This is a genomic window from Methylobacterium aquaticum (assembly GCF_016804325.1).
Taxonomy (GTDB): Bacteria; Pseudomonadota; Alphaproteobacteria; order Rhizobiales; family Beijerinckiaceae; genus Methylobacterium; species Methylobacterium aquaticum_C.
The window spans coordinates 5,235,081-5,292,156 of sequence record NZ_CP043627.1 but is presented as its reverse complement, the minus strand read 5'-3'; the positions used below and the strand labels follow the sequence as shown (position 1 = coordinate 5,292,156).

The 57,076-nt window shown below is 69.2% G+C and carries 48 protein-coding genes and 2 pseudogenes (2 of these 50 only partly in view); 14 read left to right on the top strand and 36 right to left on the bottom strand.

The genetic code is table 11. From position 1 onward, the window contains the following. On the top strand, positions 1–723 hold the 3' portion of the coding sequence (locus F1D61_RS24145) for an NAD(P)/FAD-dependent oxidoreductase (protein ID WP_203154605.1). The gene continues 390 nt to the left of window position 1, outside the view; 723 of the gene's 1,113 nt are visible here — the last part of the coding sequence; its start codon lies beyond the left edge, outside the window; its stop codon occupies positions 721–723. A 17-nt stretch (positions 724–740) separates the two neighbouring features. Next, positions 741–1,088 carry a RidA family protein gene (locus F1D61_RS24140; protein ID WP_203154604.1) on the top strand — a complete coding sequence of 116 codons (348 nt, stop codon included), beginning with the start codon at positions 741–743 and terminating at the stop codon, positions 1,086–1,088. Positions 1,089–1,530: 442 nt separating this feature from the next. On the opposite strand, the gene F1D61_RS24135 is transcribed toward F1D61_RS24140, so the two are convergent. The 4 genes and pseudogenes from F1D61_RS24135 to F1D61_RS24125 form a co-directional block, all read right to left on the bottom strand. Further along, complete coding sequence (locus F1D61_RS24135) at positions 1,531–2,175, bottom strand: ABC transporter ATP-binding protein (protein WP_203154603.1); 645 nt, start codon at positions 2,173–2,175, stop codon at positions 1,531–1,533. 29 nt (positions 2,176–2,204) lie between these two features. Next, a pseudogene (locus tag F1D61_RS35445) lies at positions 2,205–2,431 on the bottom strand (helix-turn-helix domain-containing protein); the annotation flags it as partial. Positions 2,432–2,450: 19 nt separating this feature from the next. After that, positions 2,451–3,809, bottom strand: coding sequence for a Y4yA family PLP-dependent enzyme (locus tag F1D61_RS24130; protein ID WP_203154602.1), 1,359 nt, complete (start codon positions 3,807–3,809; stop codon positions 2,451–2,453). An 8-nt stretch (positions 3,810–3,817) separates the two neighbouring features. After that, positions 3,818–5,941: a TonB-dependent receptor gene (locus F1D61_RS24125; protein ID WP_203154601.1), complete on the bottom strand. Its 2,124-nt coding sequence runs from the start codon at positions 5,939–5,941 to the stop codon at positions 3,818–3,820. Between the two features lie 469 nt (positions 5,942–6,410). On the opposite strand from F1D61_RS24125, the gene repA reads away from it, so the two are divergent. From repA to fghA, 4 genes are all read left to right on the top strand, one after another. Beyond that, positions 6,411–7,685, top strand: coding sequence for a plasmid partitioning protein RepA (gene repA / locus F1D61_RS24120; protein ID WP_432443320.1), 1,275 nt, complete (start codon positions 6,411–6,413; stop codon positions 7,683–7,685). A gap of 30 nt (positions 7,686–7,715) precedes the next feature. Beyond that, on the top strand, positions 7,716–8,729 hold the full coding sequence (gene repB / locus F1D61_RS24115) for a plasmid partitioning protein RepB (protein WP_203154600.1): 1,014 nt from the start codon (positions 7,716–7,718) through the stop codon (positions 8,727–8,729). Between the two features lie 673 nt (positions 8,730–9,402). Continuing rightward, complete coding sequence (locus F1D61_RS24110; protein ID WP_203154599.1) at positions 9,403–10,536, top strand: S-(hydroxymethyl)glutathione dehydrogenase/class III alcohol dehydrogenase; 1,134 nt, start codon at positions 9,403–9,405, stop codon at positions 10,534–10,536. 199 nt (positions 10,537–10,735) lie between these two features. Beyond that, on the top strand, positions 10,736–11,569 hold the full coding sequence (gene fghA / locus F1D61_RS24105) for an S-formylglutathione hydrolase (protein WP_203154598.1): 834 nt from the start codon (positions 10,736–10,738) through the stop codon (positions 11,567–11,569). A 3-nt stretch (positions 11,570–11,572) separates the two neighbouring features. Here the strand turns inward: fghA and F1D61_RS24100 are convergent, their stop codons facing one another. The 3 genes from F1D61_RS24100 to F1D61_RS24090 form a co-directional block, all read right to left on the bottom strand. Further along, positions 11,573–12,445, bottom strand: a complete 873-nt coding sequence (locus tag F1D61_RS24100) for a hydroxymethylglutaryl-CoA lyase (protein WP_203154597.1) — start codon at positions 12,443–12,445, stop codon at positions 11,573–11,575. Next, on the bottom strand, positions 12,442–13,662 hold the full coding sequence (locus tag F1D61_RS24095; protein ID WP_203154596.1) for an ABC transporter substrate-binding protein: 1,221 nt from the start codon (positions 13,660–13,662) through the stop codon (positions 12,442–12,444). The genes F1D61_RS24100 and F1D61_RS24095 overlap by 4 nt, the downstream gene beginning before the upstream one ends. A 244-nt stretch (positions 13,663–13,906) precedes the next feature. Further along, positions 13,907–15,244 carry a hydroxymethylglutaryl-CoA reductase, degradative gene (locus F1D61_RS24090; RefSeq protein WP_203154595.1) on the bottom strand — a complete coding sequence of 446 codons (1,338 nt, stop codon included), beginning with the start codon at positions 15,242–15,244 and terminating at the stop codon, positions 13,907–13,909. Between the two features lie 132 nt (positions 15,245–15,376). Here F1D61_RS24090 and F1D61_RS24085 point away from each other — a divergent pair, with 132 nt between their 5' ends. Beyond that, positions 15,377–16,774, top strand: a complete 1,398-nt coding sequence (locus tag F1D61_RS24085) for a PLP-dependent aminotransferase family protein (RefSeq protein ID WP_203154594.1) — start codon at positions 15,377–15,379, stop codon at positions 16,772–16,774. Between the two features lie 36 nt (positions 16,775–16,810). On the opposite strand, the gene F1D61_RS24080 is transcribed toward F1D61_RS24085, so the two are convergent. From F1D61_RS24080 to F1D61_RS24065, 4 genes are all read right to left on the bottom strand, one after another. Then, positions 16,811–17,218 (bottom strand): type II toxin-antitoxin system VapC family toxin, encoded by a 408-nt coding sequence (locus F1D61_RS24080; RefSeq protein WP_203154593.1) that lies wholly within the window; start codon positions 17,216–17,218, stop codon positions 16,811–16,813. Beyond that, the gene (locus F1D61_RS24075) at positions 17,218–17,460 is read right to left on the bottom strand and encodes a type II toxin-antitoxin system VapB family antitoxin (protein ID WP_203154592.1); all 243 of its coding nucleotides are present in this window, start codon (positions 17,458–17,460) and stop codon (positions 17,218–17,220) included. The genes F1D61_RS24080 and F1D61_RS24075 overlap by 1 nt, the downstream gene beginning before the upstream one ends. Before the next feature lie 72 nt (positions 17,461–17,532). Beyond that, positions 17,533–18,147, bottom strand: a complete 615-nt coding sequence (locus F1D61_RS24070; protein WP_203154591.1) for a c-type cytochrome — start codon at positions 18,145–18,147, stop codon at positions 17,533–17,535. Continuing rightward, positions 18,144–19,412, bottom strand: a complete 1,269-nt coding sequence (locus tag F1D61_RS24065) for a PQQ-dependent sugar dehydrogenase (RefSeq protein WP_203154590.1) — start codon at positions 19,410–19,412, stop codon at positions 18,144–18,146. Before F1D61_RS24065 ends, F1D61_RS24070 begins: the two co-directional genes overlap by 4 nt. A gap of 265 nt (positions 19,413–19,677) precedes the next feature. Between F1D61_RS24065 and F1D61_RS24060 the strand changes: the two genes are divergently transcribed. Next, positions 19,678–19,905 (top strand): type II toxin-antitoxin system PrlF family antitoxin, encoded by a 228-nt coding sequence (locus F1D61_RS24060; RefSeq protein WP_203154589.1) that lies wholly within the window; start codon positions 19,678–19,680, stop codon positions 19,903–19,905. Between the two features lie 122 nt (positions 19,906–20,027). Here the strand turns inward: F1D61_RS24060 and F1D61_RS24055 are convergent, their stop codons facing one another. The 8 genes and pseudogenes from F1D61_RS24055 to F1D61_RS24020 all read right to left on the bottom strand — a co-directional run. Further along, positions 20,028–20,843: a M55 family metallopeptidase gene (locus F1D61_RS24055; RefSeq protein WP_203154588.1), complete on the bottom strand. Its 816-nt coding sequence runs from the start codon at positions 20,841–20,843 to the stop codon at positions 20,028–20,030. 4 nt (positions 20,844–20,847) lie between these two features. Further along, positions 20,848–21,921 carry a P1 family peptidase gene (locus tag F1D61_RS24050; protein WP_203154587.1) on the bottom strand — a complete coding sequence of 358 codons (1,074 nt, stop codon included), beginning with the start codon at positions 21,919–21,921 and terminating at the stop codon, positions 20,848–20,850. Positions 21,922–21,930: 9 nt separating this feature from the next. Next, positions 21,931–22,833 (bottom strand): glutathione ABC transporter permease GsiD, encoded by a 903-nt coding sequence (gene gsiD / locus F1D61_RS24045; RefSeq protein WP_203154586.1) that lies wholly within the window; start codon positions 22,831–22,833, stop codon positions 21,931–21,933. Between the two features lie 7 nt (positions 22,834–22,840). After that, entirely contained in the window at positions 22,841–23,761 is a 921-nt protein-coding gene (gene gsiC, locus F1D61_RS24040; RefSeq protein ID WP_203154585.1) for a glutathione ABC transporter permease GsiC, read from the bottom strand. 57 nt (positions 23,762–23,818) lie between these two features. After that, positions 23,819–25,360 carry a glutathione ABC transporter substrate-binding protein GsiB gene (gene gsiB / locus F1D61_RS24035; protein ID WP_203154584.1) on the bottom strand — a complete coding sequence of 514 codons (1,542 nt, stop codon included), beginning with the start codon at positions 25,358–25,360 and terminating at the stop codon, positions 23,819–23,821. Between the two features lie 255 nt (positions 25,361–25,615). Then, positions 25,616–27,562: a dipeptide ABC transporter ATP-binding protein gene (locus F1D61_RS24030; protein ID WP_203154583.1), complete on the bottom strand. Its 1,947-nt coding sequence runs from the start codon at positions 27,560–27,562 to the stop codon at positions 25,616–25,618. Between the two features lie 9 nt (positions 27,563–27,571). Continuing rightward, positions 27,572–28,516 (bottom strand): isoaspartyl peptidase/L-asparaginase family protein, encoded by a 945-nt coding sequence (locus F1D61_RS24025; protein ID WP_203154582.1) that lies wholly within the window; start codon positions 28,514–28,516, stop codon positions 27,572–27,574. Positions 28,517–28,757: 241 nt separating this feature from the next. Beyond that, positions 28,758–29,468: pseudogene (locus F1D61_RS24020) on the bottom strand (MurR/RpiR family transcriptional regulator); the annotation flags it as partial. Between the two features lie 566 nt (positions 29,469–30,034). Between F1D61_RS24020 and F1D61_RS24015 the strand changes: the two are divergent. Next, on the top strand, positions 30,035–31,408 hold the full coding sequence (locus F1D61_RS24015; RefSeq protein WP_203154581.1) for an MFS transporter: 1,374 nt from the start codon (positions 30,035–30,037) through the stop codon (positions 31,406–31,408). A 35-nt stretch (positions 31,409–31,443) separates the two neighbouring features. After that, a complete protein-coding gene (locus F1D61_RS24010) occupies positions 31,444–31,752 on the top strand; it encodes a putative quinol monooxygenase (protein WP_203154580.1) in 309 nt (102 codons plus the stop codon). 267 nt (positions 31,753–32,019) lie between these two features. Here the strand turns inward: F1D61_RS24010 and F1D61_RS24005 are convergent, their stop codons facing one another. From F1D61_RS24005 to F1D61_RS23990, 4 genes are all read right to left on the bottom strand, one after another. Beyond that, the gene (locus tag F1D61_RS24005) at positions 32,020–32,925 is read right to left on the bottom strand and encodes an NAD(P)-dependent oxidoreductase (RefSeq protein WP_203154579.1); all 906 of its coding nucleotides are present in this window, start codon (positions 32,923–32,925) and stop codon (positions 32,020–32,022) included. Further along, positions 32,922–33,458: a carboxymuconolactone decarboxylase family protein gene (locus F1D61_RS24000; RefSeq protein ID WP_203154578.1), complete on the bottom strand. Its 537-nt coding sequence runs from the start codon at positions 33,456–33,458 to the stop codon at positions 32,922–32,924. The genes F1D61_RS24005 and F1D61_RS24000 overlap by 4 nt, the downstream gene beginning before the upstream one ends. 159 nt (positions 33,459–33,617) lie before the next feature. Continuing rightward, positions 33,618–34,436, bottom strand: a complete 819-nt coding sequence (locus F1D61_RS23995; protein ID WP_203154577.1) for an alpha/beta hydrolase — start codon at positions 34,434–34,436, stop codon at positions 33,618–33,620. Positions 34,437–34,556: 120 nt separating this feature from the next. Next, complete coding sequence (locus tag F1D61_RS23990; RefSeq protein ID WP_203154576.1) at positions 34,557–35,909, bottom strand: dicarboxylate/amino acid:cation symporter; 1,353 nt, start codon at positions 35,907–35,909, stop codon at positions 34,557–34,559. A 346-nt stretch (positions 35,910–36,255) separates the two neighbouring features. Between F1D61_RS23990 and F1D61_RS23985 the strand changes: the two genes are divergently transcribed. Next, entirely contained in the window at positions 36,256–38,091 is a 1,836-nt protein-coding gene (locus F1D61_RS23985) for a sensor histidine kinase (protein WP_203154575.1), read from the top strand. Further along, on the top strand, positions 38,088–39,428 hold the full coding sequence (locus F1D61_RS23980; RefSeq protein WP_203154574.1) for a sigma-54-dependent transcriptional regulator: 1,341 nt from the start codon (positions 38,088–38,090) through the stop codon (positions 39,426–39,428). The genes F1D61_RS23985 and F1D61_RS23980 overlap by 4 nt, the downstream gene beginning before the upstream one ends. Here F1D61_RS23980 and F1D61_RS23975 read toward each other — a convergent pair. From F1D61_RS23975 to trpA, 6 genes are all read right to left on the bottom strand, one after another. Next, complete coding sequence (locus F1D61_RS23975; RefSeq protein ID WP_203154573.1) at positions 39,419–40,243, bottom strand: methyltransferase domain-containing protein; 825 nt, start codon at positions 40,241–40,243, stop codon at positions 39,419–39,421. The two genes, F1D61_RS23980 and F1D61_RS23975, sit on opposite strands and share 10 nt — an antisense overlap. Positions 40,244–40,321: 78 nt before the next feature. Then, positions 40,322–41,068: an AraC family transcriptional regulator gene (locus tag F1D61_RS23970; RefSeq protein WP_246775498.1), complete on the bottom strand. Its 747-nt coding sequence runs from the start codon at positions 41,066–41,068 to the stop codon at positions 40,322–40,324. A gap of 214 nt (positions 41,069–41,282) precedes the next feature. Beyond that, positions 41,283–42,194 (bottom strand): outer membrane protein, encoded by a 912-nt coding sequence (locus F1D61_RS23965; protein ID WP_203154571.1) that lies wholly within the window; start codon positions 42,192–42,194, stop codon positions 41,283–41,285. A gap of 249 nt (positions 42,195–42,443) precedes the next feature. Then, positions 42,444–43,769: a bifunctional folylpolyglutamate synthase/dihydrofolate synthase gene (locus F1D61_RS23960; RefSeq protein ID WP_203154570.1), complete on the bottom strand. Its 1,326-nt coding sequence runs from the start codon at positions 43,767–43,769 to the stop codon at positions 42,444–42,446. A gap of 145 nt (positions 43,770–43,914) precedes the next feature. Further along, a complete protein-coding gene (gene accD / locus F1D61_RS23955; RefSeq protein ID WP_246775497.1) occupies positions 43,915–44,841 on the bottom strand; it encodes an acetyl-CoA carboxylase, carboxyltransferase subunit beta in 927 nt (308 codons plus the stop codon). A gap of 51 nt (positions 44,842–44,892) precedes the next feature. Further along, a complete protein-coding gene (trpA, locus tag F1D61_RS23950) occupies positions 44,893–45,723 on the bottom strand; it encodes a tryptophan synthase subunit alpha (protein ID WP_203154569.1) in 831 nt (276 codons plus the stop codon). A 628-nt stretch (positions 45,724–46,351) separates the two neighbouring features. Here trpA and F1D61_RS23945 point away from each other — a divergent pair. Both F1D61_RS23945 and F1D61_RS23940 read left to right on the top strand, forming a co-directional pair. Beyond that, the gene (locus tag F1D61_RS23945; protein WP_203154568.1) at positions 46,352–46,828 is read left to right on the top strand and encodes a hypothetical protein; all 477 of its coding nucleotides are present in this window, start codon (positions 46,352–46,354) and stop codon (positions 46,826–46,828) included. A 76-nt stretch (positions 46,829–46,904) separates the two neighbouring features. Next, on the top strand, positions 46,905–47,690 hold the full coding sequence (locus F1D61_RS23940; protein ID WP_203154567.1) for a fimbria/pilus periplasmic chaperone: 786 nt from the start codon (positions 46,905–46,907) through the stop codon (positions 47,688–47,690). A 926-nt stretch (positions 47,691–48,616) separates the two neighbouring features. Here the strand turns inward: F1D61_RS23940 and F1D61_RS23935 are convergent. The 7 genes from F1D61_RS23935 to F1D61_RS23905 form a co-directional block, all read right to left on the bottom strand. Then, positions 48,617–49,351, bottom strand: coding sequence for a helix-turn-helix transcriptional regulator (locus F1D61_RS23935; protein WP_203154566.1), 735 nt, complete (start codon positions 49,349–49,351; stop codon positions 48,617–48,619). 127 nt (positions 49,352–49,478) lie between these two features. After that, complete coding sequence (locus tag F1D61_RS23930) at positions 49,479–50,831, bottom strand: efflux RND transporter periplasmic adaptor subunit (protein WP_203154565.1); 1,353 nt, start codon at positions 50,829–50,831, stop codon at positions 49,479–49,481. Then, positions 50,807–52,327, bottom strand: a complete 1,521-nt coding sequence (locus F1D61_RS23925) for a TolC family protein (RefSeq protein WP_203154564.1) — start codon at positions 52,325–52,327, stop codon at positions 50,807–50,809. Before F1D61_RS23925 ends, F1D61_RS23930 begins: the two co-directional genes overlap by 25 nt. Before the next feature lie 5 nt (positions 52,328–52,332). Continuing rightward, positions 52,333–53,532 (bottom strand): ABC transporter permease, encoded by a 1,200-nt coding sequence (locus F1D61_RS23920; protein ID WP_203154563.1) that lies wholly within the window; start codon positions 53,530–53,532, stop codon positions 52,333–52,335. Further along, positions 53,529–54,227, bottom strand: coding sequence for an ABC transporter ATP-binding protein (locus F1D61_RS23915; RefSeq protein ID WP_203154562.1), 699 nt, complete (start codon positions 54,225–54,227; stop codon positions 53,529–53,531). The genes F1D61_RS23920 and F1D61_RS23915 overlap by 4 nt, the downstream gene beginning before the upstream one ends. Positions 54,228–54,976: 749 nt before the next feature. Continuing rightward, the gene (gene trpE / locus F1D61_RS23910; RefSeq protein WP_432443174.1) at positions 54,977–56,491 is read right to left on the bottom strand and encodes an anthranilate synthase component I; all 1,515 of its coding nucleotides are present in this window, start codon (positions 56,489–56,491) and stop codon (positions 54,977–54,979) included. A gap of 4 nt (positions 56,492–56,495) precedes the next feature. Beyond that, positions 56,496–57,076: the 3' portion of a peptidylprolyl isomerase gene (locus F1D61_RS23905; protein ID WP_203154561.1), read on the bottom strand. It continues 1,324 nt past the right edge of the window; 581 of the gene's 1,905 nt are visible here — the last part of the coding sequence; its start codon lies off the right edge, out of view; it ends in the stop codon at positions 56,496–56,498.

Sequence of the window (57,076 nt, the reverse complement as noted above, 5' to 3'; positions counted from 1 at the left end):
GTGGCCGAGACCTGCCCGGGCGGCGTCGTCTCGCGCCGCGACGGCGCGGCCCAGCCCGCCCGCACGGTGGCGGCGTTCCGGCGCAAGGCGGAACGGCTCGGCGCCCTCATCCGCGAGGGCGAGCCGGCGCGGAACGTGCGCCGCGAGGATGGCTTGTGGCGGGTCGATGTCGGGGCCGACACCTACGCGGCGCCGGTGCTCGTCAACGCCGCCGGGGCCTGGGCCGGGCGCATCGCGGACTCCCTCGGCGAGCCGGTCCCGGTCGAGACCGTGGCGCCGATGCTGATGATCACCTCGCGGGTGCCGCACTTCATCGATCCGGTGGTGATCCTGCGCGGCCGCAAGCTGTCGTTCAAGCAATTCGCCAACGGCACGGTGCTGATCGGCGGCGGCCACCTCGCGGTGCCGGACCAGGACAGGGGCACGACGGTGCTGAACTGGCGCCGCCTCGCCGAGAGCGCCCGCACGGTGTTCGAACTCTTCCCCGTCATGCGCGAGGCCCAGATCCTGCGCGCCTGGGCGGGCATCGAGGCCAAGATGAAGGACGACTTGCCGGTCCTCGGGCCGAGTGCCCGGCATCCCGGCCTGTTCCACCAGTTCGGCTTCTCGCTGCACGGCTTCCAGCTCGGGCCGGGCGCGGGCGCCGTCATGGCCGAGCTCATCGTCGAGGGCGGCACCCAGACCCGGATCGGCGCGCTCGGCATCGAGCGCTTCCGGTCCTGACCTTCAAGGAGAATTCCATGACCATCACCCGTTCGATCCGCACCCCGATCATGCACCGCGCCGTCGAGGTGAACGGTCTCGTCTTCATCGGCGGCACCATCGCGGACGACACCTCGGTCTCGATGGGCGCCCAGACCGAGAACATCCTCGGCAAGATCGCCGGCTACCTGAAGGAGGCCGGGACGGATGCCTCGCGCATCGTCGCCGCGACGATCTTCGTGACCGACCTGTCGCACAAGAAGGAGATGGACGCCGCCTGGACGGCCTTCTTCGGCGACGACCTGCCGGCCCGGGCGACGGTGGGCGTGGCGGATCTGGGTGGCGGCGCGATGATCGAGGTCGTGGTGACGGCGGCGAAGGGGTGAGGGTTCGGCACGACGATTCGTGTCAGAGCCTGCCCGATCGATCAAGGCATTTAATCCTACCAACGACCTCATCCTGAGGTGTTAGCCCATCGAAGATGGGCTGACCTCGAAGGAGGGCTCCAGGGATCGCTGGGGCATCTAGGACCCTCCTTCGAGGCTCGCCGATCTTCGATTGACTTGTGAATTGGAGCCTGCTCGAGAGAGGCTTTCTAATAGATATTTGAGATGGTTAGGATTGTCTTGCCATCTCGCCTCTTCCTGAGTTGCGGGCGATCGAAGCTCAGCGAGCTTCGAAGGAGGGCTCCAGAAGTCTTGCGATCCCTGGAGCCCTCCTTCGAGGTCAGTCGATCTTTGATCGACTGACACCTCAGGATGAGGCGGATGGGTAGGATGTCTCGTTCACTCTTTCAGTTTTGGCAGGTCAATCCGATCAAGCAGGCTCTCACGCTTCATCCTCGACGATGACATACGGCCTCCCCGTCCCGAACTCCTCGACCCGCACCCGCACCCCGTAGACCTCGGCGATCAACCCGGGCGTGACCACCTCCCGCGGCGCTCCGAACGCCGCGAGGCCGCCCCTCGCCAGCACCAGCATCCGATCGGCGAGCCGCAGGGCCTGGTTGAGAACGTGGACCGTCACCAGGGTGACGATGCCGCGCTCCGCCGTGATCCGGCGGGTGATCGCGGCGACCTGCTGCTGGTGGCGCAGGTCGAGGGCGCTCGTCGGCTCGTCGAGGAGCAGCACGTCCGGCTCCCGGCCGAGGGTCTGGGCGATCGAGACCAGCTGGCGCTGGCCGCCCGACAATTCCCCGAGGTTGCGGAAGGCCAGTGCCTCGATGCCGAGGAGGCCGAGCAGCGCCTCGACCACCTCCTCCCGGCCCATCAGCCGGCCGAGCAGGCGGATCGAGGGCGTGGTGTTGACGAAGGGCTTCTCGCGGAAATCGACGTAGGCGACCGGGACGCCGAGGCCGGACAGCCGCTCCACCAGCCGGCCCTCCTCGCTCGCCACCCTGGCCTTGAGGTTGAGCAGGATCACGTCGGGCTCGAGGGCGATGGCGCGCTCCCCGTCGAACGTGCCGTCGCGCATGCCGTTGAAGAGCGGGATCCGGGCCGCCGCCGGATCGCGGGACCTGCCAGACCCTCGGCGTTGTAGCGATGCACCCAGTCGCGCAGGGTCGGCGGTCCATCCCACAGGAGCGGGCCGCTCTGGTGCGATCGGCGCCCTTCAGCACCAGAGCGAGCGCCAGCATCCGACGGGCTGCCGGAATGCTCGGTGCCTTGGAGGAGGCCGCGCGCAACTCCTCGGCGGTCAAATCCGTGCGGGTGATGGCGATCCCGGCCATGGCGATCTCGGACGACGCCCTAGTCCCGAGCGAATACGAACCCGGCATCGGAAGAGGGCGTCGCGACCAGCCGGGCGGGCATCGGGTGCCGGTGGAACTCGTTTTCCAGAAGGTCCATCTGGTAGCCGGCCGTGTTGGCGTGGAGCAGCAGGTCGCCCGGCCGGGGAGCGGTGCCGAATTCGAGCAGGCGGTGGGTGATCACGTCGCCGTCGAGGCAGCTATGGCCGGCGATGAAGGCCCTGAGGCCCGGTCCTTCCCTCCCCTCCGGAGCGGCGGGCAGCAGGATCGGATCGACCAGGAACTCGGACGCAAACCAGGTCTCGCAGGCGCTGAAGCTGCTGCCCTCGACGAAGACTACCCCCCTCCCCTCCCCGAGCGGCTTCGTCCGGGTGACGCGAAACAGGCTGATCGCCGCCTGGTCGACGAGGCTGCGCCCGGGCTCGATGGCGAGGCGCAGGCCCATCGACCGGAGGTAGCCGGCGATCGTCCCGCCCCGGCAGGGCGCGCGCAGGAAGCCGGCGATCCACTCCGCCGCCGTGAGCGGGCTGCCATAGGGGTAGAACTCCGCCGGGACCCGGCCGGTCTGGTAATGCTCCGGGCCCTGCCGGGCGAGCGCGTTCGCATAGGTGTCGGGATCGACGTAGCGGACCGGCAGGCCGCCGCCGATATCGATCAGCCGGACCGGAAGCCGCAAGGCCACGGCCTCGTCGACGAGGCCGGCGACCTCCGCCATCGCGGCGACGCGACTCTCGACGTCGTAGCCGGAGAGGTGCAGGTGGAACCCCTCGAAGGCGAAGGGCGCGTCCTCTCGGGCAAGGCGTCGCAGCGCCTCGCGGATTGCCCCGCGGCCCATGCCGAACCGCGAGCGGGCGGCCGAATCGGGCCGGTAGCGCAGGAGCACCCGCGCCGGCCCGCCCTCCCGCGTGCAGCCCCCGAGGTCGTCGAGCTCTTCGAGGGAATCCACCGCGACGAGGGCGCCCACCGCGACGAGCCGGCGCAGGAAGGGACGCGTCTTCGCCGGGCCGGTCGCGCAGAGGCGCGCCGGGTCGGCGCTCGCCCGCAGGGCGTCCTCGCATTCGGCGAGGCTCGACACGTCGATGCCGGTTCCCGCCGCCACCGCGGCGCGGACCAGCGCCCGCGACTTGTTCACCTTGGCGCCGTAGAAGATCTCGTAATCGACGCCTTCGGTGGCCAAGGCCTCCCGCATCCGCTCGACGGTGTCGGCGACGGCGTGCGGCCAGACGATGTTGAGCGGCGAGCCGTGTTCGGCCACCAGGGCGTGCAGCCGGTCGGGCGTCGCGCGGATCACCCGGGCGATCCGCGGATCGAGGAGCGGCGGCAGGGCCGGCGCGCCGGCCTGCGGCAGGAGCGTCCCCATCGGCCCGTTCACAGGTCGACCGACATCGACAGGAGATAGGTGCGCGGCGCAGCCTGGAAGAAGGTGCCGAACGAGGCCACCCCGGTCCAGTAATTCGCCCCCGTGACGTTCAGCACGTTGGCCCGGAAGGTCGTCTTGCGGCCCTCGATCACCGTCGCGTAGCGCAGGCCGAGATCGAGGCGCGTCCAGTCCGGCAGGGCCTGGGTGTTGGCGGTGTCGACGAACTGGCGGCCGGTATAGATGACGGCACCGGTCAGGGTGAGGCCCGGCACGCCGGGCAGGTCCCACTCGGCGCCGAGGTTGAGCTGCACCCCCGGCACCCCGATCGGCACGTTGCCGACATTGGCGGCGAGCGCGGTCTTGGTGAGCACCCCGTCGAGCAGCGTCAGGCCGCCGAGGATCCGGGCCTGCGGGGTGATCTCGCCGTAGACGCTGAATTCGAGCCCGCTGACCCGCTGCTCGCCGGTCTGGGCGTAGCGGCGCTGCGGGCTGAGCTCCCCGATCGGCCGGGTGATCTGGAAGGCGCTGAACGAGGCGCCGATCGTGCCCGCATCCACCTTGACGCCGGCCTCGACCTGGTGGGCCACGTAGGGCGCGAGGATCTCGCCGGTATTGACGGCCTGGGTCGGGGCGACGTCGCCGCGGCTCAGGCCCTCGATGTAGTTGCCGAAGAACGAGACGTTCTCCCAGGGCCGCACGACGATGCCGACCAGCGGGCTCGTCGCGCCCTTGTCGTAGGACGAGGCCAGCGTGCCGACATTCGACACGTAGTTATGCGCCTCGATGCCCTGCCGGCGCACGCCCAGCGTCAGCAGGATGCGCTCGTCGAAGACCGACAGCGTGTCGGCCACCGACACGCCCGTCAGCGTGCTGTCGTAGAGGCGCGGCCGCGAATCGACGATCGTCGGCGCGATCGGCGGGACCGATACCGGATCGTAGATGTTCGACAGGTAGCTGCCGCGCCCGGGCGGCAGGCGGCGGGCGGCATCCTCCTGGTAGAGGGAGGTCTGCACCACGAGGGCGTGGCGGACGAAGCCGGTATCGAACTTGGCCCGCACGCCGCCGTCGACCGTCAGGCGATCGACGCCGAGGCTGTAGAATTGCGGGGTCGTGGTGGTGTCGCCGCGCAGGTTGGTGATCGTCGGGGCGGACGCGAAGTAGCGCTCGACGCCGGTCTGCGCGCCGCCGACATTGCCGAACAGCGTGACCTGGTCGGTGAGGTCGTATTCGAGCCGCAGCAGGCCGCCGCGGTCGTCGATGTTCGAGTATTCCCAAGGCTGGCTGACGTTGAGGCGGCCGTCCGGCGCCCGCGGCACCGGGACGCCGGCCCGCAGCAGGAACGGCCGCAACGGCGCGTCGAAGCGGTCGGTCTGGGCCAGCAGGTAGAGCCACGCCCGGAACCGCTCGCCCTGGTAATCGAGGGCGAGCGCCCCGACGCCGGTCGTCTCCGACTGACGGTCGAACGGCGTGGCGCCGCCGCGCAGGCTGCCGACGAAGCGCGCGCCCCATTCCCGGTTGGCGCCGTAGCGCCGGGCGACGTCGAACTGGCCGCCGCCGCGGGCGACCGAACCGTAATCCAGGGTGAGGCGGGTCAGGTCCTCGCCGGCGCGCTTGGGCACGATGTTGATGACGCCGCCGATGCCGCCATTCGGCGACACGCCGGAGATCGCCGCCGAGGGCCCCTTCAGCACCTCGATGCGCTCGGCATAGTCGGTGAAGACCCGGAAGCTTGGGGCGACGCCGTAGACGCCGTCGAAGGCGAACTCGCCGCTGGTGTTCTCGTTGATCGGGAAGCCGCGGATGTAGAACGAATCGAACGGGGCGCCCGTCGACTGCGTGGCGCGCACGGACGGATCGAGGGCGAGCGCCTCGGACGCCGTGGTCGCCTGCCGGTCGCGGATGAACTTGTCGGTGTAGCTGCTGACGCTGAAGGGCGACTTCGTCGTCTCGGTGTTGCCGAGAAGGCCGACCCGTCCGCCTTGCGCGACCTGGCCGCCGGCATAGGCCGGCACCACGCCGCGCGGCGTCGCCGTTCCCGCGACCGTGATCGCCTCGAGCGGGATGTCGCCATTGCGGGCGGCCTCCTGCGCGCGGGCGCCGCCGGGATCGACGAGACAGAGGCCGGCAACCATGATCGCCGCGCAAGAACCACGCATATGTTCGTATTGCATCTGGCGCATGATGCTGTGCTCGGGTTCGGAATGACGAGGCCCAGATTGTTGTTGGTCCAATCTGGGCGAATGACGCTGAGTAGCCTCAGATTTCATGGCGTTCGCGGGTTTGCAAGAAAAAATCCCACGACATCTCGGAAAATGATTTAGATCTGTTACAAATCGAGGTGCGAATACTGAAGGCGGCAAGTCGATCGAGGGCGATCCAGCCGCGTGAGAGATTCATGACGCTGGCGGAGGGAGGCCCCCTCCCCTGCCGGGCGGCACTCGCCCGGCCGCCTCGTCCTCTGCCTTCGTTCGGGACGCCCGGGCCGCCGCGCTTCTTCCACCCGCGCGGCGCGTCGGAGCCTGCGCGGAGCGCGGAAGCTTGTGCGAGGCTTGCGCCGCGTCCGTGCTGCGCGCCCGCCCCGATCCTCTTTCCTCGCTTGCGGTGTTATGGTCGTTTTCATCCTTTCACCGTGAGCGAGTCAGGGTCGATGAACCAGCACGTCCCGCCGAGCGGGCCCGGAGAGCCCCCTCGAACCAGATCGCCGGCCACGACGCCCGGATCCTGGGCGCCAAGCTGCGCGAGATCGCCTCCGTGGTGTTCTCGCCGTCGGAGGCCAAGACCCTGCGCCGCTTCACCTCCGGCGAGGTCGCCCGCATCCTCGGCGTGACCGACAGCCGGATCCGGCAGCTCTCCCCCGACCTTCTGGTCTCACCCCCCGAGGTCGCGCCGGGCGGCCGCCGGCTCTTCACCCTGGCGGATATCCACGCCCTGCGCGCCCATCTCGACGAGATCGACCGGGTCGGTCGCCGCTACCGGCCGCACCGCGATCCCGCCAAGGGCGAGCACCTCCAGGTCATCGCCTGCGTCAACTTCAAGGGTGGGTCTGGCAAGACCACGACCTCGGCCCATCTCGCCCAGTCGCTGGTGCTGCGCGGCTACCGGGTGCTCGCCATCGACCTCGATCCCCAGGCCAGCCTCTCGACGCTGCTCGGCGTCCGGCCCGAGAACGAGCGCGAGCCCTACCCCACCATCTACGACGCGATCCGCTACGGCGATCAGCGGCGCCCGCTGGCCGAGGTGATCCGCCATACCTACTTCACCGGGCTCGACCTGGTGGCGGCGGACCTGGAACTGGAGGTCTTCGAGTTCGAGGCGCCGATGCAATCGGCGCGGCGGAAAGCCAACGATCCCGAGCCGCCGTTCTTCGCCCGGATGGGCCTGGCCCTCAACGAGGTGGCGGACGATTACGACGTCGTGGTGATCGATTGCCCGCCGCGGCTGGGCTACCTCACCATCGCGGCGCTCTGCGCGGCGACCGCGCTCCTCATCACGATCCATCCGCAGATGCTCGACGTGTCGAGCATGCGCCAGTTCCTCACCATGATGGACGAGATCATGGAGCCGGTGCGCGAGCAGGGCGCGGTCCCGACCCACGACTGGTTCCGCTACCTCGTCACCCGCTTCGAGCCGCAGGACACGCCGCAGACCGAGGTGGTGGCGATGCTGCGCGGCCTGTTCGGCGAGCGCGTCCTGACCAAGGCGATGCTGCAATCGGCCGCCGTCTCGAATTCGGGCCTGCGCGGCCAGACCGTCTACGAGACGCCGCTACGCCGCGACGAGGTGACGGGATCGACCTACCGCCGGGCGCTCGACGCGCTCGATGCGGTCAACGGCGAGATCGAGGGGCTGATCGCCCGCGCCTGGGGGCGGACATGAGTCGGGGCAGGACATGAATCGGGGCCGCGCATGAACCAGAAGAAGCGTCTCAGCGCCATCATGGGCACGCCGGTCCAGGCGGACGCCCAGCCACAGTCCTCGCCTGGAATTCCAACGGCTTACACCCCTGTAGCAGGTGCTACGCCGCCCCCGCCGACCCCGGAGAAGCGCCCGACCGCGGCGCGCTCGATGGCGGCGATGTGGGCCGCCTCCCGCCCCGGCCCGGCGGAAGCCGAGGGCGCGGTGATCGAGATCGATCCCGCGCTCTGCCTGCCCTCGGCGATCGCCGACCGGGTGCCCGATGCGACGGATGCCGCCTTCGAGGCCTTCGTCGCCCAGATCCGCGAGGAGGGCCAGCATACGCCGATCCTGGTCCGCCGCCATCCCCGCCAGGACGGCCATTACGAGATCGCCTATGGCCGGCGCCGGACGCGGGCGGCCCAGGCGCTGGGCAAGCCGGTGCGCGCGGTGCTGCGCGATCTCAGCGATGCCGAGCTGGTGGTCGCGCAGGGTTCCGAGAACCTCGCCCGCGAGGATCTGAGCTACATCGAGCGGGCGCATTTCGCCCGCAACATGGAGCAGGCCGGCGTCCCCCGCGAGGTGATCCTGAAGGCGATGGGCGCGCACCGCCCCGACCTCGCGAACTATCTGGCGGTGGCCGAGGCGATCCCCTCGGCTCTCCTCGCGGCGATCGGCCCGGCCCCGAAGATCGGCCGCCCGCGCTGGCTCACCCTCGCCGACCGGATCAAGGCGGCGCCGCCGGAGCGGATCGAGGCCGCGCTCGCCTCGCCCGATCTGGCGGGCAAGACCTCGGACGAGCGCTTCGCCGTGATCCTCGCCGCGCTCGCCGCGCCGCCGCCGCGCAAGGCCAAGCCCCGGGCCGAGACCGTGAAGGACGCCAAGGGCGTGAGGTTCGCCCGGATCGAGCGCAGCTCCGACGGCATGCGCGTGACGCTGGAGGAGAAGGCGGAGCCGGGCTTCGCCGACTACCTCGCCGAGCGGTTGCCGGAGTTGCTGGCGACCTATCGGCAGGGGCGGGGGTGAGGGGGCCGGACTGGACGAGGGCGGGGCCGCATGATGAGGTCGGAGGGGTTTCTGATTCCGAGCTTGGATGTCTTTGATGGGACCGTTCAAGCTTCCTGCCCGCTCTTCTCACCCGTGACCTCATCCTGAGGTGTCAGTCGATCGCAGATCGACTGACCTGGAAGGAGGGCTCCAGAAGCCTCTGTGATCCCTGGAGCCCTCCTTCGAGGCTCCCTTCGGTCGCACCTCAGGATGAGGTCGTGGTTGGGATATCTCGGGTCATTGCGTGCCCGGCCGACGATGATGAAGCGGTCGCGATCGACCCTGGCGGGGCCGGTTCTATCGTGACGATGGGCGCGCGTTCGGTCGGTCACGGCCTCGACGCCAGCGGGATGGGGGAGGGCGCCCCCGCGGAGTCGATCGCCCGCCCAGTGCGTCCCACGACGATCCGACCGTCATCGACAATCTGTAATACTATAACATGAAGCATCGATGTGACAGTCCGTGACCAACGACTGTCACCGCCGGTGTCGCGCCCCGGATCGACTGCCGCTTTGGACTAAAGTTTGTTGCACCGCACCGTTGCGGCCTTCATCAAATCGCAGCACAGAGCGAGCCATTCAGCGGGCGGCCCGAGCCGCAGCCCTTGCGGGGCGCCGCGCTCTCACACGACATCGATCCGGTTGGAGACACCATGAAGACGCGCGCCGCCGTTGCCTGGGAAGCCAAGAAGCCCCTCACCATCGAGACCATCGATCTCGAAGGCCCCAAGCCCGGTGAGGTCCTGGTCGAGGTGATGGCCACCGGCATCTGCCACACCGACGCCTACACCCTGTCGGGCCTCGATTCCGAGGGCAAGTTCCCGGCGATCCTCGGCCACGAGGGCGCCGGCATCGTGCGCGAGGTCGGGGCCGGCGTGACGACGCTGAAGCCCGGCGACCACGTCATCCCGCTCTACACGCCGGAATGCCGCAACTGTAAGTCCTGCCTGTCGCAGCGCACCAACCTCTGCACGGCGATCCGCGCGACGCAGGGGCAGGGCGTGATGCCCGACGGCACCAGCCGCTTCCGCTGCGACTCCACCGGCGGCAGCCCGGGCGCCAACACCGTGTATCACTACATGGGCTGCTCGACCTTCTCGAACTTCACCGTGCTGCCCGAGATCGCACTGGCGAAGGTGCGCGAGGACGCCCCCTTCGACAAGATCTGCTACATCGGCTGCGGCGTCACCACCGGGCTGGGTGCGGTGATCTACACCGCCAAGGTGTGGCCGGGCGCCAACGTGGTGGTGTTCGGTCTCGGCGGCATCGGCCTCAACGTGATCCAGGGCGCCCGCATGGTCGGCGCCGACAAGATCATCGGCGTCGACATCAACCCCGACAAGCGGGCGATGGCCGAGAAGTTCGGCATGACCCACTTCATCAACCCGAACGAGGTCGGCACCGACAAGGTCGTGCAGGCGATCCTCGACGTGACGGGTGGCGGCGCCGACTTCTCGTTCGACTGCACCGGCAACGTCCACGTGATGCGCCAGGCGCTCGAGTGCTGCCACCGCGGCTGGGGCGAGTCGATCGTCATCGGCGTGGCCGAGGCCGGCCGCGAGATCTCGACCCGTCCGTTCCAGCTCGTCACCGGCCGCGTCTGGAAGGGCTCGGCCTTCGGCGGCGCCCGCGGCCGTACCGACGTGCCGAAGATCGTCGACTGGTACATGGAGGGGAAGATCAACATCGACGATCTCATCACCCACACCATGCCGCTCGAGGACATCAACCACGGCTTCGACCTGATGCACGAGGGCAAGTCGATCCGCTCGGTCGTGGTGTTCTAATACCAACGGTCTTTGGAAACGACCTTTGGTTCCGTTCTCGAATTTTCGTCAAGCCTCTGGCTTGGCATAGACGATTCGAGACGGCTCAATGGCCCGATGCGTCAGCATCTTGGGCCATTGGTATAAAAGGTCGGTTGAGCCGGCGGTGCGGGACGCGTACCGCCGGAGACAGGTCAAGAGGGCAGGGGATCACGGCGACATGGACACCATCTCGAAGGCCCGCTCGCATGGCGGCATCCAGGGCGTCTACCGGCACGAGGCCGAGACGACGCGCTGCCCGATGACCTTCGCGGTCTACCTGCCGCCGCAGGCGGAAACCGGAAAGGTGCCGGTGCTGTGGTACCTGTCGGGCCTGACCTGCACCCACGCCAACGTGATGGACAAGGGCGAGTACCGCCGGGCCGCCGCGCAGCACGGCATCGCCATCGTCGCGCCCGACACCAGCCCGCGCGGGCCGGACGTGCCGGACGAGCCCGACAACTGGCAGTTCGGCTGCGGCGCCGGCTTCTACGTCGACGCCACCCAAGCGCCGTACGACCGCAACTACCGCATGTGGTCCTACATCACCGAGGAGCTGCCGGCCCTCGTCGCCCGCGAATTCCCGGTCGACATGGAGCGCCAGGGCATCTTCGGGCACTCGATGGGCGGCCACGGCGCGCTGACCATCGCGCTCAACCACCCGGAGCGCTTCCGCTCGTGCAGCGCCTTCGCGCCGATCGTCCAGCCCTCGACCGCCGGCTGGTCGAAGCCGGCGCTGACCAAGTATCTCGGCGCGGACGAGGCCGCCTGGCGCCGCCACGACGCCACCGCGCTGATCGAGGATGGCCGCCGCTTCCCGGAATTCCTCGTCGACCAGGGCACGGCCGATTCCTTCCTCAATGACGGCCTGCGCCCCTGGCTGCTGGAGGAGGCGTGCAAGAAGGCCGGGATCGGGCTCACGCTCAACATGCGCGAGGGTTACGACCACTCCTACTTCTTCATCTCGACCTTCATGGACGACCACATCGCCTGGGCGGCCGAGCGGCTGCGCTGACCCTCAGGCCGGGGCGCGACCGAGCGCCCCGGTGATGAAGCGCCCTGCCTCGGCGAGGCGATCGGGATCGATCCCGGTCGCGATCCCGAGCCGGTCGAGTTCCGCCACCACCGCCTCGGTGGCGACGTTGCCGGGGGCGCCCGCCGCGTAGGGGCAGCCGCCGAGCCCCGCGACCGCGGCATCGACCACCGACACGCCGAGTTCGAGGCAGGCGCGGATGTTGGCGAGCGCCTGTCCCCGCGTATCGTGGACATGCAGCGCGATGCGCTCCCGCGGGATCGTCTCGGCCACCGTCGCGACGCAGGCGCGGGCGGAATCCGGTGTGCCTGCCCCGATCGTGTCGCCGAGGGAGACCTCGTAGCAGCCCATCCCAACGAGGCGGCTTGCCACGTTCGCCACGGCCTGCGGCGCCACCATCCCCTCGTAGGGGCAGCCGAGCACGCAGGAGACGTAGCCCCGAAGTGGGATCCCGGCGGCGCGGGCCGCCTCGGCCACCGGCTGGAAGCGCTCCAGGCTCTCGGCGATCGAGCAGTTGATGTTGGCCCGCGAAAACGCCTCGGAGGCCGAGGCGAAGACCGCGACCTCGCCGGCGCCCGCTTCCTTCGCCGCCGCGAACCCCTTGAGGTTCGGCACCAGCACGGCGTAGCGCCCCGCCGGGTTCGGCGGCAGCCGGGCCATCACCGCGGCGGTGTCGGCCATCTGCGGCACCCATCGGGCCGAGACGAAGCTGCCGATCTCGATATGGGTCAGGCCGGCGGCGAGCAGCCGCTCGATCAGCTCCACCTTCACGGCGGTCGGCACGGTGACGGGCTCGTTCTGGAGCCCGTCGCGGGGACCGACCTCGACGATCCGCACACGGGAGGGGAGGGGACTCACGGCGCCTTCACCAGCGGGCAGCGCCCATCCGCCAGGGGCCGGAACGCCTCGGCGGCGGGAATCGTCTGGACGAGCTTGTAATAGTCGAACGGCCCCTTCGATTCGGACGGGCTCTTCACCTGGAACAGGTACATCGGGTGGACGTGCCGGCCGTCCTCGCGGACGGTTCCTTCGCCGAACAGCGGATCGTTGGTCGGCCCCGCCTTCATCCGGGCGACGACCGTGCGGCCGTCGGTGCTGCCGGCGAGCGCCGCGGCGCGCAGGTAGGCCAGCGCCCCGGCATAGACGCCGGCCTGGTTCGCGGTGGGGCGGCGGCCCTTCATCTGGGCGGCGAAGCGGTCGGCGAAGGCGCGGGTGCCGTCATTGGTGTCCCAGTAGAACCCCTCCGTCAGGTAGAGCCCTTGTGCGTCCTTGAGGCCGATCGCGTGGACGTCGGAGAGCTGCATCAGGAGCGCGGCGAGATCCTGGCCGCCGCCGGTGATGCCGAACTCCGCCGCCTGCTTGACCGAGTTGACCGTGTCGCCGACGGCGTTGGCGAGCGCGATCACCTGGGCGCGGCTGCCCTGCGCCTGGAGCAGGAATGACGAGAAGTCGGCCGCCGCCGTCGGGTGGCGCACGGTCCCCACCACCTGGCCGCCCTCCTGCTTCACCACCCGCGCCGCATCGGTCTCGAGCGCGTGGCCGAAGGCGTAATCGGCGGTGAGGAAGAACCACTTGGTCTTGCCGGCGCGCACCAGCGCCAGCGCAGTGCCGTGGGCGAGCGCCCAGGTGTCGTAGGTCCAGTGCACGGTGTTGGCCGAGCATTTCGGGCCGGTCAGGTCCGAGGTGCCGGGGCCGGAGGCGATGAAGGCGGCCTTCGAATCGCGCACCACCTCCTGCACGGCCAACGCCACCGAGGAGAACGGCACGTCGAGGATCGCGTCGACCTGGCCCTCGGCGACCCAGCGCCGGGCGGTGGCCGAGCCGATATCGGGCTTGTTCTGGTGGTCGGACTGGATCACCTCGACCTTGATCGACGGGTTCTCCTTGCGAAAATCCTCGACCGCGAGGCGGGCGGCGACCACCGAGCCCTCGCCGGTGGAATCGGCGGCAAAGCCGCTGAGATCGGTGAGCACCCCGAGCTTCACAGTCGTCACCTCGGCGCGGGCGGTGCCGGCGGCCATGAGCAGGGCGGCGCCGGCGAGCAGGCGGGTGGCGAGGCGGGTGAGTGGCGGCATGGTTGTCCTCCCGGGAGAGCGTTGATCGGCCGTTGGATCGGCGGTTGTTCAGTATGTTTGTAAGCAGATTGGCCTACCCGCGACCTCATCCTGAGGTGCGAACGGAGTGAGCCTCGAAGGAGGGCTCCAGGAATCTGTGCGTTATCTGGAACCCTCCTTCGAGGTCAGTCGATCTTCGATCGACTGACACCTCAGGATGAGGTTCTGGGTGGGATGAGGCTACAAGAGGAAGCCTGGCTGTTCCTCACCCGGCACGCATCTCCCCCAGAACCTCCTGCGCCACGTCGAGCCGCACCAGGCGCCGCTCGACCAGCACGCGGGCCACCGCCTCGATCTCCTCGCCGAGCGCCCCGGCCATCATGGCGATGTTCTGGGCGTGGAGCGCCATGTGGCCCTTCTGGATGCCGGTGGTGGCGAGCGCCTTGAGGGCGGAGAAGTTCTGGGCGAGCCCCACCGCCGCGATGATCCGTGCCAGCCGCTCCGCCGTCGTCGCCCCGAGAATCTTCAGGCAGGCCTGGGCGGTCGGATGGATCTTGGTCGCGCCGCCGACGAGGCCGACCGCGAGCGGCAGCTCGATCGAGGCGCTGAGATCGCCCGAGGCCGTGACCTCGTAGCGGGTGAGGCTGGTGTAGCGGCCCGAGCGCGCCGCGTAGGCATGGGCGCCGGCCTCGATCGCCCGCGTGTCGTTGCCGGTGGCGAGCACCACGGCGTCGATGCCGTTCATGATCCCCTTGTTGTGGGTCGCGGCGCGGTAGGGATCGGCCTCGGCGAGGTGGTAGGCGCTGACGATGCCGTCGCGCACCTCCGGCCCTCCGATGGCGTCGGTGCGCCAGACCGCGTGAGCCCGGGCGAGGCGCCGGTCGGCGAGGTTCGAGAGGATGCGGAGATACACGCGGCCGCCGCTCCAGCCGGCGATGTGGGGGGCCACCGCCTCCGCCATGGTGTTGACGGCGTTCGCCCCCATGGCGTCGCGGGTATCGACGATAAGATGCGTCACCACCATCGGGCCGCCCAGGCTGTCGAGCACCCGGACCTCGACATCGCGCAGGCCCCCGCCGAGGCGAACCAGCACCGGGTCGCAGGCATCGCAGAGCGTCCGCAGGGCCTCGCGCTGCTCCAGGATGCGCAGGCGCGCCGCATGGGGATCGCTCACCCCGACGACCTGCACCTGCGCGATCATCAGGTTGCCGGAGACCGAGGTGGTGAAGCCGTCCTCGTAGACCTGGCGGGCCGCGTTGCAGACCGCGGCCACCACCGAGGATTCCTCGGTCGCCATCGGGATCAGCACGTCCTCGCCATCGATCCGCATGTTGGTGGCGATGCCGATCGGGACGGTCATCGTGCCGATCACGTTCTCGATCAGCCGGTCGGCGAGGTCGGGGCTGAGGTTGCCGAACTCGGCGAGATGCGCGACCTCGGCCGGAGACAGGTCGGCGAAGGCGGCGACGAGGTCGAGGCGCTCGCGCGGGCTCTTCTTGTGGAAGCCGGCGATGCGCGAGGTGCGGTTCGCCGGGGGGTATCTTGCATGGTGCCTGCTGCCGATCCGATCGGGTCGACCCGCGCCGGACGAGGGCGGCCGCATCCGCGGGCACCGTGGCGTTTCTCCCTCGTCCGGGCATGTAAGACCCTGCTTGTTGTCGGCACCGTACCCGTCCATTCCCATCCCACAAGGAACGCTTTGCGCCTTTGCGGGAGGCACCGTACCCTTCGCCGCATGGATACAGTCGGGAAACCCGAGCCGCGGACCCGGGTCGAGCAGGTGGTCGCCGGACTGAGCGAGCGGATCGATCGCGGGCTCCTCCGCACCGGCGAGCGCCTGCCCTCGATCCGGGCGGCGGCATCCGGCTTCGCGGTGTCGAAGAACACCGTGGTCGAGGCCTATGAGCGCCTCGTCGCCTCGGGCCGGGTCGAGAGCCGGCCGGGCTCCGGGTTCTACGTCTCCGGCCGGTCCCTGGCCCCCGCCGCCGCGCCCGACCCCGTCCCGGTCGCGGCTTTGGACAGCGTCTGGCTGCTGCGCGAGCAGCTGGACCGGCATTACGACGTGCGCGTCGGCGACGGCCGGCCGCCGCCGGCCTGGATGGAGAGTTCCGAAATCGGCCGCCACCTGCGCCCGTCGGTGGGGGCGGCGAGCGAGAGCTACGGCAGCCCGGGCGGCTACCTGCCCCTGCGCCGGACGCTGGCGCTGCTCCTCGCCGAGCGGTCGATCCAGGCCGAGCCGGACCGGGTGCTGCTCACCAGCGGCGCCAACCACGCCCTCGACCTGATCATCCGCCAGTTCGTGGCGCCGGGAGAGCCGGTGCTGGTCGACAGCCCGGGCTATTACCCGCTCTTCGGCAAGCTGCGCCTCGCCAAGGCCCGCATCCTCGGGGTGTGGCGCAACCCGGACGGGCCGGACGTCGCCCATCTCGATGCCCAAGCCCGCGCGAGCGGCGCGCGGCTGTTCTTCACCCAGTCGCTCGCCCATAACCCGACCGGCTCGTCGCTCACCCTGCCGGTCGCCCACCGGCTGCTGCAGCGTGCCGCCGCGCTCGATCTGCGCATCGTCGAGAGCGACCCCTTCGCCGACGTGCTGCCGGCGGCGCAGGCCCGGCTCGCCGCCCTCGATCAGCTCGAGCGGGTGATCTATGTCGGCACCTTCGCCAAGACCCTCTCGGCCAGCCTGCGCTGCGGCTACATCGCCGCGCGGGCGGAGGTCGTGGAAGCTTTACGCGACCTCAAGATGGTGACGAGCGTCAACAGCTCCGGCTTCGTCGAGCGGATCATCCACGACCTGATCGAGAGCGGCCGCTACCGCCGCCACCTGCGCCGCCTCGGCGGGCGGATCGAGGCGGCATCGTTGCAGGGGAGGGCGGTCCTGCAGGGCTTGAGGCTTCCGGTCTTCGGCGAGCCGCGGGGCGGCTATTACCTGTGGTGCGGGCTGCCGGAGGCGACCGACCTCGACGCCCTGTCGCGCCGTGCCGCCGCGCACGGCATCCTGATCGCGCCCGGCGGAATCTTTTGTCCCGAGGGGCCGGCCGGGCCGCCGATGATGCGGGTCAACGTCGCTTACTTGAGCGATCCGCGTTTCGCGCGGTTCCTGCGGGAGGAAATCGAGGGGACGGCGCGAGCGTGAGACGTCCCGCCGAGGCCGCAGAAGACCCGGGCGTCCTTACCCCGTGATGGCCAGGGCGAGGTCGGTTTGGGAGAAATCGCGTCCTTTGAACAGGATCGGCAGGCGGTTGCGGTGCGCGCAGGCATAGGAGAGGCAATCGGCGAAGTTCAGCCGGGCCGGATGACCCTGCCCCTTGCCGTAGACCGCGAAGGCCTCCACAGCCCGGCGTGCGACCTCGTCGTCGACCGGTACGATCGTGATCCGGGCGGCCCGGATGAAGTCATCGTACAGATCCTGGGAATCGAGGATGCTCAAGCCAAGGATGCGAGCGAGGTTGATCGTGGCCTCGAGCCGGACATGCGCGCCGGTCTCCCGTCGCTCGGCCCCGTCGATGAGGTCGAGGAAAACCGCCGCCTCCGCTTCGCCCGCGAGGATCGCGACGACGGCCGAGGTCTCGATGAACATCAGCGTTCCCAGAATTGGTCGCGTTCGTCGTCGGTGAGGGCCGGCAGCCTCGGGCGATCCGCCTTGGCGAGCGCCCGTGCGCGGAGCGCCGCGACCCGCTCGCGCAGCGGGATTTCCTCCTCGGCGCGGCGGATCTCGTTGTGCAGGGCGAGCTTGATCGCGGCGGTAAGGGTCGGGGCCCCGCGTGTCCTCATCACCGCTTCGGCAAGGGTTCGGATCTCGCGATCACGGATGCTGAGCATGGCGTCTCCTGTCCGGTACCGATGTCTATACACCGGACCTGGCCGCGTCCATGCACCGAGCCGGCATGAGCTTCACGGCAGCAAAGCGAGGTAATGCGCCAGCGCCTTGATGTCGGCATCCGACAGCGAGCCCGCCACCTCGGTCATCGCCGCTCCGCCCGAGCTCGGGCGGGTATTGGCCCGGTAATCGCCGAGCGCCTTGGCGAGATAGCCTTCCGGCAGGCGGGCGACGCGGGGCGCGGCCTGGATGCCGAGATAGGCGTCGCCGTGGCAGGCGGCGCAGCGGTGCTGGAGGGCCGCCGTCGCGCCGGCCCTGGTGAGGTCGGCCTGCGTGTCCGCCGGCGGCGTCGTCTCCGGGAAGGGGAGGGAGGCGAAGTACTTGCCGAGCGCCCGGATGTCGTTGTCCGACAGGCCCTCCGCCACGCCCTGCATGATTTCGTTCTTGCGCCGGCCGGCGCGGAAGAACACCAGCTGCAACTGGATGTAGTTGCTGGAATGCCCGGCGATCGGCGGCGCGCCCTCGGCGAGCCTGTCGCCGTGGCAGGCGAGGCAGGCCTGCGCCACCTCGGGCGCCTCGGCGGCCTGGACCGCGGCCGAGGCGATCAGGCCCAGGGCGGCGAGCGCGGCGCGGGCCGGCCCGGAGAACCTCCGGGCCGGCGGGCGGGCGCTGGGAGACGCACCGCTCACTTGGTGTAGGCGATGCGATAGATCGCACCGGCCCAGTCGTCGGCCACCAGCAGCGACCCGTCCGGCGCCACCAGGATGTCGGCCGGCCGGCCGGTATAGTCGCGGTCACCCTTGAGCCAGCCGGAGGCGAAGGTCTCCATCTTGGCGTTCTTGCCGTCCGGATCGACCACCACCCGCTCGATGCGGCCGCCCTGGTACTTGTGGCGGTTCCAGGAGCCGTGCTCGGCGATGAAGATGTTGTTCTTGTACTCGTCCGGGAAGGACGAGCCGGTATAGAACTTCATGCCGAGCGGCGCGACGTGGGCCCCGAGCTTCGCCACCGGCGGGGTGAACTCGGCGCAGCTGCGCCCTTGCGCGAATTTCGGATCCGGCATGTCGCCCTGGTGGCAATACGGATAGCCGAAATGCTCGACGACCTTCGAGATCATGTTGAGCTTGTCGCTCGGGATGTCGTCGCTCATCCAGTCGCGGGCATTCTCGGTGAACCAGTAGCGGCCGGTGCGCGGGTCGATGTCGCCGCCGACGCTGTTGCGCACGCCGAGCGCCACGATCTCCGCCGCCCCGGTCTTCAGGTCGACGCGGCGCACCTGCGACACGCTGCTCGGCGGGTTGCCGATGTTGAAGGGCGGGCCGAACGGCACGTAGACCCAGCCGTCCTTGTCGAAGGTCAGGTATTTCCAGCCATGCGCCACGTATGACGGCATGTCGTCGTAGACGACGACCGGCTCCGGCGGCTTGTCGAGGTTGGCCTCGATGTTGTCGTAGCGGTAGATCTTGTCGATCGCCACAACGTAAAGCGCGCCGTCGCGGTAGGCCAGCCCGGTGGGCATGTTGAGGCCCTTGAGGATCGTCTTGACGACCTTCTTGCCGCCCTGGTCGACGATGGCATAGACGTTGGTCGCGCCGAACGAGCCGACGAACAGGGTGCCCTTGTCGCCGAACGCCATCTGCCGCGCCTCGGGCACGCCGCTGGCATAGACGCTGATCGTGAAGCCCGCCGGCAGCTTCACCGCCTTCAGGTTCTCGGCCAGTTCCTCGTCGGAGGCCGGGAGCGCCGGGTTGGCGGGTGGCGCCAGGCCCTTCTGCGCCGAGGTCTCGTCGCCGAGGAACCAGTCCGGCGGCGGGTTCTTCCAGAACGCCTTGCCGCTCGAATCGTATTGCTTGAGCGCCTGCGCCCCGGCCGCCCCGCCGGTCAGGCCCAGGGCCACGAGGGCTGCCGCCGTCCAGGCCGCACGACGCGCTCCGGTTCTCCCGCGCACTCTCATGTCCGCCTCCTCCCGCTGTATTTTTTGGCCGCCCTTGGGGGCGTTCGTCGCGGGATGCACCGTGGGGTGGCGACCCGCTTCGCCCACTGTCGAGTTGGACGCGGTCTTTCGTCAAGGGGACGGGGCTGTTGATGGGCTCGATGCGCCATCTCGTGATGAGCTGCGGCCGGCCGCTCCTCGCTCGGGGATGCGGGGCAGGGGCTCACCTTGCCGGTGGTTCCGCATCGCGCGACAATGATCCGACCTGGCTGCGGAGAAGACGACGATGGTGGAATCGCATGGCAGCGAGGATGGCCGGGTCGGACTGTCCGTGGCGCAGGACGAGTCGGATCCCGTGACCGACCTGATTCTGGAATGTCTCGCGCGTGATCTGGAGCGCGTTCCCTCGCCAGTCATCGCCTTTCCCACATGTCTCGCTGGGCGCATGAAGGCGCTCACGGCGGGCATGGATGTAGATCTAGATGAAGAGATCGACGGTGCCGTGATGCTTTGAGAACCGATTCGATCGATCTCGACAAATCTCGAATTCACCACGCACGTCATTCTGGGGCCGCGAAAGCGGAGCCCGGAATGACGAGGAGGGTGTCAGGACTGTCGATCAGATCGAAGAGACGCTCACCGCAGAAAACTCGACATCGCCGACAGGCCATTGATCACCCGCACCGCCTCCGCGACGCTGCCGGCCTCGAAGCGCACGGCGCTGCCGTCGAGGCGGCGCAGGCTCGGCCACTGGCCGAACAGGTCGGCCAGCGCCGGACTCTGGGCCCGCACCGTCACCGCGAGAGGGCCGGGGATACGGAAGGGGGGCGGCAGGGGCCGTGAGAGGGCGGCCGCCACGCCGGCCCGGATCGCCGCGCAGGCGGCTTCCGGCGACAGGCTGATGCCGCTGTGGCAGCCGGTCGCGCGCTTGGTCTCGACGAAGAGCGTGTCGGGAAGCAGCGCCCGGTTCTCGGCGGCGAACACGTCGTCGCCGCTCGCCATCGCGACCGGCACGCCGAACTCGCCGGCGAGCGCACCGTAGATTCCGGCCTCGCCCAGTTCCTGTCCGTCGATCGTGATCGCCGCGAAGGCGAAGCCGTTGATCGTGTGGGCGAGGATGCCCCGGCCATGGGCGCGGGAATGGTAGCCGATCAGGCACACCGCATCGACCCCGAGATCCACCCCCGCCATCATGCCCAGCGGCCGCGGCTTGCCCTGGATCGCGCGGGCGCGGGGATCGAGGAGGTCCGCCGGCATGTTGCGAAAGTCGCCGTGCGAATCGTTGACGAAGACCTCCTCGGCTCCCGCCGCGAAGGCACCGGCGATGGCCGCGTTCGCCTCCTGCACCATCCAGAGCCGGGCCTGCTCGTAACCGGGGGCGCCCCGGCGGGTCTGGTCGGGATGCACGACACCCGCGACGCCCTCGATGTCGGTGGAGATCAGGACCTTCACGGCATCACCGGGAAGGGGAGGGGAGGGCGGCGGGGTCGGACAGCAATTCGGGCAGGACCTCGGTGAGGGCCGGGCGGGTATGGCCGTTGCGGCCGGTCACCGTCTCGGCGCGCCACAGGGCGTTGACGATCGCCTGCTCGATCCCGTCGGCGACCGCCTCGAAGAGCGGGTCGAGATGGGCATCGTGCAGCATCGCCACCGCCGGCATCGGGGTGCCGGGATCCTGCGGCAGCGTGTAGGCGGTCGAGAAGGCGAGCGCGATGTCGCCGCTGCCATGGCCGAAGACCGAGCCGGTGCGGGCGAGACCGGCGCCCGCCCGGAGCGCGAGGCGCCGGAGCTGGCGCGCGTCGAGGGGCGCGTCGGTGGCGATCACCAGGATGATCGAGCCCTTCTCAGGTCTGGCGACCGTCCCGGGATCCTCCAGCCGCTCGGCGAGGACCGGCCCGACCGCCCGACCTAAGAGGCGCAACTGCGCCGGCCGGCCGAAATTGGCCAGGACCAGCGTGCCGACCGTGACGGCCCGCCCGCCCGCCTCGACCTGCCGCGAGGCGGTGCCGATGCCGCCCTTCACCCCGAAGCACGACATGCCGCGCCCGGCCCCCACCGCGCCCTCGGCCACCGCCGCGTCGGCGGAATCGTGCGCCTGGCGGTAATGCGCCTCGCCCACGACCATCCGGGCCATGTCGTTGAGGGCGCCGTCGTTGCACTCGAAGACGAGCGGGTTCACGGTCGGCAATTCGCGGCCGATGCCGGGATTGACCGCGAGCGCCGCCCGGATCTGGGCGGCGGCCACCGCCGGCACCCCGAAGGTGTTGGTGAGCGCGATCGGCGTCTCGATCAGCCCGAGTTCTTCCAGCTGCATCAGGCCGATCGACTTGCCGAAGCCGTTCAGCACCGCCGCCGCGGCCGGCACCCGGTCGTGGTAGAGGTCGCCCGGATGCGGGCGGATCACCGTCACGCCGGTCTGGATCGCGCCCTCGGACAGGGTGCAATGGCCGACGGTGACGCCCGGAACGTCGGTGATCGCGTCGCGCGGGCCGCTCGGCAGCGGGCCGATGCGGGGAGGGGTATCGGTCATGGCGCCCCCTTACGCCCGGTCGAGCTTGGGGTCGAGGGCGTCGCGCAGGCCGTCCCCGAGGAGGTTGAAGGCGAGCACGGTGAGGAAGATCGCCAGGCTCGGGAAGATCGCCACGTGGGGCGAGGAGACCATGTCGGCCCGGGCATCGCTCAGCATCGCGCCCCATTCGGGCGTCGGCGGCTGCGCGCCCATCCCGAGGAAGGACAGGCTCGCCGCGGTGATGATCGAGGTGCCGAGCCGCATCGTGAAGTAGACGACGATCGACGAGACCGTGCCGGGCAGGATGTGGCGGGTGAGGATCGTGCGGTCGGAGGCGCCGATGCTGCGGGCGGCCTCGATGTAGGTCGCGCGCTTCAACACCAGGGTGTTGCCGCGCACGAGCCGCGCGAAGGCCGGCACGCTGAAGACGGACACCGCCACCACGACGTTGACGAGGCTGCTGCCGAGGATGGCGACGACGCCGAGCGCCAGCAGAATGCCGGGAAAGGCGAACAGCACGTCGGACAGGCGCATGACGATGCGGTCCCACCAGCCCTCGTAATAGCCGGCGAGCAGCCCCAGCACCGTGCCGATCAGCCCGCCGATGGCCACCGACATGAAGCCGGTGGCGAGCGAGATGCGCCCGCCGAGCAGGATACGGCTCAGGATGTCGCGGCCGAGGGGATCGACGCCGAGCCAGTGGGCGAAGGACGGGCCCTCGTTGATCCGGTCGTAATCGAAGTAGTTCTCCGCATCGTAGGGGGCGATCCAGGGGGCGAGGATCGCCACGGCGACGAGCAGGACCACGAAGGCGAGCGCGACGACGGCGACGGGCTGGCGCCGGAACTTGCGCCAGAACTCGGACCAGGGGGTGCGCACGCCGGCGGGAATTGCGGCGACGGCCTTCGTGGCGGTGAGAGCGGTTTCAGACACGGCCGGCTCACTTGTAGCGGATGGTCGGGTTGATCAGCCCGTAGAGCAGGTCGACGACGAGGTTGATCAGGATGAATTCGAGCGAGAACATCAGCACCAGGGCCTGGATCACCGGATAGTCGCGCTGGTTGACCGAATCGACGAGCAGGCGGCCGACGCCCGGCCAGTTGAACACCGCCTCGACGACGATCGAGCCGCCGAGCAGGAAGCCGAATTGCAGGCCCATCATGGTGACGACGGGGATCAGCGCGTTGCGCAGGCAGTGCTTGGCGATGACGACCCGTTCCTTGAGCCCCTTGGCCCGGGCGGTACGGACGAAATCCTCGCCCAACACCTCGACGAAGGAGGCGCGGGTGAAGCGCGCCATCACGGCGGCCACCGCCGCCCCGAGGGTGAGCGAGGGCAGGATGTAGTGCTGCCACGAGCCGGCCCCGACCGTCGGCAGCCAGCCGAGGCCGACGGAGAAGATCTGCATCAGCAGCATCCCCAGGGCGAAGGCCGGGAACGAGATGCCGGAGACGGCGAGCGTCATCCCGAGCCGGTCCGGCCACTCGTTGCGGTAGACCGCCGAGACGACCCCGATGACGAGCCCGAACGCCACCGCCCAGACCATGCTGGTGAGCGTGAGAAGCAGCGTCGGCATGAAGCGCTCGCCGATCTCGGTCGAGACCGGGCGGCGGGTGCGGATCGAGGTGCCGAAATCGCCTTGCGCCATGTTCAGGAAGTAGCGGCCGAACTGGACGGGCAGCGGGCGGTCGAGGCCGAGTTCGGCGCGCACCAGCTCCACGGTCTGCTGGTCGGCATCCTGGCCGGCGGCGAGCCGGGCCGGATCGCCCGGCAGCATGTGGACGAACAGGAACACCAGCACCGCGACGATCGCGAGCGTCGGCAGGAGGCCGAGGAGCCGTTTGAGGAAGAAGGTCAGCATGGCGCCGGGGATGGAAGGGGGAGGGGAGGGCGCCGCGCGGCGGCGCCCCGAACGGCCTTACGGCGCGATCGCGGCCTGGCGGCTGTCGATGTTGCCGTCCGGCATCACGAACACGCCGGACAGGCGGGCGGAGGTGGCGTAGACGTTCTGCTCGATGACGAGCGGCGCCCACGGCGCATCCTTGAAGATCAGCTCCTGCGCCTTGGCGTAGAGATCGGCCTTCTCGGCGTCGCTCGTCGTGACGAGCGCCTTGGCGATCAGAGCGTCGACCTCCTGATTGCTGTAATAGGCGGTGTTGTTGAGCTTCGGCGGCCAGGCTTCCGTCGAGAAGAGCGGGCGCAGGGCCCAGTCGGCCTCGCCGGTCGAGGACGACCAGCCGGCATAGTACATCCGCACGCGGGCGGTCTTCGGGTCGGGGGCGGTCTGCACCCACTCGACGCGCTGGCCGGGCTCGAGCGCCTGGGTCTGCACCTTGATGCCGACCTGGGCGAGCTGCTGCTGGACGAACTGGATCGCCTTCTGCGCCGTGCTGGTGGTGTAGGCGCTCCACAGGGTGGTCTCGAAGCCGTTGGCGTAGCCGGCCTCCTTCAGGAGCTGGCGCGCCTTGGCCGGGTCGTAGGGCCAGGCGCTCAGCGGGTGGGCATAGAGCACGCCGGCCGGCACGATCCCCTTGGCGGGCGTCGCGTAGCCGTTGAACGCCACCTTGGCCAGCGCCTCCTTGTTGATCGCGTAGTTGATCGCCTGGCGCACGCGCGGGTCGTCGAACGGCTTTTGCAGCATGTTCATGCTGACATAGCGCTCGATGATCGAATCCTGCGCGATGACCTTCAGCTTCTTGTTCTCGCTGAGGGTCTTGGCCTGCTCGTAGGGGAGCGGCGAGACAAAATCGGCCTCGCCGGTCTGGAGCATCGCCGCGCGGGTGCCGTTCTCGGGCACCGGCTTCCAGGTGATGCTGTCGACCTTCGGCAGGCCGGCCTGCCAGTAGCCGGCGAACTTGGCGCCCTTGACCGAATCGGTCTGCTTCCACTCGACGAAGGTGAACGGGCCGGTGCCGACCGGATGGAAGGCGATGTCCTTGCCCCATTTCTGGAGTGCGGCCGGCGAGATCATCGCGGCAGAAGCGTGCGCCAGCGAATTGATGAACGGGCCGAAGGGCTCCTTCAGGGTGATGCGCACCACGAAGGGCGAGACCGCCTCGACCGTCTTGACCCGGTTGAACTGGTTGAAGCGGGCCAGCCGATTCTCGGGGTTCAGCACCCGCTCCAGGTTCGCCTTCACGGCATTGGCGTCGAACGCCGTGCCGTCATGGAATTTCACGCCCTCGCGCAGCTTGAAGGTGTAGACGAGACCGTCGGGCGTGACCTCGTAGCTCTCGGCCAGGACGTTCTTGACCTTCAGGTCCTTGTCGAATTCGAACAGGCCTTCGTAGAACGACTTGGTGACCGCGGTCGTGAGCGTGGTGTTGGTGTTGTAGGGATCGAGCGTCTCGGGCTGCACGCCGATGACGAGGATCGGGTCGCCGGCGGCGAGTGCAGAGGTCACGGGGCTGGCGATGAGGCCGCAGAGCAGGCCGGTGGCGAGGAGGGAACGCACGATCATCGATGTGCCTCGGGTCATCGGAGAAGTCCTTCGTTGAATTTTAAAATTCTGTTCGGGCGGCAGGAACGGCATGGCAGAGATCTTTTCTCTCCCATCTACAACCTCATCCTGAGGTGTTAGCCGATTGAAAATCGGCTGACCTCGAAGGAGGGCTCCAGAAGTCTCTGCGATTCCTGGAACCCTCCTTCGAGGTCAGTCCATCTCTGATGGACTGACACCTCAGGATGAGGTCGCGGGTGGGATGAAAGCCGTCGATCACGCCGCAAGGCCGCCGACCACGTGACGGGCGGTCCAGTGGCCCGGCCCGACCTCGACCAGCGGCGCCACCTCCGGCTCGTCGCCGAGCGCCCGGACCGGGCTCGGGATCTCGCCGGTGAGGAGGCCGCGGGGCTTCGCGTGGCGCCGCGCCGGATCGGCGACCGGCACCGCCGCCATCAGCTTCTTCGTGTAGGGGTGCTGCGGGTTCTCGAAGATCGCCCGGCGCGGCCCGATCTCGACGATCTGGCCGAGGAACATCACGGCGACCCGGTGGCTCACCCGCTCGACCACCGCCATGTCGTGCGAGATGAACAGGTAGGACAGGCCGAGTTCGCGCTGGAGATCCAACATCAGGTTGACGATCTGGGCCTGGATCGAGACGTCGAGGGCCGAGACCGCCTCGTCGGCGACGATCACCTTCGGGTTGAGGGCGAGCGCCCGCGCGATGGCGATGCGCTGGCGCTGGCCGCCGGAGAATTCATGCGGATACCGCGCCCCTTGCGCCGGGGTCAGGCCGACCCGCTCCAGCAGCCACGCCACCCGCGCCTCGGCCTCGCGCCGGGGCGTGCCGTGGACGAGCAGCGGCTCCATGATCGAGAAGCCGACGGTGAGGCGCGGATCGAGGGAGGCGTAGGGGTCCTGGAAGATGAACTGGATGTTCTTTCGCAGCGCCTGGAGCCTGTTCGGGGCGAGGTCGCGGATGTTCTCGCCCGCGAACTCGATCAGCCCGCTCTGGCTCTCGACGAGGCGCAGCAGCGAGCGGCCGGTCGTCGACTTGCCGCAGCCGGATTCGCCGACGAGGGCCAGGGTCTCGCCGGCCTGCAGGTCGAAGCTGATCCGCTCGACCGCGTGGACGCGCCGGCGCACCCGGTTGAGCAGGCCGCCGCGGATGTCGAACCGGGTGACGAGGTCGCGCACCCGCAGGATCGGGGGGCCGGGCCGCCGGGTATCCTGGGCTGTGTAGTCCTGGTCTGTGTAATCCCGGGCCGTGCAATCCTGGGCCGCGGCCGGGAGCGGTGCGGCCGCCGGGGTCTCGGGCGCGTCCGGCCGCAGCAGGTCGAACTTGCGCGGCAGGTCGCTGCCCGCCATGGCGCCGAGACGCGGCACGGCGGCGAGCAGCGCCTTGGTGTAGGCGTGGCGCGGCTCGGCGAAGACGGCGGGGGCCTGCCCCTCCTCGACCTTGTCGCCGCGGAACATCACCAGCACCCGGTCGGCGATCTCGGCCACCACGCCCATGTCGTGGGTGATGAAGACGACGCCCATCTTCATCTCGTCCTGGAGGCTGCGGATCAGCTCGAGGATCTGGGCCTGGATGGTGACGTCGAGCGCCGTCGTCGGCTCGTCGGCGATCAGGAGCTGCGGCCGGCACGCGAGCGCCATCGCGATCATCACCCGCTGGCGCATGCCGCCGGAGAGCTGGTGGGGAAAGCGCGTCAGGACGTTGCGGGCCTCCGGGATGCGCACGAGGTCGAGCATCCGCAGGGCTTCCGCGCGGGCCGCGGCGTGGCCCTTGCCCTGATGCACCCGGATCGATTCCGCGATCTGCTCGCCGGCGGTGAAGACCGGGTTGAGCGAGGTCATCGGCTCCTGGAAGATCATCGCGATCTCGGCGCCGCGCATCTCGCGCATCTCGGCATTCGAGGCATGGGCCAGATCGAGGATCGCGCCGGAGCGGCGGCGAAACAGCATCCGCCCGGTGGCGATCTTGCCGCCGCCATGCTCGACGAGGCGCATCAAGGCCAGCGAGGTGACGGACTTGCCCGAGCCGGATTCGCCGACGATCGCCAGGGTCTCCCCGGCCTCGACGTGGAACGACAGGTCGCGCACCGCCTCGACCGTCCGCTCGGAGGTGGTGAAGCGCACGGTCAGGTCCGAGACCGACAGGATGCGCCGGTCGGGCAGGATCAGCGACGGGGGAGGGGCAGGGGAGGGGGAACGCGTCACGGTCGGCTCTCAGAAGATCGCGGTCGAAGGCGCGTCGCCGGCCCGGACGAGGCCGCGATACATCCCCGCGGTGTTGAACGGCATGGCGACGTTGCCCCGCGCATCGACCGCGATGAGGCCGCCCTGGCCGCCGAGCGGCGTCAGCCCGTCGCGGACCGTCGCCTCCGCCGCGGCGTCGAGATCGAGCCCGGCATAGGCCATGCGGGCGCAGACGTCGTAGGCGGCCGCCGCCCGGATGAAGACCTCGCCGGTGCCGGTGCAGGACACCGCGGCCGTGCGGTCGTCGGCATAGGTGCCGGCGCCGATCAGCGGCGAATCGCCGATGCGGCCGGGCCGCTTGTTGGTCATGCCGCCGGTCGAGGTCAGCGCCGCGAGATGGCCGTCGCGGTCGAGGGCCACCGCGCCGACGGTGCCGAATTTCCGGCGCTCGTCGAGGGGCGCCGTCTCGTCGTGGTCGAGGCTGACCCGCCCGCGGGCCTGCGCGGCCTCGAGCTGCCGGCGGCGCAGCGCGGTCGAGAAGAAGTCGGGCTCGACCATCTCGAGGCCGTGGCCGCGGCAGAATTCCTCGGCGCCTGCGCCGGCGAGCAGCACGTGGGTGCCGTCCTCCATCACCGCCCGCGCCGCCCGGCCCGGCCGGCGCACCCGGGCGAGGCCCGCCACCGCTCCGGCCCGCAAGGTGGCGCCGTCCATGATCGCGGCGTCGAGCTCGTGGGTGCCGGCGCTGGTGAAGACCGCGCCAACCCCGGCATTGAACAGCGGGCATTCCTCCAGCAGGTCGACCGCGACGGCGACCGCCTCGAGGGCGCTGCCGCCCTCGTGCAGGCAGCGTTCGCCGGCCGCCAGGATCCCGGCGAGGGCGGCGTGATAGGGCGCCTCGCCGTCGCTGCCGGCGTCCGGCCGCGCGATCGTGCCGGCGCCGCCATGGATGACGAGGACGGGGCGGGGATCGGTCATGGCTCGGGATCCGGGTCGGGGAGGAGTTGCGGGACGGGTCGGGCGAGGGCGCGGTCATCGCGGCGGCCGGCGGCCAGGCGGCGTAATCGCCGTCGAGCCAGGGCAGGACCGATTCGGTGAGCCGGGTCGCCACGGCGACGAGGCTGCCCGAGGCATGCGCCACGGCGCTCGACAGCGCCTCCACCAGGGCGGCGAGGCTGGCGTCGGACGCGGCGAAGTAGCGGCTGTCGGTCCGCACGCACAGCGTGATCGTGGCCTGCGCGGCGATCGGCGAGTGCGGCCCGTCGGTCAGCGCCAGCACGGTCGCGCCGCTCTCCCGGCCTTGGGTCGCCAGCCGCACCGTGTCGGCGAAGTAGCGCGGCGTGGCGAGCACGATGACGAGGTCGTCCGCCGTCAGCCGCCGCATGACGCGCGCCGCGAAGGCCGGGCCCTCGACGGTGGCGAGCAGGTGGACGTCCTGGCGGGTGAGGTCGAGGTTGCGGGCGAGCAGCCCCGCCGGCCAGGACGAGCTGCCGAACCCGACGATGTAGACCCGCCGCGCCGCCTGGATCGCCGCCACCGCCCGCGCGCAGGCCCCGGCATCGAGGCCGGCCCGCGTCGCCTCCAGGTTGCGCGCGATCGCCGCGAACGTCTCATCGAAGACGGTCCCCGGATCGGCCGGCTGCTCCAGGTCGCCGCGCAGCTTCTCCACCGGCGCCAGCGCCCCCTCGAAGCCGAGCACCAGGGCGGCGCGGAACTGGGCGTAGCCGTCATAGCCGAGCGCCCGGGCGAAGCGGTTGGCGGTGGCGACCGACACCCCGACCAGCTCGGCCAGATCGGCGACCGGCAGGGTCGCAGCCTTCAGCGGATGGTCGAGCACGTAGCGCGCGACCTCGCGGTGCGACTGGCTCAGGCCCGGAAAGCCGCGGGCGATCCGCTGGGCGACGGAGGCGTCGTCGGGCGGCGCGCTCACGGTCGGCCGCCCGTCGACCGATCGTCGCTCCCGCCGAGGTGATCGAAAAATCTCATGAGGGCGATCATGGCGAGATTTTTATGCCGAATGCAAGCCTGGCGGTGCGGGGAATTCGGGCATGCGCTGCGTGATGTGGGGGCAGGCGGGGGGGCCAGCGCTCGCGCTTCCATGCGGGCTGTCCGGAGACAGAAGAGGCGCGGGTTTCCCCCTCTCCCCGCGGGCGGGGAGAGGACTTCATCGACCTTGTCGTCGATGAAGTGAGCGCAGGCGAAAGCCGGAGCGAGGGTGAGGGGGCGGTGCCGGAGAAGTCTCATCCGGAAACACCCCCTCACCCTCGCCCTGTGGGCTCCCCGATGACCCGACAAGGGGTCATCGGGCCTCTCCCCGCCCGCGGGGAGAGGGGCAAAACCCGCGCCATTCCTGTCCCTGGACAGCCCCGCATCATCGGAGGGACACCGCCGACGATCGACAACGCTGATCTGCGCCGCGACCCGCTTGCCAACGCCGCCGCCGGGACCCATCCAGGGCGGGTGTCACAGCTTGCCCCGCCCCCTCCCGCCCCGGACATGACCAAGCCCGCCCGCGAGGGCCTGCCGCCGGCGCAACGCCGGGAGGCGATGGCGGCGGTGCTCGCCGGCGTGGCGCTCGCCACCCTCGACACCGCCATCGCCAACACCGCGCTCCCGACCATCGCGGCCGATCTCGGCGTCGATCCGGCGAATTCGGTCTGGATCGTCAACGCCTACCAGCTCGCCGTGGTGGCGACCCTGCTGCCGATCGCGGCTCTGGGCGAGATCGTCGGGCAAAGGCGGGTCTACCTCGCCGGGCTCGTGCTGTTCACCCTGGCCTCGCTCGTCTGCGCGCTGGCCTGGTCGCTGCCGGCGCTCGTCGCCGCCCGCGTGCTCCAGGGCGTCGGGGCGAGCGCCCTGATGGCGGTCAACGTCGCGCTGATCCGCTTCATCTATCCGACGCACGAGCTGGGGCGGGGGCTCGGCCTCAACGCCTTCGTGGTCGGGGTCGGCTTCGCCCTCGGGCCGACCATGGCCTCGCTGATCCTGGTGGCGGCGCCCTGGCCGTGGCTCTTCGCCGTCAACCTGCCGATCGGCCTCGCGGCCCTGGCGCTCGCCCGGCGCGCCCTCCCCGAGACGAACCGGGCCGGCCACGCCTTCGACCGGATCGGCGCGCTCCTCAACGCCGGTACCTTCGCGCTGTTCGTGCTCGGCCTCGGCGAGGCGGCCCATGCCGGGCCGCTCTGGCGGGTGCTGGCGGAGTTCGCCGGCGCGCTCGCCTGCGGCGCTCTGCTGCTGCGCCGCCAGGCCGGCCACCCGGCGCCGATGCTCGCCGTCGACCTGTTCCGGCGCCCGCTCTTCGCGCTCTCGGCCGCGACCTCGGTCTGCTCCTTCGCCGCGCAGGGCCTCGCCTTCGTGTCGCTGCCCTTCCTGTTCCAGCACGATCTCGGGCGCTCGCAGGTCGAGACCGGCTTCCTGATGACGCCCTGGCCGCTGGTCGTCGCCGTGATGGCGCCGATCGCCGGCCGCCTGTCGGACCGCTACCCGCCGGGCCTGCTCGGCGGGATCGGGCTCGCGATCCTGGCCCTCGGCATGGCCTCGCTCGCGGCGCTGCCGGCCGAGCCGAGCACCTTCAGCCTCACCTGGCGGATGGCGTTGTGCGGGGCGGGCTTCGGCTTCTTCCAGGCGCCGAACCTGCGCGCCATCATGACGAGCGCGCCCCAGGCCCGGGCCGGCGGCGCGAGCGGCATCGTGGCGACCTCGCGGCTCCTCGGCCAGACCACCGGGGCGGCCCTGGTGGCCGCCTGCTTCGCGGTCGCGGCGGCGCATGGCCCGGCCCTCGCGCTCGCGCTCGGCGCCGCCTTCGCGGGCATCGCCAGCGTGGTGAGCCTGTCGCGGCTGGCCGTCCGGCCGGGGCGGGAGGCGGCGTGACCGCGTCCCATCGATAACATCAAGGAGGAAACCCCATGATCCACGTCCTCGCCGTCATCCAGACCAAGCCCGGCCAGCGCGACACGGTGCTCGACGCCTTCCGGGCGAACGTGCCCGCGGTCCATGCCGAGGAGGGCTGCATCGAGTACGGCGCGGCGATCGACGCCGACGGCGTCGGCCCGTTCCAGGCGCCGTTCGGACCCGACACCTTCGTGGTGATCGAGAAATGGGCCAGCCTCGACGCCCTGAAGGCGCATGCGGCGGCGCCCCACATGATCGCCTACGGAGCCAGGACCAAGGACCACATCGTCTCCCGGACGATCCACGTCCTGTCGCCGACCTGAGACACTGCTTGAGGCTGTTTTCCAGCGACACCCTGGTACGAGGCGGCGAATCCTATCCTGCCTCCTCATCCTGAGGTGCGACCGAAGGGAGCCTCGAAGGAGGGCTCCAGGGATCGCCGGGACTTCTGGAGCCCTCCTTCGAGGTCAGCCGATCTTTGATCGGCTAACACCTCAGGATGAGGTGGGAGGGTGGGACGGTCCCTCGTTTGCAGGTCTGGAAGCGTAAAGCCCGCCCAAACGGGCTCTGGGTCGCCGTCCGCGGTGTCTTCACTCCGAAGGCGCCCTCACCTTCACGCCCAGCATCGCCTCGAAGGGCAGCACCATCGCGCCCTTGTCGCGGTCGCCGTGGCCGGCGCGCAGGGCCATCTGGTAGGTCGCGGTGGCCGCCGCCGTCACCGGCAGGGGAAAGCCGCGCCCGACCGAGACCTCGGCGGCGCTGACGAGGTCCTTGTAGGCCTTGGCGAGCGGGTAGCCCTCGTCGAACTCACCCCTGAGGATCCGCGGCACGAAATATTGCGAGGCGTAGCTGCGGCTGGTGCCGGTGGTCACCACGCCGGCCAGCAGCGAGGGGTCGAGGCCCATCGCCACCGCCATCGGCAGCACCTCGGCGAGCGCCGCGATGTTGATGTCGTAGATCACGTTGTTGATCGTCTTGGTGAGCTGGCCGCTGCCGAGCGGGCCCATATGCAGCACCTGGGTGCCGATGCGCTCCAGCAGCGGCTTCATCGCCGCAAACGTCTCCGGCGTGCCGCCGCACATCACCGTGAGCGTCCCGGCCTCGGCCCCGGCGGGCGCGCCGGAGACCGGCGCGTCGAGGAAGGAGAATCCCCGCGATTCCAGCGCCCGGCCGATCGCCACCGCTTGGCCGTGCGCGGTGGTGCTGAGATCGACCACGATCGCCCCCGGGGCGAGGCGGGAACCGAGCCCGTCCGGGCCGAACAGCACGCTCTCGACCACGTCGCCGTCGGGCAGGCACAGCATCAGCACCTCGGCACCCGCCACCGCGCTCCTGTCGGCGGTAACGGTGATGCCGGGCTCCGACAGGCCGGCGACCCGGGCCGGATCGGCATCGACGGCGACAAACGTCTCGGTGCCGTTCCCCTTGCGGGCGAGGTTGCGGGCGATCGGCCAGCCCATCTGGCCGAGGCCCATCACGGCGATGCGGCGGCTCATCGAACCACTCCCTTGTCGTCGGCGGAATCGATCCCGATCGCCTCGAGGAACCGCGACACCATGTTGTAGGCGCCGATCGTGGCGGTTAGCTCGACGATCGCCCGCGGGTCGAAATGGTCGCGCAGGGCCGAGAACACCGCCGGATCGACGTGGATGGTCCTCGTCATCGCGTCGCAATAGGCCAGGACCGCGCGCTCGCGCTCGCCGAACAATGCCGTGGGCTCCCACTCGGGCAGGGCGTCGAGCTGGCCTTGTGTCACGCCTTCGCGCAGCGCGATCGGCACGTGCTGCTCGGCCTCGTAGCGGGCGCCGTTCAGGTGCGCGACCTGCACGATCACCAGTTCGCGGATGTCGCCGGGCAGTTCGGAACGCTGGCGGATCGCGGTCAGGAAGGCGAGCCAGCCCTCGGCGACCGGCGGGCTGTGCAGCAGCATCGCGTAGAGATGCAGGATCTCGCCCCGCTCGGCGACGATCCGCTCGGCGAGGGCGGCCGTCTCGGGCCGGGTGGTGTCGGCGTAGGGGATGCGGGCCACGGATTGGTCTCCTCCACTGAACCGCTCTTCGATACGCACGGATGCCGTCGCGGTGCGGCTGAGGGACGTTCTTATCGCGTCCGGGCTCCCGGCGCAGGAGCGATAGGGGCGGCCGTCGGGACGATCGCGCTCCGGACGGTCCTGCGGGGGACGGACGGCTCAGCCCGCGGCCAGCCGCAGGGCCGCTTCGGTCAGCGCGCCGTCCGGCCGGATCATCTGGTCGAGCACCGTGAAATGGTCGTCGCCGGGCAGGGGCAGGAGGTCGCCGGGAAGGCCGGTCCCGGCCCAGGCGGCCTGATAGACCTGCGACTGCCGGCACAGCTCCGGCAATTCGTCGCCGCCATAGGCCACGGTGAGCGGGCCGGATGTCACCGGCAGGTGCCGGATCGGGGAGAGCGCGACCACCTCGTCCTGCGTGAGGTGGAGCGCGTCGTCGAGCGCCGTGCGGCGGATCGGCGCGAGGTCGAAGATGCCCGAGATCGCCAGACCGGCATCGACTTCCGGGCAGGCCATGGCGAGGGCCGCGAGGTGGCCGCCGGCCGACCAGCCCGAGACGACGAGGCGCCGCGGGTTCGCATGGGCACGCAGACGGGCGAGCGCCGCCGGGATCTCGGCGGCGAGCGCCGTCATCGTCGCCTCGGGGCAGAGCGTGTAGCCGATCATCGCCACGTCGAGGCCGCGGGCGAGCGGCCCTTCGGCGAGCGCCGAGAAGCCGGTCCTGTCGTTGCGCTGCCAGTAGCCGCCATGGATGAAGGCGACGAGCGGTGCCTCCGGCCGGCCGCACCGGAACAGGTCGAAACGCTGGCGGGCGCCCGCGCCGTAGGGGATGTCCAGCTCGCCGGGATGGGCTTCGCGGAAGGCCGCGCTGCGCTCGCGCAAATTCCCCATGAAGGCGCTGCTGCCGGCGACCGCGCCGGAATTGTCGTAGGCCTTGCCGAGTGTGGCGCGGTCCATCCCGCGCCAGTCGCCGCCCGCCATCGAACATCCTCCCGAGACCATTCGACGGGACGATAACCCGGAAAACGAAAAGGGCGGCCCCGCGCCGTGCGCAGGGCCGCCCCTCGTGATGGCCCGGGGCGGATGGCCCCGGATCGTCGCTCACTCGGCCGGCTGGAGCGCCGGCACCGGGCCGAGGTCTTCCAGCGGCATCGGGTTGCCGTCGAGGGCGGCCTTCAGGCGGTCCATGTCGACCTCACCCTCCCAGCGGGCGACCACGATGCAGGCGACCGCGTTGCCGATGAAGTTGGTGAGAGCCCGGCACTCCGACATGAAGCGGTCGATGCCGAGGATCAGCGCCATGCCGACGACCGGCACGGAGGGGACCACCGCCAGCGTCGCGGCCAGCGTGATGAAGCCCGAGCCGGTGACGCCGGCCGCGCCCTTCGAGGACAGCATGGCGACGAGGAGCAGCAGCGCCTGCTCGCCGTAGGTGAGGGGCGTGTCCGTCGCCTGGGCGATGAACAGGGCCGCCATGGTCATGTAGATGTTGGTGCCGTCGAGGTTGAACGAGTAGCCGGTCGGGACCACCAGGCCGACAACGGGCTTCGAGCAGCCGGCGCGCTCCATCTTCTCGAGCAGCGAGGGCAGCGCCGACTCGGAGGACGAGGTGCCCAGCACGAGCAGCAGCTCCTCCTTGATGTAGCGGATCAGCTTGACGATCGAGAAGCCGTTGTAGCGGGCGACGAGGCCGAGCACGCCGAAGACGAAGATCGCCGAGGTGAGGTAGAACGCGCCGACGAGGTAGGCGAGGTTGGCGAGCGAGGCGATGCCGTACTTGCCGATGGTGAAGGCCATCGCGCCGAAGGCGCCGATCGGGGCGACCTTCATGATGATGTGGACGACGCCGAAGATCGCCTCGGACAGGATCTTGATGAAGTCGAGCACCGGCTTGCCGCGCTCGCCCAGGAAGGCGAGGCCGAAGCCGAACAGCACCGAGAAGAACAGGACCTGGAGGATCTCGCCGCCCGAGAACGCACCCACCGCCGTCGACGGGATGATGTTCATCAGGAAGTCGGTGATCGTCTGCGACTTCGCCTTCTCGGCGTACATCGCGATCTGCTTGGGATCGAGCGACTTCGGATCGATGTGCATCCCTGCGCCCGGCTGGACGAGGTTCGCGATCACGAGGCCGACGATCAGCGCCAGCGTCGAGAAGGTGAGGAAGTAGATCAGCGCCTTGCCGCCGACCCGGCCGACCTTCTCGAGGTTGGTCATGCCGGCGATGCCGGAGACCACGGTGAGGAAGATCACCGGGGCGATGATCATCTTGACGAGCTTGATGAAGGCGTCGCCGAGCGGCTTCATGTCGGCGCCGAGCTGCGGGTAGAAGTGCCCGAGCGTGATGCCGATCGCGACAGCGACCAGGACCTGGAAATAGAGGGTCTTGTAGATCGGCTTCGGCTTCGGCGGCGCGTGCGGCGCGGTCAGCGGGGACGGGACGGAGGTAGCCATTGGACGTTCTCCCTGCATGGCTCGTGACGGGACGGCGTTGGCGGCAAAAACCGCTGTGGCGCTCTTGCTCTTGGCCGTGCGGCGGCGTTTCGCCGTTCGGCAGTGATCGACCTTTTCGCGAGGCCTGCCGCTCACCGGCAGGCTGCGGACGGACACACAATGGCAACCGGCGTGCCAGCCGGCGAAATTCCGAAATTTTTTGTTAAGTGCCGACCAATAAAAGGATTTTCATGGGACAGGGGGAAACGGCCGCGGAGAGGCTTCCGGCGCGCCGCAACGCGGGGCGGAAATTGTTCCGGAAATCCGCATCCACCGGCAGGAAAATTCCTGGTCCGGCGAGGCGGCCGTGACCGGCTGGCGCGCGCTGCCGCGCTCCCCGGCCTGGCCCTGGCTGCTCGGCCTCGCGGCGGTGCTGGCGGCGGCCCTCTTCGCCGGCCGTACCGCCGAGCGGGCGGCGCTCGCCGACCTGCGGCGCTCGGCGAATGCCACGCTCGCGCTCCAGGTCGCGGCCTTCCGCACCGAGATGCAGAAGCAGGGCTCGCTGCCGCTCGCGCTCGCCAGCGACCCGGAGATCACCGCCGTGGTCGGGCCTGCCCCGGATCCGGCCCTGCTCGCCCGGGTGAACGACCGCCTGGCCGAGATCGCCCACGCCTCGGGGGCGGCGGTGATCTACGTCGTGCGCCAGGACGGCCTCGCGGTCGCGGCGAGCAATGCCGGCGAGCCCGGCAGCTTCGTCGGGACGAATTACGGGTTCCGGCCCTATGTCCAGCAGGCGCTCGCCGAGGGGGCGGGCCGGCAATTCGCGCTCGGGACCGTCAGCGGCCGGCCCGGCCTCTATCTCAGCCGCCGGGTCGCCGGCCCGGGCGGGCGGACCGGCGTGGTGGTGGTCAAGGTCGAGTTCGACGGGATCGAGGCGGCCTGGCGCGCGTCCTGGAAGAAGGGCGGCGAGACCGTGATGGTCACCGATCCCCGCGGCATCGTCCTGATGGCGAGCGAGCCGTCCTGGCGCTTCGGCACGTTGCGGCCGGTGCCGGAGGAGGAGCGCCGGCTGATCCGCGAGCGGCTCGAATTCGGCTCGGCCCCGCTCGCGCCGGTGCCGATCCATCCGGCGGCGGACGGGACCCTGGTGCGGATCGGCAACGGGGCGGAGCCGGCGCGGCTGGCCCTGCCCCTCGACGCCGACATCCCGGGCACGACCTGGCGGCTCCACACCCTGACCCGGGTCGGCGTCGCGGTGGCGCGCGAGCGGATCCAGGCCCAGGTCATCGCCGGCCTCGCCGTCGGCCTCGCCTGCCTCGGGCTCGCCGAGATCGTCGGCCGGCGCCGGCGCCTGCGGGCGAGCCTCGCCGAGGCGGCGGCCCGGCGCATCGAGCTGGAGGAACGGGTGCGGGCGCGGACGGAGGCGCTGACCGAGACGAACCGCAAGCTCAAGGCCGAGATCGCCGAGCGCCAGCGGGCGGAGGCCGAGCGCCAGCGCCTCGGGCGCGAGCTCGCCCATGCCGGCCGCCTCGCCGCGCTCGGCCAGTTCGCCGCCAGCATGGCGCACGAGATCAACCAGCCGCTCGCCGCCATCCGCTCCTATGCCGACAATGCCGGCATCCTGATCCAGCGCGAGCGATTTCCCGAGGCGACCGAGAACCTCGCCGCGGTCGGCCGCCTGACCGAGCGCATCGCCGCCCTGACCCGCCAGCTCAAGGGGTTCGCCCGCAAGGCCTCGGGCCGGCGCGACCCCGTGGCGCTCAGCGGCGTGGTGCGGGCGAGCCTCGAGGTGGTCGAGGGGCGGCTTGCCGGCATCGACCTCGCCCTCGCGCTCCCCGAGCCCTCGCCCTATGTGCTGGGGGAGGGGCCGCGGCTGGAGCAGGTCGTGGTCAACCTGGTGCAGAACGCCCTCGACGCGGTCGCGGGCGTGAAAGATCCCCGCATCGCCGTGACGGTGCGGGTCATGGGGGAGCGCGCGGTGCTGGAGGTGGGCGACAATGGGGCCGGGCTGCCCGAGGGGGGCGCCCAGGTGTTCGACGCGTTCTTCACCACCAAGGCGAGCGGCCTCGGCCTCGGGCTGGCCATCTCCCGCGGCATCGTCGAGGAGTGCGGCGGCACCCTGTCGGCCGGCGCTTCTCCCGAGGGCGGCGCCCTGTTCCGGGTCGAGCTGCCGCTGGCCCCCGCGATGGGACAAGCCGCATGAGCGCCCAAACCCACCGGGTGATCTTCGTCGACGACGAGGAGGAGGTGCGCCGCGCCAACGGCCAGAGCCTGGATCTGGCGGGCTTTTCCGTCGAGACCCATGGCGACGCCGAATCGGCCCTGCGGGCGATTCTGGCCGATCCGCCGGGCGTCGTCGTCACCGACGTGCGCCTGCCGGGGCTCGACGGGCTCGGGCTGTTCGCGGCGATCCAGGAGGCCGATCCCGAATTGCCGGTGATCCTGATCACCGGCCACGGCGACATCACCATGGCGGTCCGGGCGATGCGCGCGGGCGCCTACGATTTCCTGGCCAAGCCCTACCCGGCCGAGACCCTGGTCGCCTCGGTGCGCCGGGCCCTCGAGCGCCGGGCGCTGGTGCAGGAGAACCGCTCGTTGCGCGCCCGCCTCGACGCCGCGGTGGCGGAGGATCCGGCCTTCCTCGGCGTCTCTCCCGCCATCACGCGGCTGCGCCAGTTCGTGCGCGAGGTGGCGCAGGCCGATGTCGACGTGCTGGTCCTCGGCGAGACCGGCTCGGGCAAGGAGGTGGTGGCGAGCGCCCTCCACCGCTGGAGCCGCCGGGCCAAGGGCAACTTCGTCGCGATGAATTGCGGGGCGCTCCCCGACACGGTGGTCGAGAGCGAGCTGTTCGGCCACGAGGCCGGCGCCTTCACCGGCGCGCTCAAGAAGCGGGTCGGGCGCATCGCGCACGCCGATGGCGGCACGCTGTTCCTCGACGAAATCGAGAGCATGGCGCTCAACATTCAGGTCAAGCTCCTGCGGGTGCTGCAGGAGCGGGTGGTAGAGCCGCTCGGCACCAACGCGATCCAGCCCGTCGACATGCGGGTGGTGGCCGCCACCAAGATCGATCTCGGCCAAGCCGCCGCGCAGGGCACGTTTCGCGACGACCTCTATTACCGCCTGAACGTCGTCTCGGTGGCGATCCCGCCGTTGCGCGAGCGGCGCGAGGACGTGGCGCTGCTGTTCGAGCACTTCTTGCGCAAGGCCGCCGCCCGCTTCAACCGCGAGCCGCCGCCGGTGACGCCTGCGATGCGCGAGCATCTGAGCCGGCACGACTGGCCCGGCAACGTCCGCGAGCTCGGCCATTTCGCCGAGCGCTGCGCCTTGGGGCTCAGCCCCACCGGCCCGGCCGTGCCTGAGCCGGCCAAGCCCGCGACGCTCGCCGAGCAGATGGACCGCCACGAGCGCGGCCTGATCCGCGACGAGCTGATCATGGCCGGCGGCGACGTGCGGGTGGCGGCCGAGGCCCTGGGGACGCCCCGCAAGACCCTCTACGACAAGATCGCCCGCCACGGCCTCGATCCGAACGATTACCGGTGAACGGACGGGACGACGGCCGTGGCCTTGAAGAACGTGTAGCCGAAGGTGCCGTCTCCCTCCGCCGTGCGCAGGAGCCCACGCAAGCCGGCCTCGAACGCCGCCGCGTCGGTCAGCCCCGCCTGCATGGCCTCGTCCCGGATTCCGGCGACCATCGCCGTGGAGGTGCGGCGGACGAACCCATCCACCAGGGCCGGCCGGGTCGCATCGGCAAGAACCGGGCGCGGCGAAACCCGTACCGCGGTGAACCCGGCGCCTACGAGGAGGGGGGCGAGCCGGCGGCCGATGCGGGCATCCCCGCTGGCCGCCCGCTGCAGCGCCACCTGGCAGGCGATCGCCGCCCGGGCGGCCTCGTCGTCGGGATGGAGGAGGACGGAACCATGATCGCCCTCGATCACCGTGAGACTTCCACCCGGGCGCACAACGCGGCGTAGCTCGGCGAGGGCCGCTTCCGGCTCCGGCAGGTGTTCCAGCACGAAGCAGACGAAGGCGTGATCGAAGGCGCCGTCCGAAAAGGGCATCGCGCGCAAATCCGCCTGCCGGAATTCGGGGAGGGGCAGGCCGGCCGCGCAGAGACGCGCCCGGGCCGCGTCGAGGGAGGGCGCAGATCTGTCCAGGCAGGTGAGCCGGATGCCGGGGTTGCGCCTCAGGAGCGGGATCGTCTGGGCTCCGACCCCGCTCCCTGCCTCCAGCACGATACTTCCGGCCGGGAAGGTAAGATCGTGGTGCAGGAGTTCTTCGAGCGTCGCCGCCTGATCGTGCAGGCGACGGTCCTCCGCCACCGCGTAGCCGTGAATATAGGTCTGATCCTGTCCCATTGCGTTCCCCGCGTCGCGTCCGGTTTCCATGGGCGTTGTCGCGTGCGGACGCGCCGCGGTCTTGAACGCGATTGCGCCTCAGGCGAGGGCCGACCGGGTGCGGGCGGGCGTCACGCCGAACTGACGGACGAAGGCACGGGTCATGTGGCTCTGTTCCGCGAAGCCCGATTCCACTGCGGCTTCCGCGGGGTTGCGGCCGGCCGCGAGGAGGCGGCGGGCCAATCGGACACGCTGCTGCACCAGATAGGCGTGCGGCGTGGTGCCGACCGCGCGGGAAAAGCCGCGCAGGAGCTGGAACCGGCCGATCCCCGACAGCCCGGCCAGCTCCGCCAGGGTCGTCGGCCGCTCAGGGGCCTCCTCGATCCGGCGCAGGGCGCGGCTCACGCAGGGCGGTGGCCCCGGACGTGGCACTGGGCGGCTGCCGTAGTGCGAGACGAGGTACGTCAATGCCCGCACCATCGTCTCCTCGATTGCGAGGGGTGCCGGGGCGGGCGCGGTCAGTTCGGCGAAGAGTCGGGTGATATGGGCGGCAAGCGCCCGGTCACTCACGGCAGGGCAGGTGATCTCGACGCGGCCGGGCCTCGTCTCGCGCAGAAGATCATCGAGGAGGTGGGGCTCGACATAGAGCATCCGCCAAGTCCGCGGCTCGGCCCGCATCGGCGCGCCGTCGTGGATCTCGCCCGGATTGACGGTGATGACGTCGCCCGCGAGGGCCTCGACGGGACCGCGGCCGCTCCATGAGCGGTGGCCGCCCGCCACGATGACCCCGATCCCCAGCTGGTCGTGCCCGTGACGCGGGAAGGTGCGCGCGGAAGCGAGGGTCATCGCCTCCAGCCCGGACAGACCGGCGCGGTGGTGTCGCGCCTCGTGCCGTTTTTCCGTCCCCATTCGGATATCCATACCGACGATGCCTTCGGACCCGCCGCGGTCGTGCGGCGTATCCCGGTCCGCTTCATCGGGGCGTTCTCCCGGACCCACAACGCGAAAAGCCCGGCCGTGAGGCCGGGCTCCGCTCCGTCGCAGTGACGGATGGTAGGTCCTAGTACGAGCCGAACTTGTAGTTCAGGCCGGCGCGGACGACCGCGAACTCGGTCTCGCGACGGTACAGGTTGGCCGGGCCGACCGACACGACGCCCGGCGAGAACACCGAGTACTGCGTGCCGTTGGCGGTCTGGGTGAACACGCCGTTGTTGCGGTTGCCCTGGTCGAGCTTCACGTACAGGCCTTCGACCTTGAGGGTCACGGCCGACGAACGGAAGAAGTTCAGGAACGAGTCGGTGGGCAGAGCGTACTCGACGCCGCCGCCGACGGTCCAGCCGGTCTGGAAGTCGTCACGCGACGCGTTGGTCAGACCGAAGTCGCGACCACCGCCCGAGCCGTAGGCGAAACCGCCGGTGGCGTACACGAGGGTGCGGTCCCAGGCGTAGCCGAGACGGCCGCGCACGGTGCCGAAGAAGTCCAGGCCCGAGATGCCGTTCGGGTTGAACACCAGGGTGCCCGGGGCAATGCCGCCGCCCGGAACGGTCGCGAAGGCGAAGCGGTTGCGGCTGCGGCCGAAGTCGACGTACTGGGCGTCGGCCTCGATACCGATGACCACGCCCGAGCCCGGGGTGAGCTGGTAGTTGTAGCCGACCTGGCCGCCGCCGACGAAGCCGTCGTTGCTGTTGCGGTTGCCGAAGGCGAGCACGCCGGTGGCCGGCTGGCCGAACTGGTTGATGAACACGCTGTTGGCGGCGGTGGTGCCGGCCGGCACGCCGATCACGGTCGGGGCGCGGGTGTCAGCGGTGTTGAAGCCGTAGCCGGCGTTGAAACCGGCGTAGAAGCCGGTCCAGGTGAAGACCGGCACCGGCGTGAAGACCGGCGGCGGAGCGACGCGGCGCGGCAGGTCCGCGGCCGAAGCGGCGGCGGTCAGCGCGGTGAAGGCAGCGAAAGCACTCAGGAGTTTCTTCATGATGGTCCCCAGCAGGTTCCCCGATCGACACCAAGCTAGACCATTTCCCTCGTGCACGATGTAGCAGTTCGGCCACATCGGTGCGGCAACGACACGGGCGGCGAGCGGAGCCTGGAAAATGTCAAGCCTGTCGGCAAACCATCCCGGGTTTCCCCCTCGGAAAATGATCTTGCCGGCCCGGTCCGTTTACGAAGCGGTAAGGATTGTCTCGCGCCGCCACGGCTCCCCGGCCGCGTCAGGGGGCCCGAGTCAGGTCGGGGGGGTGCCGTTGGCGGCGAGCACGGCGCCCGCGAGGTAGAGCGAGCCGCAGATCAGCACCCGCGGCGGCCGCTCCCAGGCCCGGTCGCCGAGCGAGACCAGGGCCGCCTCGACGCTCGGCGCCGTCGTGGCGGAGAGGCCCACGCGCCCGGCGATCTCCGCCACCTCCTCGGCCGGCCGCGCCGCCAGCTGGCCCGGCAGCGGCACCGCCACCAGGAAACGGGCGAGCCCGGCGAAATTTGCCAGGAATCCTTCGGCGTCCTTGGTGCCGAGCAGGGCGCTGACGAGGACGAGCGGCGCGTCGCCGCGCTCCTGCAGGTCCGCCATCGCGGCGGCGAGGATGCGCCCGCCATCGATGTTGTGGCCGCCGTCGAGCCAGAGTTCCGAGCCGGCCGGAACCAGGCCGGCGAGGCGGCCCCGGCGCAGGCGCTGCAGCCTGCCCGGCCATTCGACGGCGGCGAGCCCGGCCTCGAAGGCCTCGGTGCCGATGTCGCCGAAGCCCGCGGCGCGCAGGGCCGCGATCGCCGTGCCGGCATTGACGATCTGGTGGCGCCCGGCAAGCCGCGGCCGCGGCAAATCGAGCAGCCCGTCCTCGTCCTGGTAGACCAGCCGGCCGCGCTCCTCGTGGGCGGAGAAATCCTGGTTGCCGACGAGGATCGGCGTCGCGCCGACCGCCTCGGCCCGGGCGCACAGCACCGCGTCGGCCTGGGCGTAGTCCTGGGGTGCGATCACCGCCGGGCAGCCGCGCTTGAAGATGCCGGCCTTCTCGCCGGCCACCGCCTCGACGGTGTCGCCGAGATACTCCGCATGGTCGCGGCCGATCGGCGTCACCACGGCGCAGGCCGGCCGGTCGATGACGTTGGTGGCGTCGACCCGGCCGCCCAAGCCGACCTCGAGCAGCAGCACGTCGGCGGGCGCCTCGGAGAAGAGCAGCAGGGCCGCCGCGGTGGTGATCTCGAAGACCGTGATCGGCTCGCCGGCATTCACCGCCTCGCAGCGGGCGAAGGCCTCGGCCAGCCGCTCCTCGGGCACGAAGCGGCCGCCGCCGACCGCGCCGAGGCGGATGCGCTCGTGGAAGCGCACAAGATGGGGCGAGGTGTAGACGTGGGCCGAGAGCCCACCGGCCTCCAGGATCGCCCGCATGGTGGCGATGGTCGAGCCCTTGCCGTTGGTGCCGGCCACGTGGATCACCGGCGGCAGCCGCCGCTCGGGATGCCCCAACGCCGCGAGCAGGCGCTGGATCCGGCCCAGCGACAAATCGATGGTGCGCGGATGCAGCGCGAGGAAGCGCGCCATCAGGGCGTCGGAGGATTCCATCAAGGGTCTCGCGCGGCGTTCTCGCGGGGGATGTCGACCTGGCCCGCCGCCCGTCGGGGGCGGGGCGCGAGAGAGGATCAGAGGCGGGGCGGACCCGCAAGCCCGGCCTTTGCCGGAGGCGGGCCCGCCCCGTCCCCGCCATGCCTCACGCCGGCACGGCCTTGACCTCGGGCTTCGGCTCCACCTTGGCCTCGGCCGGTGCCAGGCCGTCCGCCGGCACCTGCATCAGCAGCCCGCACAGGCGCGCGATGGTGACCTTCAGGTCGCGCCGATGCACGACCTGGTCGACCATGCCGTGCTCCTTCAGGTACTCGGCGCGCTGGAAGCCGTCGGGCAGCTTCTCGCGGATGGTCTGCTCGATCACCCGCGGGCCGGCAAATCCGATCAGCGCCCCCGGCTCGGCGAGATGCACGTCGCCGAGCATGGCGTAGGAGGCGGTGACGCCGCCGGTGGTCGGGTTCGTCAGCACCACGATGTAGGGCAGGCGGGCCTGGTTAAGCCGGCGCACCGCCACGGTGGTGCGGGGCATCTGCATCAGCGACAGGATGCCCTCCTGCATCCGCGCGCCGCCGGAGGCCGCGAACAGCACGTAGGGGGTGCGTTTCTCGAGCGCGGTCTCGGCGCCGCGCACGAAGGCCTCGCCGGCCGCCATGCCGAGCGAGCCGCCCATGAAGCCGAAATCCTGCACCGCCAGCGTCATCGGCAGGCCGCCGACGCGCCCGAACCCGACCTTGAACGCATCGGTCATCCCGGTCTTGGCGCGGGCATCCTTGAGCCGGTCGGCGTAGCGCTTCTCGTCGCGGAACTTCAGGGGGTCGGCCGGCGCGTCGGGCAGCGGCACGTCGAGCCAGGTGCCCTGGTCGAACATCAGCTTCAGGCGCTGCTGCGCGGTGATGCGCAGGTGATGCTCGGAGCCGGGGATCACCCAGCCATTGGCCTCCACCTCCTTGTGGAACACCATCTGGCCGGTCTCCGGGCATTTCACCCAGAGGTTCTCCGGCGTCTCGCGCTTGAACAGCGTCTTGATCTTCGGCCGCACGACCTCGGAGATCCAGTTCATCGCCTCGACCATGATCGCTCCTCGGTCGTCGGAATCGTGTTCGGTGATATGGGGTCTGTCGCCTCAGCCCGCCCGGCCGGCGCGCACGCCGGCGGCGAGATCGCGCACGAGCGTCGTCACCGCCTCGACCGAGCCCGCGCCGGCCCGGCCCTCGCCGTCGAGGGTGCGGGCGAGCGCGTCGACGATCGCCGAGCCGACCACGACGCCGTCGGCGTAGCGGGCGATCGACGCGGCGTGCTCGCCGCTCTTGACGCCGAAGCCCACCACCACCGGCAGGTCGGTGTGGCGGCGGATGCGCTCGACCGCGCCGCCGACCACGCCGAAATCCGGGGTCGCCGTGCCGGTGATGCCGGTGATCGACACGTAGTAGACGAAGCCCGAGGTGTTCGCGAGCACCGCCGGCAGGCGGGCCTCGTCGGTGGTCGGGGTGGCGAGACGGATGAAGGCGAGGCCGGCCTCGAGCGTCGGCAGGCAGAGCTCGTCGTCCTCCTCCGGCGGCAGGTCGACCACGATCAGCCCGTCGATGCCGGCCGTCTTGGCCTCGTCGAGGAAGCGGGCGACGCCGTAGGTGTAGATCGGGTTGTAGTAGCCCATCAGGATCACCGGCGTGCCGGCATTCCCGGCCCGGAAGCGGCGCATCAGCTCGAGGGTGCCGGCGAGGGTCTGGCCGACCTTGAGCGCCCGCAGGCCTGCCGCCTGGATCGCCGGCCCGTCGGCCATCGGATCGGTGAAGGGCAGGCCGAACTCGACGATGTCGGCCCCGGCTTCCGGCAGGGCGCGCAGCACCTGGAGCGAGGTCTCGGGGTCGGGATCGCCGGCCATCACGTAGGTGACGAGGGCGGCGCGCTTGTCCGCGCGGCAGCGGGCGAAGGTGTCGGCGAGGCGGGTGGACATCGGGAGCGACCTCGGGGGCGGCGTCGCCCCGGGGAGGGCGCACGCCGCGGGCGGGCGGAACGGATCGCCGCGCCTACACCATCGGGGGCCGCAGATAAAGTTTTGCGCCTGGGGGCCGGCGGCGCGGCGCCTCGATCGAGGCAGGTTCGGTCGAGGCAGGTGAGCGAGGTTTCACCGCGACCTGCCCCGGAGAGGGCAGGGTTGTCTTGGAAAAAGGATGGGTCCGGGTTCCTGACCCTCCCCGGTTTTCGCGGATACGGGGATCAGCCTGCGTTCCGCTCGGACGGCTCGGGTGTGATGGAGCCGAGAGCCGAGTGGAGTCGCTGCCGCTCGCAATCGCTCTCGACGGAGGCGAGGAGGTCACGGCGGGCCTTATCATTCATTTGAGTTTAGTCGTCCCATTCGAATCTGTCATGAGTTAAAAAACTTGTCAATATGTTAAAAAACGCAGTTGCCCCTTGTTGCTGAAAGGGATTTTTTGCGTTGCCGCAACAAATCGCAGGATTTGGAGCGCCAAGCTACCGCGTGACGACTGTAGCTTTGGCATTTGACAGGGATATGATCGCCATATCTGGAGCGGCTTGTTCTTGTGACGAAGTCTTTGCCATCTCAAGAGGATGAAAATCGCATGATTGACTTCAAGACGGTGAATATGGCGCTCGTCAAATCGGTGGTCGCCCTCGCCCTCGGCTTCATCGCCGTCGACGATGCGGGCGCGGCCAATGGCAGTTGGGGAAACAGCGGTCCACACCCCGCAATATACCAGACGAATTACTGGTATAACATGTCAGGGCCGATCAACTCCCTCATCGGAACATCAACCTCCGCTAAAATTTCAGGAGCAAATGTGAGGTGGGGGTACAACTCCCTGCCCTACAACTCGCGAAATCCCAGTTCATGGACTGTGCAGGCTAAAATATGCACCAGTGGAAAATGCGGATATACAACCACGCAGGTCAGTAACGACACATATTGGAACGGCTTGTCGGCCGGGGCGTCATGGACGTTCTCGTTCATCGCCAACAGCTCGCAAACCAAAGTGTTTGCCAATGGCCCTCTTAATGGCAGCCAGAACGTCAACCTGAGTGTCAATTATATTCAATAATCTAAACGAAGCGGTGGGCGTGATTAGAAATCGCGATTTCTCGTCACGTCCATCATTTTATTCATGAGAAGATCTTATGAAATTTATCGCCTCGATGATTGCTGGTTGTGCGGCCGTGTTTCCCTGTGCCAGCACATGGGCAAGCGAACTCCTGTTCGATCCGAGCATCATGAACATTCCGCATTATAAAAACAATGTACAGATGAAAATCACTAATCATGAGATCCATCCCATCACGTGGCGCATCAAAGTTTTTCGTTGGACTCACGACCAGCGAGGCGTTCAACGACTGACGCCAACCCGTGCCATCATCGTTTCGCATGCCGAGGTTCGGTTATCGCCAAGAAAATATAAAATTATCACCATACGAAGGAGATACGTGGCATCGATACGACAGGAAGATTCATACAGAATGATATTATCTTCTGCCCCGATCGAAAAAGATAAATTGACAGTATCATTTAATTATAACTTGCCGATATTCATAAATCCAAAGGAAAAATTGATAAATATGAGGCAAGTATTCTCCTCACCCCGCGCTGGAATCATGAAAGTAAGGCTGGAAAACAAAGGGACGCTTCATTCATTCGTCGAAAATATCGTCGTTCAGGGAGTCGACGCGACCGACAAAGAAATATTCGTCATCAGCCAGCCTGGATGGTACGTGCTCCCCGGCAATCGGACGGAGTATGCGTTTCAGATATCCGCACGCGACTGCTCAAGTTCAGCCAAAATTTTTATAAGAACAGCCCTAAAAAGTGGGAAAGTTCTTGAACATCAAATGAATAGCATGTCCTGCGATTCAAATATTGATAGCACATATTATATTGATCCAAACTCTCAAGTGCAACCGCATCAATAGTCCGCATCTCCCCGGATGGTATCGTGGAGCGGCGAGATTATATTTCGACTGGCTCGGCAAGACCGCTGTACCAAAACGAACCGACCTCGATCGACAACGATGTGAACTGACGCCAGGGCCCGCCGCTCCGAGGTCCGGGACGTGGAACGCCCGGGCCCGATGGCGTGCCGAGGCGTCCCCGTCGACGATGAGGGGGACTTCGTCTCGGGATGACGGCGTTCCGCCACGTGTCGACCGAGATCGGACAGCGCCAATCGAACGAGACTGACCATCGTGATCGAAAGATTAAAAATTTCGCATTTCGTCAATTGCACCAGGAAAATAGTGCGTTCCTGCGACGTGCTGAGAGCCTGTTTGGCTTGCGAAAATTTAGCTGCAACGACCTTTTCCATCCCTCTCGCGACCTCATCCTGAGGGCGATTGAAAGGAGCCTCGAAGGCGGACTCCAGAAGTCTCCGCGATCCCTGGAACCCTCCTTCGAGGTCAGTCGATTTTCAATCGACTGAAACCTCAGGATGAGGTCGTGTGTGGGAGCAAGTGCTTGAGTCAATAAACAGGCTCCGATATTACAATCCTGATTGAAAATATTGCCTTCTTTGATGGCTTTGCCGGTATTTTTTAAATATTTCAATATCTGACTTGGCGAATCAATTAATCGGGTTAACACCGACTTTCGACAGCGTAAGCGGTGGGTCTTGGTTGTTATGCGGGCCTGATTTGCTGTCATATTCTGCTGATCGCGATAAACAGATTTAATTTCGATTGGCCTTGCTTAAAAATAGATGTGTTACTGACGTGAATGCAAGTACAATGCGCTTCGATTAATAGAAGAAACATTATTTTTTCGGTCCGAAATTTGACCGAATGCGCAAAATGCAACTCATTCTGACGATACAAGACTTTCCTGCATCGGGCAATGATAGGCGCTACGAGCAGCGATGATCGATCAAGAGATCCAGCCTGCCGGCCTTGACGGCCGCTTCGGTAAGGCTCGCGCAACCTAACTTGCGGCGGGCGTTGCGGAGGTAGAGCTGAATGGCGCTGACGGAGATTTGAAGTTCGTCGGCGATCTGTTTGATATGGCGCCCAGCCGCGGCCAATCTGAGGCTCTCCGCCTCGCGCGCCGAGAGCAGGCAGCGTTTCGGCCGCCCTCCGGCCAAGTTGATGGCCCGGTCATGAAAGAATTGTGCCAGAAGCTGGAAGTCGCGCATGTACGACAGCCGACGAGAATGCCATTCTGGCTCAGGAAGGTTGGTCGTGACGGTCAACACGGCGCGCTCACCGCCCGGACCACGAATCGGAAACGTCAGGCCCCTCGAACCGACGCCGTAGGTCTCGGCCTCGCCGAAGAAATGCTGCACCGATGTCGAGGTGCGGTCGATCATCGACCAATCGATAGGCAGAAATCCTTTCCATACCTCCTGCAGGACCGGATCTATGCGATGATAATTTTTAGCAATGTAACGATCGACCCACTTTCTGTCATAGGTCTGAAGCACGATCGGATCGAGCAGGTTGCCATCAGGAAGAACCATTGCGTGATAGGCGACGTGAGCGAGGCCGAACCGTTCGCGCAACGTATGAATGACATCGCAGAGGTCGCCAAGCGTGCGGGCGGCTTCGATGTGCGCGATAACTTGCTCGAATTCATTATCGGTCATGATTTTATCCCGGGCATTCTCATTATGTTGTCGGGCAGTAACTTCATCGAAGAATTTGAAAATTGAAAAACATATTTCCATGTTGGCAATAAATACTGTATCTTGATAAATTCTCTGATTCCCTGCGTCAATAGATGACGATGTCACCGGGTTCGAGACCTTCCACGATCTCGATGCCTCGCGCGTTGGTCGGGCCGAGCACGACGCTGCGAGACTCGATCGCGTCGTTTCGCGGATCGCGGACCCGGACGCTCGGCCGAGTCGCAGGATCCTGGACGGCCTCGATCGGCACGACGATCGCGCCCGGATTCGCCGCGGTCTCGATCTCCATCCGGGCCGACATGCCGATCCGGATGGGATGGGGCCTGGCATTGGCCCGGCCGGAAAAGGCGGCGCGGACCTCGAAGGTCGGGATACGGCCGCCGGCAGGGCCGGCATCGGCCTCCGCGCTGATCGCGACGATGCGCCCGGGTATCGGGTCGCCCGGGAATGCGTCCCCCCGGATCGAGACGGCCTGCCCGATCCGGATCCGGTTGACGTCGATTTCGTCGGCTCGGCCGATCACCACCAGGGTCGTGGTGTCGGCGATCGAGAATAGTGGCTGGCCGCGCGAGAGGCGCGCTCCGGCCTCGATCGTGACCGGTGGAGATCCGCTCTGCCCGCCGGCGGGAGGCCGGGTGACGATGCCGGCGACGGGCGCGCGGACGACGCCGCCATCCGCTTGTGCCTGGAGGTCGGCGAGGCGCGATGTTGCGTTTTGCAGCTCGAACTCGGCGAGGCGGCGGTTGTCGGCGCTGCCGCGGTCGAGGGCGGCCTGCAGGTCCAGCCGGGCCCCGGCCACGGTGTTGCGCTGCATGTCGCGCTGCTGCACGAGGCCGTCATACTCGTTGCGGGAGACGATCCCGCGGTCGAGCAGCTTCTTGGTCTCCGCGACCTGACGCTGGTTCAGCAGCAGGCTCGCCTCGGCGGCTTCCAGCGCGCGCCGGGCCCGGACGACGTCCGGGCTGTCAGCCCAGCGGTCGAGGAGGGCGACCGCCATCGCGCTCTTCAAGGAGGCGGCTTGCGCCTCCCGCAGCCGGGTCCCCACCTCGCCGGCCTCCATCACCACGAGGACGTCGCCGGCCTCGACCGGTGCGCCGAGCTGCGCCCGCCGCTCACCGATGACGCCGTCGAACGGTGCCACCGCCGCGACCGTCTTGCCCGGTCCGACCGTCCCGACGAGGGTGATCGAGGACGACACGGCAACCCGCGCAACGGCGATCGTCCGCTCGCCGGCTGCCACGTCCGGTCCGGCAGGACCGCCGGGGTTCGGTTCGGCCGTGTCCCGATTCCCGACCAGTGCCGCGATCACGAACACAGCCGCGGCGCAGGCGACACCCAGCCCGGTCCTGATGCGGACGGCCCGGGCCTCGACGGTGCCGGCGGCATCGGGGGCGACCGGCGCCGGCCCTTCCGCTACTCCCTGAGGGCGATGTGCCATGTCTCGAGCGTGGTTCCCAGTTGGACGTCGAGCAGCGTCAGCGCATTGAGGTAGCCGATGACGGCGTTCAGCTGCTGGCTCTCGGACGCACGAAGATCGTTCTCCAGCGAGCGCACCTGGAAGTTCGCCGAGCGGCCGACCTTCAGCTTCTCCTTCTCGATCTCGACGGCCCGGGCTGCGAGGTCGCGTGCGCGACGGGATCCCTCGAACTGGCGCCAGCGGATGTCGATCTCGGTGGCGGAGTTGCGGATCTGCATCTCGACGCCCTGGCGGATCGCCTCGAGCTGCAACTCGGCGTTCCGCAGGCTCGCACCCGCCTGGACAGCCGGCTGCTCGCGTCGCAGGTCGTTGAGCGGAGCGGTGAAGGCGAGGCCGACCGTCATGTCGGCAACGCCGGTCGTGCTCGAGGCGGCGCCGCTGACGCTGGTGCGACCCAGCGTGCCGGTGCCGAAGACCGACAGGTCCCAGAGCCGCTCGTTCCGGGCGACGACGAGCCCGAGCCGGTTCTGCTCGATGACGTCACGCTGGCTCAGGTAATCCGGTCGCTGTGCAAGTGCGACCTGCATCAGGTCGGGGAGACGCGTGGTCACCCGCGCCGGACTGATGCTCTCTCGCGCGACGATCGGGGTGCCGAGGTCGAGGGCGAGAAGATCCAGGAGCCGGAGGCGGGCCGTGTCGAGGGTGCGGGTCGCCTCCAGGACCCGGATGCGCCGGTTCTCCAGGTCGGCCTCGGTCTGGACGACATCGACCGCGGCCATGCGGCCGGCGGTGATCAGGGTCCGGTTGATGTCGAGCAGGGTCTCGGCGCGGTCCACGGCGGCGTGGGCGAGGCGGAGGTCCTCCTGGGCACGGAGCAGGTCGCGGTAGGAGAAGATCACTTGCCCGATCGTCTCGGACACCGTGGCCTTCAGGCGCAGCCGGTTGATGCGCTCGCCGAGGCGCGCCGACAGGACCGGCGCCATGGTGACCTCGACGCCGGCCCCGCGCAGGAGGGGCTGGGACACCGACAGCACGCCGGCGGACGAGCGCGTGCGCAGGCCGGGGGTGTCGCTAGCCTGTTCGGTCCAGCCGAAGCCGACGGTGCCGCCGCTGGGCAGGAGCGTCGTCACACCCGGCGTCACGCTCAGGCTGGTCGTGGTGACGCCGGCGATGCGCTGGCGCAGGACGCCGCCCGTGACGCCGAATTGCGGGGTGAAGCGGTCCTCGACCACCCGCAGGTCGAACTTCTGGGCGACGCGATCGACGTAGGCGCTGCGGATCGTGCGGTTCTCGCGCAGGGCCATGAACACGGCGTCGGCGACCGTCAGGGGGATGTCGCCGGCCGCCGGCTCCCGGGATGGCGTGCGTGGCTTGGCTGTCGCCGTCACGGGCTTGACCGTCCGCGCCGGCTCCACGGCGAGAGGGGCCCTGGGAGCCCGGGCAGCGACGGCCCGCCCCGAGAGGACACCCGAGAGGAGGCCCGCCAGGCCGAGGGCGACGGCCGCGATACGGGGCACGCCGGCTACTCCGTCCGCAGGGCGGCGATCGGGTCGAGCCGGGCGGCCCGCTCCGCGGGATAGCTGCCGAAGAAGAGGCCGACGGCGAGTGCCATGGCGCCCCCGAGCGGCAGCGCCAGGGGGGCGGCCAGGAACGTCCAGCCCGACAGGTGCGCGAACGCCCAGCCGGCGCAGGTGCCGACGCCGATCCCGGCAAGGGAGCCCAGGGCCGCCAGGATCAGCGCCTCGGTGAGGAACATCGCGCGAATGTCCCGGCGGCGGGCGCCGAGGGCCAGGCGCAGGCCGATCTCGCGCCGCCGCTCCAGGACGCTCATCAGCATGACGTTCATCACGCCGACGCCGCCGACGACGAGGGAGACCGCGCCGATCCCCACGAGCAGCAGGCCGTAGATGCGCATCTGCTCCTCGAGGCCGTCGATCAGCTGGCGGGCGGTCTGGACATGCACGGTGCCCGAGCGCAGGCGGGCCTGAAGGTAGGCGGCGACCTGCCGGGCGGTCGCCTGGTCGTCCGCGGCGGGTGCGAGCCGCGCGGCGACGGTGGTGATCTGCGGGTCGGGCACGAGGCGGCGGGCCGCCGCGAAGGGCAGCACGACGGAGCGGTTCAGGTCGAGGCCGAGGATGGGATTGGACGGCGTGGCGGCGAGGACCCCGACGACGGTCAGCGCCTGGTCGTCGAGGGTGACCGTCTGGCCGACCTGCACCGGGGCCCCGGCCGCGGCGCCGACCTCCTGGGCGAGGTCGACGCCGAGCACGGCGAACGGCGCGGACCGGTCGAGGTCCGAGGTGCGGCGCCCGGAGGCGAGCGGGGCCTTGGCGAGGCCGTAGAGGCCATCCGCGGCTGCGACGACACTCGCGTGGATGACGGATCGCCCGACCCGCATCACCCCGCCGGACCCGATCAGCGGGATCGCCTCGGCGAGCCCGAGACCGCGGGCGGGAAGCTCCCGAACGAGGTCCGGCGAAAGTCCCGTCGTGGCAAGTCCGTCGCCGCGGGGTGTGATGCCGACGAGATCGACGCCCAGTGCCTCGAACTGGCGCAGGGCCTCGGCCCGCGCGTTGTGACCGACATGCAGCATGGCGATCACGGCGGCCGTCCCGATGGCGATCCCGACCAGAGCGAGACGGGTACGGCCCCTGAGAGCCTGCAGATTGCCGATCCCCTCGAGGATCACCTCGCGGAGCGGGGTGGCGGCGGAGCGAATCACGGCGACGTCCCCGCGTGGTGCAGGCCGTCGTCGTCGAGGACGCGACCGTCACGCATGACGATCCTGCGGAGGCACCGGGCGGCGATCGTGGCATCGTGAGTGACGATCAGGATGGTGACGCCGAGTTGGCGATTGAGCGTGAGAAACAGGGTCATGATCTCGTCGGCCGTCCGGCTGTCGAGATTGCCGGTGGGCTCGTCGGCGAGCAGCAGGGAGGGCTCCCCGACCAGGGCGCGGGCGATCGCGACACGCTGGCGCTGGCCGCCGGACATCTCCGCGGGATGATGGGCGACGCGCGCGGCAAGGCCGACACGGTCGAGAGCGTCCGCCGCCTTCGCCCGCCGCGCCGTCCTGCCGACGCCGCGGTAAAGAAGCGGCAATGCGACGTTGTCAACGGCGGACAGATTCGGCAGCAAATGAAAGGACTGGAAGACGAAGCCGATGAGACGATTGCGGAGCGACGCGATTTCATCCTCCGTTAAATCGTGCGCCGGGATACCGTTAAATCGGATCGTGCCCGCGTCGGCGCGATCGAGCAGGCCGATGATGTTCATGAGCGTCGTCTTGCCGGAGCCTGATGCACCCGTGATCGCACAGAGCTCCCCACCCCGGATATCCAGGTTCACCCGGCTGAGCACGGGCAGTGCCCCCGAGTGACTCCTGTAGGTTTTCGTGACGTTCTCGAGAGTCAGCATAGGCCTCGATGCGCCGGGACCCGTTCAGGCAGGCCGGAATTCGCGCACGAGCCTCGTCCTTCATGCTCCATCCCGCAACCTGCGGACTTGCGAGATTGACAATCATACTTCTGCCGATGTCTCGCCTGTGGCGCCTCTTGAGCAGTCGAGGCAACCGTCCCATGATCTTACAATAAAACAATCGAATCAGAAGACTATTTTGTGCATTATTTGATTAATAGAAAATATCATATACGTTGCATTCATGCCTTCTGGGGATTTCTGCACACATCATGAACAGCCGGAGCCCGGACTCCCGCCGCTGGTCGTGGCGGCAGCCGTCGTGCCGTCGATCTGGGCGACATCGTCAGTGCATTGATGCGTATCTTTGCTGGGGGATACGGTTGGCGCTCTTTTCAAGGATTTTTCGCCGCGCTCGACGGTGTATGGCCTGTTCGATCTCCGGAACTACGACGGAACGCGGCTGCGCATCTCCTCCATGTCTTCGACATGCTGTGTCGTGAGCAGGTCGGATGCGAGGCCAGCCCAACGGCCGCGATCATCGACAGTCAGAGCGTCCTGCGCCTTGCCTCCATCCGCATCATGACACGAAAACTCTGTCGGAGATCGACATGATCTCGGCCAGACTCTCAGGCTCTCCAGCAGCAAGGGGCAAATGCGCTGGCTCCACCCGCGGGGAGAGGGGGAAACCCGCGCCATTCTTGATTGCGACGGTTGCCCCGCAAAGCCCCGCGCGGCGAAGAGCGGCGCTACTGCCCCCGCCGCGCCTGCGCGGCGAAGCGCACCGCCTCTTCCGCGGCCCGGAACAGGGCCTTGGCCTTGTTGACGCATTCCTGCTGCTCGGAGGCCGGGTCGGAATCGTGCACGATGCCCGCACCCGCCTGGACGTGCATGCGGCCGTCCTTGACGATGGCGGTGCGCAGCACGATGCAGGTATCCATCTGGCCGTCGGCGCCGAAATAGCCGATGCAGCCGCCATAGGGCCCGCGCTTCTCGCGCTCCAGCTCGTCGATGATCTGCATCGCCCGCACCTTCGGGGCGCCCGAGACCGTGCCGGCGGGGAATCCCGCGGCGAGCGCCGAGAGGGCGTCGTGCCGGGGATCGAGGCGGCCCTCGACGTTCGACACGATGTGCATGACCTGGCTGTAGAATTCGAGGAAGAACGAATCCGTCACCCGCACGCTGCCGATCTCGGCGACGCGGCCGACGTCGTTGCGGCCGAGATCGAGCAGCATCAGGTGCTCGGAGCGCTCCTTGGGGTCGGCCAGCAGCTCGTCGGCGAGCGCCTTGTCTTCCTCCGGCGTCGCGCCGCGGCGGCGGGTTCCGGCGATCGGCCGGATCGTGACCGCGCCGTCGCGCACCCGCACCAGGATCTCCGGCGACGAGCAGACGATCTGGAAGGCGCCGAAATCGAGGTAGCACAGGAACGGCGCCGGGTTGACCCGGCGCAGGGCCCGGTAGAGCGCCAGCGGGTGCAAGGTGAACGGCGATTCGAATCGCTGCGACAGCACCACCTGGAAGATGTCGCCGGCCGCGATGTAGTCCTTCGCCCGCGCCACCATGCCGAGGAAGTCGTCGGGCGCGATGTTCGAGACCTGGGCGGGGGCCGGGATCTCGGTCGGGTTCTGCCGCGCCTCGACCGGCAGCGGGCCCTCCAGCGCGTCGGCGGCGCGCTCGAGCCGCGCGACCGCCGCCTCGTAGGCGGCCCGGGCCGAGAGGCCGGGCACCGGGCGGATCGGCGCCACGAGCGCGATCTCGTCGCGCACAGCGTCGAAGATCACCATCACGGTCGGGCGGACCAGGATCGCGTCCGGCACCCCGATCGGGTCGGGATGGGGGGCGTCGAGCCGCTCCATCTCCCGCACCATGTCGTAGCCGAGATAGCCGAACAGGCCCGCCGCCATCGGGGGCAGGCCGGGTTCGGCGGGAATCGCGCTCTCGGCGATCAGCGCCCGCAGGCTGTCGAGCGGCGCGGCATCCTCATGAGCGAAGGCGGCGAGGTCCGGTGCCACGGCGCGCTCGGCCCGGCCCGCGGTGCAGCGCCAGATCAGGTCGGGATCGAGCCCGATCATCGAGTAGCGGCCGCGCACGGCCCCGCCCTCGACCGATTCGAGCAGGAAGGCCGCGCCCTCGCGGCCGGCCTTCAGCTTCAGGAAGGCGGCGACCGGCGTCTCCAGGTCGGCCACCAGGGTGGTGCGGAGCAGGACCGGGCGGCCCGATTCGTAGGCCGCGGCGGCGGCGTCCTGGGAGGGAGCGACCAGCACGGGATCAGTACTCGCCGCCGATGGCGCGGCGGAACGCGCCCTCGTTGACCGAGACGCCGGCCTGCTTCTGCACGTCGGCGATGTACTCGGCGAGGATGTCGTCGGCCAGAGCCGTGCGGTACTGCTGCTCCACCGCGACCGCGGCGGGGGCGCTCGGCACGAAGGCCGGCACCGTGGCGCTCGTCACGCGGAACACCACGCGGGCGGTCTCCTCGCCGGCGGCGGTGCCGGCCTTGCCCACCGGCGTCGTGAAGAGGCGGGCGACGCTCTCGGTCGAGAGGCCGTCGCGGCCGCGGCCGCGGGCGATGTCGGTCGCGGTCTTCGCCTCCTGGCCGAGGGACTTCGCCACCTCCTCGATCGCCTCGCCCTTGTCGAGCCGCTCGGTCGCTTCCCGGGCCTTGGCGGCGAGACGGCGCGCGGTCTCGTCGGCCTTCCACTGCGCCACCACGGCGTCGCGGACCTCGGCCAGCGGCTTGTCGTGGGCCGGGTCGACCTTGGTCACGTCGTACCAGACGTAGCCGCCGGAGCGGGTGCGCAGGGCCTCGTTGTCGGCGCCCATCTCGCTGCGGAAGATCGCCGGCAGCG

Bases quoted from the DNA above. Each gene is read 5' to 3' on its own strand.
- F1D61_RS24140 (WP_203154604.1), top strand. From the start codon at position 741: ATGACCATCACCCGTTCGATCCGCACCCCGATCATGCACCGCGCCGTC.
- F1D61_RS24135 (WP_203154603.1), bottom strand. From the start codon at position 2,175: ATGCGCGACGGCACGTTCGACGGGGAGCGCGCCATCGCCCTCGAGCCC.
- F1D61_RS24130 (WP_203154602.1), bottom strand. From the start codon at position 3,809: ATGGGGACGCTCCTGCCGCAGGCCGGCGCGCCGGCCCTGCCGCCGCTC.
- F1D61_RS24125 (WP_203154601.1), bottom strand. From the start codon at position 5,941: ATGGTTGCCGGCCTCTGTCTCGTCGATCCCGGCGGCGCCCGCGCGCAG.
- repB (WP_203154600.1), top strand. From the start codon at position 7,716: ATGAACCAGAAGAAGCGTCTCAGCGCCATCATGGGCACGCCGGTCCAG.
- F1D61_RS24110 (WP_203154599.1), top strand. From the start codon at position 9,403: ATGAAGACGCGCGCCGCCGTTGCCTGGGAAGCCAAGAAGCCCCTCACC.
- fghA (WP_203154598.1), top strand. From the start codon at position 10,736: ATGGACACCATCTCGAAGGCCCGCTCGCATGGCGGCATCCAGGGCGTC.
- F1D61_RS24095 (WP_203154596.1), bottom strand. From the start codon at position 13,662: ATGCCGCCACTCACCCGCCTCGCCACCCGCCTGCTCGCCGGCGCCGCC.
- F1D61_RS24090 (WP_203154595.1), bottom strand. From the start codon at position 15,244: ATGCGGCCGCCCTCGTCCGGCGCGGGTCGACCCGATCGGATCGGCAGC.
- F1D61_RS24085 (WP_203154594.1), top strand. From the start codon at position 15,377: ATGGATACAGTCGGGAAACCCGAGCCGCGGACCCGGGTCGAGCAGGTG.
- F1D61_RS24080 (WP_203154593.1), bottom strand. From the start codon at position 17,218: ATGTTCATCGAGACCTCGGCCGTCGTCGCGATCCTCGCGGGCGAAGCG.
- F1D61_RS24075 (WP_203154592.1), bottom strand. From the start codon at position 17,460: ATGCTCAGCATCCGTGATCGCGAGATCCGAACCCTTGCCGAAGCGGTG.
- F1D61_RS24065 (WP_203154590.1), bottom strand. From the start codon at position 19,412: ATGAGAGTGCGCGGGAGAACCGGAGCGCGTCGTGCGGCCTGGACGGCG.
- F1D61_RS24060 (WP_203154589.1), top strand. From the start codon at position 19,678: ATGGTGGAATCGCATGGCAGCGAGGATGGCCGGGTCGGACTGTCCGTG.
- F1D61_RS24050 (WP_203154587.1), bottom strand. From the start codon at position 21,921: ATGACCGATACCCCTCCCCGCATCGGCCCGCTGCCGAGCGGCCCGCGC.
- gsiC (WP_203154585.1), bottom strand. From the start codon at position 23,761: ATGCTGACCTTCTTCCTCAAACGGCTCCTCGGCCTCCTGCCGACGCTC.
- gsiB (WP_203154584.1), bottom strand. From the start codon at position 25,360: ATGATCGTGCGTTCCCTCCTCGCCACCGGCCTGCTCTGCGGCCTCATC.
- F1D61_RS24025 (WP_203154582.1), bottom strand. From the start codon at position 28,516: ATGACCGATCCCCGCCCCGTCCTCGTCATCCATGGCGGCGCCGGCACG.
- F1D61_RS24015 (WP_203154581.1), top strand. From the start codon at position 30,035: ATGACCAAGCCCGCCCGCGAGGGCCTGCCGCCGGCGCAACGCCGGGAG.
- F1D61_RS24010 (WP_203154580.1), top strand. From the start codon at position 31,444: ATGATCCACGTCCTCGCCGTCATCCAGACCAAGCCCGGCCAGCGCGAC.
- F1D61_RS24005 (WP_203154579.1), bottom strand. From the start codon at position 32,925: ATGAGCCGCCGCATCGCCGTGATGGGCCTCGGCCAGATGGGCTGGCCG.
- F1D61_RS23995 (WP_203154577.1), bottom strand. From the start codon at position 34,436: ATGGCGGGCGGCGACTGGCGCGGGATGGACCGCGCCACACTCGGCAAG.
- F1D61_RS23990 (WP_203154576.1), bottom strand. From the start codon at position 35,909: ATGGCTACCTCCGTCCCGTCCCCGCTGACCGCGCCGCACGCGCCGCCG.
- F1D61_RS23980 (WP_203154574.1), top strand. From the start codon at position 38,088: ATGAGCGCCCAAACCCACCGGGTGATCTTCGTCGACGACGAGGAGGAG.
- F1D61_RS23975 (WP_203154573.1), bottom strand. From the start codon at position 40,243: ATGGGACAGGATCAGACCTATATTCACGGCTACGCGGTGGCGGAGGAC.
- F1D61_RS23970 (WP_246775498.1), bottom strand. From the start codon at position 41,068: ATGACCCTCGCTTCCGCGCGCACCTTCCCGCGTCACGGGCACGACCAG.
- F1D61_RS23965 (WP_203154571.1), bottom strand. From the start codon at position 42,194: ATGAAGAAACTCCTGAGTGCTTTCGCTGCCTTCACCGCGCTGACCGCC.
- F1D61_RS23960 (WP_203154570.1), bottom strand. From the start codon at position 43,769: ATGGAATCCTCCGACGCCCTGATGGCGCGCTTCCTCGCGCTGCATCCG.
- accD (WP_246775497.1), bottom strand. From the start codon at position 44,841: ATGGTCGAGGCGATGAACTGGATCTCCGAGGTCGTGCGGCCGAAGATC.
- trpA (WP_203154569.1), bottom strand. From the start codon at position 45,723: ATGTCCACCCGCCTCGCCGACACCTTCGCCCGCTGCCGCGCGGACAAG.
- F1D61_RS23945 (WP_203154568.1), top strand. From the start codon at position 46,352: ATGATTGACTTCAAGACGGTGAATATGGCGCTCGTCAAATCGGTGGTC.
- F1D61_RS23940 (WP_203154567.1), top strand. From the start codon at position 46,905: ATGAAATTTATCGCCTCGATGATTGCTGGTTGTGCGGCCGTGTTTCCC.
- F1D61_RS23935 (WP_203154566.1), bottom strand. From the start codon at position 49,351: ATGACCGATAATGAATTCGAGCAAGTTATCGCGCACATCGAAGCCGCC.
- F1D61_RS23930 (WP_203154565.1), bottom strand. From the start codon at position 50,831: ATGGCACATCGCCCTCAGGGAGTAGCGGAAGGGCCGGCGCCGGTCGCC.
- F1D61_RS23915 (WP_203154562.1), bottom strand. From the start codon at position 54,227: ATGCTGACTCTCGAGAACGTCACGAAAACCTACAGGAGTCACTCGGGG.